The following is a 56,347-nucleotide window of genomic DNA, read 5'->3' as shown; positions in this document are numbered from 1 at the left end:
TCACGGCGGCGCTCTCCGCCGACTGTCTGGCCCTGCTCCGCGACCTGACCTCGCCCCGCCCCGGACGCCCGCTGGTCTCCTTCGACGTCAACCACCGGCCGGGCCTGTGGCGCGACGCCGCCGCGGGCCCCGGAGTGCTGCTGGACCTGGCCCGCGGCTGCGATCTGGTCTTCGTCGGCGAGGACGAGGCGGAGGAGGCATGGGGGCTGAACGGGGCCGAGGCGATCCGCGCGGCGCTCCCGGGGCCGGCGGTCCTGGTCGTGAAGCGCGGGGCCGAGGGGGCCACGGTCTTCTCGCGTACGGGAGGCGCCGTCGTCGGAGAGGCGGGCAACGCAGCGGCGGATGCCGGAGCGGCGGACTCCGGACGGACCGACACCGGGCGGACGGACACCGTCACCGGCGTCCCCGCCCTCCGCGTCGATGTCGTCGCACCCGTCGGCGCCGGTGACGCCTTCGCCGCCGGGTTCCTCTCCGCCACCCTGCGGGGCCTGGGCGTACGCGACCGGGTCCGGCACGGCCACCTCATGGCCGCCGCCGTGCTCACCGTCCCCGGGGACCTCACGGCCCCGCCGTCCCGCGCCCGCGCCGACGCCCTGGCCGCGCTGGACGACGACGCCTGGGGGAGACTTCGTCTCGGCCCCGGGTGGACGGGGGAGGAACAGGAGGTGCGTACGACGTGAGCGACCGCGACCAGCGAACGGGCGGGACGGGCCGGCCGGGCGCCCCGAGCGGGCATCCGGCCGAGCGCCCCTTTGGGCCTTCGGCCGAGCACCGGTCCAGGCATCCGGCCATGGGTGGCGAGGGCCACAGGAGCGGCGAGGACCGCAGGGACAGTGAGGCGCGCGCATGAGCCAGACCGTCGACCGCGCGCTGAGCATCCTGCCGTTGCTCGCCCAGGGGCCCGCCGACCTCGGACAGGTGGCCGAGCGGCTCGGCGTCCACAAGTCCACCGCGCTGCGCCTGCTCCGTACGCTCCACGAACACGGCCTCGTCTACCGCCAGCAGGACCAGCGCTACCGCCTCGGTGCCCGCCTCTTCGCCCTCGCGCAGGAGGCCGTGGAGAACCTCGACGTACGCGAGATCGCCCACCCCCATCTCGTCGAACTCAACGAGAGCTGCGGCCACACCGTGCACCTCGCGGTGTACGAGGAGAACGAGGTCCTCTACATCGACAAGGTCGAGAGCCGCTACCCGGTCCGCATGTACTCCCGGATCGGGAAGCCCGTCGCGATCACCGTCGCCGCCGTGGCGAAACTGCTCCTCGCCGACCTTCCCGAACCCGAGCGGCGTGCCGTCGCCGAGAGGCTCGACTACCCCATGTACACGCCCCGTTCGACCCCGAACGCCGGTGCCTTCCTCAAGGAACTCGCCGTCGTCCGCGAACAGGGCTGGGCCACCGACCTCGGCGGCCACGAGGAGTCCATCAACTGTGTCGCCGCCCCCGTCCGGGGCGCGGACGGACGCGTGGTCGCCGCGATGTCGGTCTCCGCGCCCAACGTGGTCGTCACGGCCGAGGAACTCCTCACCCTGCTCCCGCTGGTGCGCCGCACCGCCGACGCCATCAGCCGGGACTACTCCGGCACCAACCAACCCAGGAGAGCCTGAACAGCCATGACCGAGAAGATCGCCCTCACCCCGAGCACCCACACCACGCCGCCCGCGAAGTTCTCGCACGGGGTGAAGAAGGGGAACATCCTCCAGGTCGCCGGCCAGGTCGGTTTCCTCCCCGCCGTCGAGGGCCAGGCACCGACCCCGGCCGGTCCGACGCTGCGGGAGCAGACCCTCCAGACCTTCGCCAACGTCAAGGCGATCCTGGAGGAGGGCGGCGCGACCTGGGACGACGTGATGATGATGCGCGTCTACCTCACGGACGTGGACCACTTCGCCGAGATGAACGAGATCTACAACGCCTACTTCGCCGGGCAGGACCTGAAGGCCCCGCCCGCCGCCCGCACCACGGTCTACGTCGGGCTTCCCAAGGGCCTGCTCATCGAGATCGACGCGCTCGCGATCCTCGGCTGATCCGACCCCGTACGGGACCGCGGGGCCGCGGAGCACCGCGCCGCGCTCCTGCGGCCCTGGCCGGCCGACCGGCCGACCGTCCGGCCGACGCCGGCCCCCGGGAACCGCCCGTCGGGCGTCGGCGGCCGTACCGCTCGGGCCTCAGCGGCTGTACGTCGTGCACAGGACGTTCTTGCCGCCGTCCACGTCGTAGATCCAGTAGTAGTTCCGGTCGTCCCGGCTCCGGGAGCAGTAGCCCTGCGGATAGGTCTTCTGCGCCCGGTGGTACCCGGTGATCCGCAGGGTCGCGTTGAAGCCTGCGGGAACCTTCTCCGCGTCGCAGCTCCAGACGTTCATGAGGCGTGACTTGGTGACCTTCGTGCCGCTGATCCTGGCCACGAAGCACTGGCCCGTGCGGAACTGGCGCTCCACGCACAACGACACGCCGAAGTCCGGCACCGAGCCCGAGTGGTACCAGTAGGTACGGCCGTTGCCCACCGGGCAGTCGCCGAAGCGGATTCCCTTCCGCGCGGACGTCACCCGCGTGTAGGCGTCGGCGGCGCCGCAGGACACCGTGCGCGGCACGGACGTGGACCAGTCCTCGTAGCCGTCGTCGTACGCGGTGAGGCAGTCCCCGGTCGAAACGTCGCGGAAGGCGGTGTCGGCGGCGTCGGGCGTGGGGGCGGGGTCGTCGGCGGTGGTGGAGGAGGACGAACGGGAGCCGCTTCCGGTTCCGCCGCCACCACCGGAGGACGAGGTGTACCCGCCGCCGGACGAGCTGGTGGACGTGCTGGTGGCGCCGCCGGTGCTGCCGTCGGAGTCCGGTTTCCACGGCTGCCAGACCAGCAGCACGACGAGGATCACCGGCAGGAGCCACCAGCCGCCGGAGGAGCCGTTCCCCGTCGCCGGGGCGGCGGCACGCGAGCCGGAGCCGGTGGCCGAGCCGGAGCCCGCGCCGGAGGAGGCCGACGGGCGCGAGGACGACGAGGCCCTGGTGCGGGCCCGCTCCTGACGGAGCCGTTCCTCGCGCCGCCGCTTCTCGGCCCGTTCGGCGTCGAGCCGGGCGGCCCGCTCGCGCGCGGCCCGCTTCTCGGCCCGTTCCCGTTCCGCACGCTCGTGCTCACGGGCCGCCCGCTCCCGTTCCCGCGCACGCTTCCGTTCCTCCTCCCGCTGCCGCTCCCGTTCGCGCTCCCGTTCCCGGGCCTGCTCCTGTTCCCGCGCCTCCCGTTCGCGCTCCCCGGCCCTCTCCCGTTCCGCACGTGCCCTCTCCTCCGCCGCGACGTCCCCGGTGTACACACGGGTCCGGGGCGGCGGCGGCACCGCCGACGTGCGCTGGTCCACGGTCGGCCCGTCGGGGCCGGCCGTCGCGGAGCGGCGCAGTTCGTGGCCTCGTCGCTCGTACTCCTCGATCAGTGCCGTCCAGCGCGGCGGCAGCCAGCGACTCCCGCTCTGCGAGAGCGGCAGCCCGGCCATCGACCGCCGGAACTCGCGCAGCACGTCCGCCGGTGCGGGACGGTCCGCCGGCCGCACCTCCAGGCAGGGACGGATCAGCGGGACGAGGTCCTTCGGCAGCCCGTCGAGGTGCAGTTCACCGCGCTGCACCCGCGCGAGCAGCGCGAGCGTGTCGCCGTCGGCCCGGTACGGAGGCCGCCCCGTGGCCAGATGGAAGAGGGTCGCGCCCAGTGAGTACACGTCGGACGCCGCCGTCGAGCCCTCGCCGCGAGCCTGCTCGGGCGAGGTGAAGGCGATCGTGCCGAGGGTGAGTCCGGTCAGGGTGAGGTCGTTGGCGTGCGAGATGCCGAAGTCGATCAGGCGGGGGCCGGTCAACGGCAGCAGGATGTTCTGCGGCTTCACGTCCCGGTGGACGACGTTCCCGCGATGCAGCACGACGAGCGCCTCGGCCGTCCCGGCCGCCAGCCACCGCACCGCGGATGCGGGTAACACCCCTGCGGAACGCACCAGTTCGGACAGGGAGGGGGCGGGTATGTAGTCGATGGCCATCCAGGGGACCTCGGCGTCCGGATCGGCCTCCCGCACGCGCGCCGTGAACGCGCTGTCGATCCGTTGCGCCACCTTCACCTCGCGGGCGAACCTGCGCCGGTCGACGGGGCCGGCCTCCCCTTCCGCCAACAGCGTCTTGACCGCCACGAGTTGTCCGTTTGCGGCCTGCGCGAGGTAGATCCGCCCCATCCCGCCGGAGGCCAGCCGCCCGAGCAGCCGGTACGCCCCGAGCGTCGTCGGATCGCTCTCGCCCAGTGCCTCCAGCCGTGGCCCCGCCATGTCGCTCCCCCGTCGCCGCATGGTGTGCCGAACAGGGTCCCACGGGAACCCCGCGGCCGTCCCGTGCCGCGACGGCGCGACATCCATGACGGGCTCGTTCGGGACGGGAGGTGTGGAAGCGCGCGCCGGGCACGAGTCCGGCATTCCTCCGCGCACCGCGTGTCGCGCGCTGCCGGACCGCCCGCTCAGTCGTCCCCCCTCCAGTACATGGGACCGCTCTGCATCCCGTAGTACCCCTCCGCGACATAGGGCCCAGGGTGTGAAGCGGGGTCGTCGCTGATGCCGCCGGCGGCCGTGTATTCGCCCGCCGCCGGCGCGCTCACCTTCAGAGGACCGCAGAGGTGCTGCTCGGCGGCGATCGGGCGCGGGCACACCTTCGGTTGGGACTTGTCCATGTCCGACTTGCGGACCAGCCACAGCCACATCCGCTTTCCCTCGGTACCGGCTCCCGGGTCGGCCCGGTAGTGGGCCGCGAGGACCAGTCGGCCACCGGACTCCCCGATGCAGGTCCGATAGGTGACCCCGTGGTCCGGCTTCCAGGCGCCGCACTGGAGCGAGTCGTTCGGGACCGGAGAAGCGGCCGGGGGCGAGGTGGGGGGAGGGACCGGTGGCTCGACGGCCGGTGGCGCGGGTGGGGTGGTGGGCGCGGCCGACGAAGGTGCTGAGGAAGGCGTCGGCGAGGGCGGAGCGGAGGCCGGGCCGGGGAGCGAGGGCGCCGGCGCGGGCGGGGCCGCGGCCCCCGGCTCGCCGGTGTCCCTGTTCCGGAGCGGTGCGAGCCCCCACACGCACAGCACCACGAGCGCCACCACGGCACCCACGTACCCCAGGGCCAGGCCCGGGTTGTGGCGCACCGAGCCGCCCGCGTACCGCATCGAGACCCTGTGACGGGACCGGTGCCCGTTGTTGAGGACCACCGGACCGTGGTTGCCGGTGATGTTGATGTACGGGCCGGGCGGGACCGGGGCGGGGTCCGGGGAACCCGGCATCGTGCCCGCGGAGCCCGGTGCGGGCGTCGCGCCCCCGGCCGGAGCGGCGGCGTCCCCCCGCTTGACCGTCGACAGCCGCCGTCCTTCCCCTGCCCCCTCGGGCGGCCCGGCCGCTCGCGCGTCGCCCGTCGCCCCGGGACCCGTCGTGGAACCGGGCGAGGGGGCGGCGGGCCCGCCCGCGCCGTCCGGCGCTCCGGCCCGCCCGCCCCGGCCGGACCGTGCGTCGGCCGCGTGCTGCAGCAACAGCGAGCACATCCCGATGCATGTGCTCACGACTGATGCCACATTGCCCGACGCGTCCCAGTCGGCCAGGAACGCCACCGGCAGCGGGCACACCGCCAGCAAGAACATGCCCCAGCGCAGGAGTCGGCCGCGCAGCCGGTATCGGTCGGGTGTGTGCTCCACAGATCCGTCCCTCATTCGTGCTCCGCCGCCCCGTGACCGGCGGAGCCGGGTGCACAGCGTGCACCGGAACGGAATTGATTTCAGGCGAGTGGTGAGGACGTGAACAGGCTCCGGTCACAATGAAATCAACGAAATCAACGGAATCGACCGAGCAGTGAATCCGATGTCCCGACGTTTCGACGGCCGGGCAGGCGGGAGACACGGAGGGCGACGTGGGCCGGCAGGAGAAACCGCTGAGCGCGGAAACCGGGGGTGTCGGCGAACTAGCCGCATCCTTAAGGAAGTTACGTGCCGCGAGCGGCAACGTTCCGTACCGGACACTGGCCGCCAGAGTCCATGTGGCGCCGTCCACCCTCTCCGCCGCGGCCTCCGGACATCGCCTTCCGACCTGGCAGGTGCTCAGCGCCTACCTGCGGGCCTGCGGCGTCACGGACGACACCGCCTGGCGCGAGCTGTGGACGCGGCTGAACGGACGGTCCCCGGCCACCGTCGCAGGCCCTGTGCCGGAACCGTACGCAGGAGGTGGCGGGCCGGGGGCGGTGTACGTTCCGGAGACACCCACGTCCTTCGTCGGCAGGGCGCGGGAGGTGGGCCGGGCGCACGAACTCCTCGCCACCACAAGGCTGCTGACGCTCACGGGGCTCGGCGGGGTGGGGAAGACGAGGCTCGCCCAGCAGGTCGCCCGCACCGCGGCCCTGCACCACCGCGACGGGGCGCGCTGGGTGGAGCTCTCCGAGGTGGCCGGCCCCGGGGCGGTCGTGCTTCAGACCCTCGCGGCCCTGGGCGAGGTGACGGCGCCCGGCACCCGGCCGCTCACCGGGCTGGTCGAACTCCTGCGGGACCGCAACCTGTTGCTGGTGCTCGACAACTGCGAGCACGCCCTCGCGCCCACTGCCGAAGTCGTCGCCGGCGTCCTGCGGCACGCCCCAGGGGTCACCGTCCTCGCCACCAGCAGGCGCCCCCTCGGCGTCGGCGGCGAACACCTCTACGAGGTGCTTCCGCTGCCGCTCACCACCGGGCCCGGTGGCGCGCTCGACCTGCTCGGGGCACGGGCCCGCGCGATCCTCCCGGGACTCGACTGGAACAGCCGCGACCAGGAGTGCGCCCAGCGGATCTGCCGACGCCTGGACGGGGTTCCTCTCGCGCTGGAGATCACCGCACGGCGCCTGCGCTTCCTGTCCCCGGCCCAGTTGCTGAGCCGTCTCGACAGCGGACTGAGGGACGCGCGCGACCTGCGCAACGCGGACCCGGCGGCGCCCCGGCGGCACAGTTCGATGCGGGCGGTGCTCGACTGGAGCCACGAGCTGTGCAGCCCCGAGGAGCAGTGGGCCTGGGCGGCGTTCTCGGTCTTCGTCGGCCAGGTGGAACCGGACGCCGCGGAGGCCGTCTGCGCTCCGGTGCGTGCCGCCGGGACGGCCGGTGGGGCGGCCGGTGGGGCGGCGCTCACCACCGAGGCGGCCCGCGGCCCGTCGTCCGCCACCGGGACGGGCCCCTCCTCGGTGACCGCCGCCGGGGCCACCCTGGACGCGCTCGCCGGGCTCGTCGACCATTCCGTGCTCACCGCCGTCCGCATGCCGGACGGCTCGCACCGGCTGACCATGCTGGACTCGGTGCGCGAGTACGGGCGCTCCCGGCTGGCCGAACGCGGACGCACCGCACTGGTCCAGGGCCGGCACCTCGCGTGGTGGGTCCGCTTCGCGCGACGGGCGTGCGAACGCTGGCACGGCGCGGGCCAGGCCGAGCTGATCAAGGCCGTCCGGGCCGAACTCACCCACCTGCGCCGCGCGGTCGAGTACGGCCTGGTGGAATCCACCGATCCGGCGGCGGCGCGCGCGGCCCTGGAGCTCGTCGCCGATCTGTGGTGGCACTGCGTCGCCGCCGGATCGCTCGACGAGGGGCGCCGGTGGACCGCCCGGGCCCTGGAGCGCACCGCCGACCCGTCCCGCGGCCTCGCTCCGGATCGGTCGCGCACGCGCGTCCTGTGGATGGGGGCCTATCTCGACGCGATATGCGGGGACATGCGGGCGGCCATGCGAGGCGCGGGCACCGCAGCGAGCCGCGCGCGGCGTTCCGGGGACACCGGGGCGCTCGCCTGGAGCCTTCTGGTACAGGGCTTGGTCCGTCTGCTGCGTGGGGAGACGGACCGCGCCGTGGCGCTGACCGAGCGCTCCCTGGCACAGTTCCGGACGACGGGGGACCCCGAGGGGTTGCAGTACGCGCACAACCAGCTCGGCACGGCCTACGGGCAGGCAGGCGACACCGACCGGGCGCTGACCCATCTGACCGACGCCCTGGAGGTCGCCCGCCGCACCGGCGAGGAATGGCACCGCGGCTACATCCTGTGGTCGGTGTCCGTGGTGCGGCTCGACCGAGGTGAGACCGGCGCCGCGCGGGAGGTGCTGGCCGAGGCCCTGACCGGCCGGCACCGCTTTCCGGGCCGCCGCTGCCCGGCCATGCTGCTGGACGCGGTGGTCCGCTGCGCCCTCGCCGAGGGGCGCTCGTTGCGGGAGGCCGCCGTCCTGCACGCCGCCACGGCGGCCATCTGGCCCGGCGGCGCGGAGAGCCTGCTGTTCGCCTTCCGGGCCGTGGTCGACCGCAGGGAGGAGAGCCGGGCCGCCCTGCGGAACGCCCTGGGCGCCGAGGCGCTCGCCGCCGCCGAGGCCGAGGGTGCGGCGCTCACCCCCGTGGAGGCGATGGAACGCGCCGCGCGGCACTGCGCGGCGGAAACCCTCTGACACACGCAGCAGCGCCGCCGGGGGAGCGGCGGCGCTGCTGGTCGGGGATCCTGCGCGGCGGTCGACGCCGTGGCGGGGTTACGGCAGTCCGTGGACGTGCGGGGCCACCGCGTTCGACCAGGCGTTGCCCGACTTGGCGTCCCAGTTGGTCGACCAGGTCATCGCACCGCGGATGCCCGGGTACTTCTTCGAGGGCTTGAAGCTGCCGCAGTTGGTGCCCGAGGCCAGGCAGTCCAGGGCCGCGTTCACGACCGACGGGGAGACGTAGCCGCCGCCCGCGCCGCTGGTGGAGGCGGGGAGGCCGAGGCCGACCTGCGACGGGTCGAGACCGCCCTCCAGCTGGATGCAGGCGAGCGCGGTCAGGAAGTCCACCGAGCCCTGCGAGTACACCTTGCCGTCGCAGCCGAGCATCGAACCGCTGTTGTAGTACTGCGTGTTGACGACGGTCAGGATGTCCTTGACGTTGAGCGCCGTCTTGAAGTATTCGCCCGAGGTCGACTGCATGTCGATCGTCTGCGGCGCCATCGTGATGACGAGGCCGGAGCCCACCTTCTGCGACAGCTGGCGCAGCGCCTTCGTCATGTAGGTGGAGTTGAGGCCGTTCTCCAGGTCGATGTCGACGCCGTTGAAGCCGTACTCCTGGATGAGGGTGTGGATCGAGTTCGCGAAGTTGGTGGCGGAGGCGTCGTTGTTGACCGAGACGGTCCCCTTCTCGCCGCCGACCGAGATGATGACGTTCTTCCCGGCGGCCTGCTTGGCCTTGATGTCGGCCTTGAACTGGTCGACGGTGTAACCGTTCAGCCCGGCCGTGTCCAGGTTGAAGGTGACGGCGCCCGGCGTGGTCGTGGCGTCGGCGAAGGAGACCGCGATGATGTCGTAGTTCGCGGGCACGTCGCTGAGCTTCTGCACGGTCGCGCCGTTGTTGAAGTTCTGCCAGTAGCCGGTCACCGCGTGCTTGGGCACGGAGGGGTTCGGGTTGGGAGTGCCGCCGCCGTCCTTGGCCGTACGGGCGCTGACGGACGCGGACTTGACGGACTCGCCGGCCGCGTTGGTGGCGCTCACGGCGAACTGGTACGCCGTGTCGGCGGCCAGGCCCGTGATGGTGGCGGAGGTCCCGGTGGTCGTGGTGGCCTTGGCGCCGTCCTTGTAGACCGTGTAGCCGGTCGCGCCGGACACCGCGTTCCAGGAGAGCGACACGGAGGAGGTCGTGGCCGTGCCGACCGCGAGACCGGCGGGCGCGCCGGGAACCTGCGGCGTCTCGCCGCCACCGTCGCCGCCGTCGGGGCCGCTGACCGAGACGTCGTCGACCAGGTAGGCGGCCTGCCCGTACCAGCCGTGCGTGTACACCGTGACCGAGGTGGTGCTCGGGCCGGTCTTGAACGTGGTCGTGAGCTGGGTCCAGCCGGTGGAGCCGGGCGACCAGGTGGAGACGTCGGTGGTCCCGGTGCCGCCGGCGCCGAGGTACGCGTACCCGCCCTGCACCCAGGAGCTGAGCGTGTAGGTCGAGTCCGGCTTCACCTTGACGGTCTGGGAGCAGCGCGCGTTGTCCTGTCCGGCCGGGGTGGCCTTGAGGGCGCCGGTGCCGCCGTGCACGGGGGAGGAGACCACCTCGCCGGTGCCGCCGGAACACGTCCAGTCGGCCAGTCCCGCCTCGAAGCCCGGGTTCTTGGCGACGTTGACGTCGGCGGCCTGGGCGCTGCCGACGAGGGCGGTGGCGGTGAGCGCGCCGGCCGCGAGGATGGCCATCGCGGTGCCGAGCAGCGGCTGGGTGTGGCGCATCCGGGCTCTGGGCCCGTGGGCGGGGGAGAGTTCCACTGTGCTGCCTCCGTGGGGGAGTCGGGGGATTCGGACGGTGAGGGCCGACGGGTGGGGTCCGGCGGGTGGGGAAGGCGGACGCGGCTCACGGGCCGTTGTCCGGGGGCGGACCGGAGAGCGGGCGGGGCGGGCTGACGGGGAGTTGGTGCTGCGGCGGTGCGTCCCAGGGCGCGGAAATGGGGGTGAGGTTCGGGGACGGGGCCGGGGATGGGGGACGACTGGCGGGGAAGTGGGGGAGAACGGGGGCGTGTTCGACCGTGTCGGCCGGCGGTACCGCTGCTGTCCGGGGAGTGACGGGGGATGGAGGGGCGGGGGATCCGGACGGCGTCGGTCGCCGCTGGCCGCTAAAGCTGGTCCAGACCAATCGAGTTGTCAAGACCTCTGGCAGCGACCGCGGTCGGGTACCCGGCCGCCGGGCCGGCTTCCCGGTCGCCCCGCCGGTCGTTCGCGAACGTCCCGTGAACACCCCGCGAACCCTTCACGATCACCGCCGGGCCTCCATGAATTGACGTTTTGTTGACCCTGTCCCGCCCCGTGCGGGTGACGTGGTCCAGGTGCTCGGACAGTGACCGCCCGCCCGTCGCCGGTCGTCGGGCGCCCCGGTTCCGCATCCGGCCTGACATGCGGAGACGAATTCGGGGTCGCGGGCCACCGGAAGGGCGATCCGTAACTCTCCGCAGTGGTACAGAAGTTAACGATTTTCGATTTGATCCGATTTGACGCGCGAGCGTTGACCCGGCTTCTTCCTCACGTTGTCGTACTGGCCTCCGGAAAGTGTTCTCTGCCAGGTAAGACGTGGATAAAGTGCTGAGGCAGAGCGCGGATCAGAAGTAATTGCGGCCGGCGTCATGACCGATGTTTGGCCGGAGTTGAAACGGGGAACGGTGTGCCGACCGCAATAGCAGTGACAAGTGCTGATCTGGTACTGCCTCCGACCGACCAGCAGACGCCGACCGCCGCGCTGCTGCAGGCTCCGGATGCCCAGCCGCTGGAGATGGCCATCGGGGACATGCACGTGCTGCTGGAGCAGCACGGCTACGTCGTCGTTGTCTACCCGAGTAGCATCGCTCCCGCCCATGAACGTCGGCTATACTCCGTGCGTTCCGTTCTGGAGAGCGATCGCATCGCTCTGCTCAAGGTGGACCTTCCTCCACTGGGCATCGCCGTGCTCGTGCGGCAACTGCGCCAGTTGTCCATCTGCGACTTCAGCCCGGGAGTGGTCGCCTCCGCCGCCCGGCTGCTGTCCCACTACATCCATGCGGGCGCGCTGCTGCACTCCGTCACCAAGTTCGACAGGGTGCCGGTCGACCTCCGCACCCATGCCAAGTCCTGGGTCCCCGGCTCCCAGTTCGCGGTGGTCGCGAGTCCGGAGCCACAGCTCGTCACGATCGGCCCGAAGGCGGAACCGCCGACCGGCCCGGAATTCCCCACCGAACTGATGACCGCCAAGGGGCAGTCGCAGTCCGAGTGGGTCAAACAGACCCTCGCGCCCGCGTGGAAGGTCCAGACCATTCACGAGGCCGCACTTCCCTCCGGCTCCCCTGGCTGGTGGGGAACCGGAAAGCTGGTGGAATTCGCCGCCTATCTGCCAGACATCTCCGTCCTGTACCAACTGGTGTGCTCCGTACGTCGGGACATCTGCCACTGGTGCGGAATGGAACTCATAGGTGACCTCTGCGGGTTCTGCTCCTCGCCGCTGCCCGCGGCGGAGAACCGAATGCCACACGCCGGTGTCCTCAGCCACGGAGCGCCCGCACCACCACGGTCCTAGCGCTTCCGCTTTCCTCCGTGGACGCCCTCCTGTCCGCTGCCCCACGCATCCGAATCGAACGAGGTTGTCCGGCCCATGAACTCCCGCCAGCGCCGCGGCGTGATACTCCTGCTCCTGTCGGTTCTGTGCGCCTTCGGCGCCTTCGCCGGCGTGCTCTCGGTGATCAGCGACGTCAACTCCAAGGTGGGCCCCGAGGTTTCGGCCTACCAGCTCAAGTCCGACGTCGCCCCCTACACCGCCCTGTCGTCCGGGCAGTTCGAGAAGATCTCGATGCCCAAGCGCTGGCTCTCGACGAACGCCGTGACCGACCTCTCCGAGGTGAACGGCAAGATCGCCGTCACCCAGCTGCGCAAGGGCTCCCTGCTCCAGTCCGACATGATGCAGAAGCGCCCCGAACTCCAGCCCGGGGAGCAGGAGATCGCCATCATGATCGACGCCGCGACCGGCGTCGCCGGCAAGATCACGCCCGGTGCCACCGTCAACATCTACGCCACGTTCGCCGGTGAGCGCGACGGGGACCCCTCCCAGTCGAAGGTCATCGTCTCCAACGCCAAGGTGCTGGACGTCGGCAAGCTGACGGCCCTGGAGCCGAGCCGCGACGGCAAGTCCAACATGGGCACCGAGGCCGTCCCGATCACCTTCGCCCTGAACACGCTCGACACCCAGCGCATCGCCTACGCCGAGTCCTTCGCGCAGCACGTACGCCTCGCGCTCCTGGCCTCCGGAAGCGACAGCACCATCCGTCCGGGCGACCGCACCTACACGCTCGACAAGGACAAGTGAGGATCGGATGACCACGAGGATCCTCCCGGCCGTCGGTGACGTCGACGCGGCCAGATCCGTCACCACCCTGCTCAGCCAGCTCCCCGACGCCGAACCGGCCGCCCCGGTCGGCGACTCGACCCAGCTCATCGACACCCTCGCCCGGCTGGCCGGCGAGTCGCTCGACGAGCTGCCCGAGGTCGTGCTGGTCCACGAGCGGATCGGTCCGGTGCCGGCACTGGAACTGATCCGGGAGGTCTCGCTGCGCTTCCCCGCGATCGGGGTCGTGCTGATCACCGCCGACGTCACCCCCGGCCTGTTCTCGTCCGCGATGGAATCGGGTGCGCGAGGCGTCGTCACCCTGCCCCTGAGCTACGAGGAACTCGTCAACCGCGTCCAGTCCGCGGCCCAGTGGTCCGCAGGCGTCCGCCGCCACCTGAGCACCGGCGCCGAGGTCTTCACCGGCCCCGGCGGCGCCGTCGTCACGGTCAGCGGCGCCAAGGGCGGCGTCGGGACCACCGTCACCGCCGTACAACTCGCCCTGGCGGCCCAGGCGTCCGGGCGCAATGTCGCCCTGGTCGACATGGACCTCCAGGCCGGCGACGTCGGCTCGTACCTCGACGTGCAGTTCCGGCGGTCCGTCGTCGACCTCTCCACGATCACCGACATCACGCCGCGGGTCCTGTCCGACGTCGTCTTCACCCACAACACCGGACTGTCCCTGCTCCTGGCACCGGGCGAGGGCGAGAGCGCCGAGGAGGTCAGCGACCGCTCGGCCCGGCAGATCGTGAGCGCGCTGCGCACCCGCTACGAGGTCGTGGTGATCGACTGCGGCAGCCAGCTCCAGGGCGCGAACGCGGCGGCCATCGAGATGGCCGACACGGCCCTGCTGGTCACCACCCCGGACGTCATCGCGGTGCGCGGTGCCAAGCGCCTCGTACGGATGTGGGACCGGCTCCAGATCCGCAAGGCGGAGGAGACGGTCACCCTCGTCAACCGTTTCACCCGCAACACCGAGATCCAGCCGCCCCTCGTCGAGAAGATCACCGGAACGCGGATGGCCGAGACGGCCGTTCCCGCCAACTTCAAGGAACTCCAGGCCGTCGTCGACGCCGGCCGACTCCACGAACTCGACTCCAAGAGCACGGTCAAACAGGCCCTCTGGGCCCTTGCGGGCGAGCTCGGCATCGTCAAGGTTCCTGAGAAGGCGGAGAAGAACGGCGCGAGGAGCGGCGCGAAGTTCAAGAACGACCGGGGCTCGATCGGCCGCCCACGCGGCGGCCGACGCGACGGCGACTCCCGGAACCGGGCGACGACCAAGGGGGCAAGTTGACCAATGGCACTCACCGAGACGACAGACACGGGGATACCGGGAAGGCATCGCGCCGATCCTTCCCGGCCGGGCGCCCACGGGTCTTCCCGGGTGCGCGGCCGGTCGCGTGACGGGCTGAACGGACGCGAGCGGGCGCATGGGCGGCCGCGGCTGCGAGAGCGGATGTCCGGGCGCGAGCGCGACCGGGGCCAGACCGCGATCGAGGGCCTGGGCATGACCCCGCTGATCATCCTGCTCGGCATCGCGCTCTGGCAGTGCGCCCTGATCGGCTACACCTTCTCCCTCGCGGGCAACGCCGCCGACCAGGCGGCGCACCAGGGCGCCATCACGGAGGGGATCCGGACGCTGGAATGCCAGGAGGCGGCCAGGAAGGATCTCCCGGACGCCTGGGAGGAGACGATGAGGACGACGTGCAGGCGGAACTCGTCGGGCATGTACACGGCCCAGGTGAGGCTCAAGGTTCCGGTGCTGGCGCCTGGAGTACTCAACTGGCCGTTCACCGTCACAGGCCGCGGCGCGTACCCGATGGAGGGCTGAGCGATGAGCGTGCGCACACCCGGCGGCACGGCCCCGAACCCCACTGTGGCCACCCGCCGCGACCGCGGACAGGTCGCCATCGAGTACCTGGGCTTCCTGCCCCTGCTGCTCCTGGTCGGCCTCCTCACGATCCAGACCGGCATCGCCGCGTACGCCGCCAACCAGGCGGGCACCGGGGCCCGTGCGGGGGCCCGTTCGGCCAGCATGTCCATGGGCGGCTGCGACGAGGACGCCGCCAGGGACGCGATGAGCGGCTGGACCGCCGACCGGGCCGAATTCGTCCCGGAAGGCTCCTCCTTCGACGAGGTCACCTGCACGGTCAGGGTCGAAGTGCCCGACATCATCCCCGGCGTCAACATCTGGGGCAAGGCCGAACGCAGTTCCACGATGCCCCGCACCTGACCCCGGGCCGTACGGCACGGCCGTCCCGTAGGCGGTTCAACAAGCAAGTCGGAACGAGGAGTGAGCAATGAGTCTGCGGGCACGCATGAACGCCCCCGAGAAGAACGGCGGGGGGCGGGAGGACAGCCACATGGTGGCGGCCTACCGTGCCAAGCTGCTCGAAGAGATCGACCTGGCCGAGATGTCCTCGCTCGCCGCCGCAGACCGGCGGGCGAGGCTGGAGCGCGTCCTCAGCCACATCATCAGCCGCGAAGGTCCGGTCCTCTCGACCGTCGAACGCACTCAGCTGATCCGCCGGGTCGTCGACGAGGCACTCGGTCTCGGCATCCTGGAACCGCTCCTGGAGGACGCGTCCATCACCGAGATCATGGTGAACGGGCCGGACCAGATCTTCGTCGAACGCAGCGGCAGGGTCGAACAGCTCCCGATGCGCTTCAGCTCGCACGAGCAGCTGATGCAGACCATCGAGCGCATCGTGTCGACCGTCAACCGCCGCGTCGACGAGTCGAATCCGATGGTTGACGCGCGTCTACCCAGTGGTGAGCGTGTCAACGTGATCATCCCGCCGCTGTCGCTGACCGGCGCGACGCTCACCATCCGACGGTTCCCCAGGGCCTTCACGCTCCAGGAGATGATCAGCATCGGCTCGCTCGACGAGCAGATGCTGATCCTGCTGTCCGGCTTCGTCCAGGCCAAGCTCAACGTCATCGTCTCCGGCGCCACCGGTACCGGCAAGACGACCCTGCTCAACGCGCTCTCCGGACTCATCCCGAACAGCGAGCGCATCGTCACCATCGAGGACTCCGCCGAACTCCAGCTCCAGCAGAGCCATGTGATCCGATTGGAGTCCCGCCCGGCCAACGTCGAGGGCAAGGGCCAGATCACCATCCGCGACCTGGTCCGCAACTCCCTGCGTATGCGCCCCGACCGCATCGTCGTCGGTGAGGTCCGAGGCGGCGAGTCGCTCGACATGCTCCAGGCCATGTCCACCGGTCACGACGGTTCGCTCGCCACCGTCCACGCCAACAACGCCGAGGACGCGCTGATGCGTCTGCAGACCCTGGCGTCGATGTCCGAGATCGACGTCCCGTTCGAGGCGCTGCACGACCAGATCAACAGCGCCGTCGACGTCATCGTCCAGCTCACCCGGCACGCCGACGGTTCCCGAAAGATCACCGAGATCGCCGTCCTGGACTCGCACGGCCGCGACCCGTACCGCATCGTCTCCGTCGCCCGCTTCAACGCCCGGCCGATGGACTCCGAGGGGCGGATCAACGGCGAGTTCCAGTACCTCCCGATCCCGCGCAGGATCGCCCAGCGCCTCTACATGGCCAGCCAGCCCATCCCGCAGGCCTTCGGGGTCGCCGATTCCGCCGAACAGCTCGCCACCCGAGAGGCCAACTAGGTACCGAGCCATGACCAATCTCCCTCTTCTCACGATCGGCGTCACCCTGCTGGCCGGTGTCACGGGCGTCGCCGGTCTGCACGCCTACTCCGGCGGCAAGGCCGACAGCGACGCCCTGGTGGACCGGCTCTCGCGCACCGGCCCGGTCACGGAGGGCGGGCGCCACCGCCGCTTCCGGGCCATCGACAGGAGGCTGCGCAAGACCGCCCTCGGCGCGAAGCTCGAACTGAAGCTGGCCGCCACCGGCCTGGAGATCACCCCCGGCGAGTTCTTCGTCTACGCGATCCTCGCCATGGCCGCGCTGTGGATGATCGCCTCGTCCATGCTCGCCAGCTTCTTCGGTCCGGTCGCCGCCCTCATCGGCCTCTGGGGCACCAACGCCTTCCTGAACTGGCAGCGGACCAAGCGCACCGAACGCTTCATCAACCAACTGCCCGAACTCGCCCGCATCCTGGCCAACGCCACCCAGGCCGGCCTCGCCCTGCGCACGTCCATCGGCATGGCCGCCGACGAGATGGAGAACCCGGCGGGAGAGGAACTGGCCAGGGTCGCCCGCCGTCTCGCCGTCGGCGAACCCCTCGAGGACGCGCTGAGCGAGATGACCGACCGGCTGCCCTCCCGCGAACTCGTCGTCCTCGTCACCACCCTCGTCCTGTCCAACCGGGCCGGCGGTACGGTCGTCAGCTCCCTGCGCAACCTCACGGAGACGCTGGAGGAGCGCAAGGAGACCCGGCGCGAGGTCAAGACCCAGCTGTCGCAGGTGACCGTCACCGCCTACGCCGTCCCGATATTCGGCCTCGGCGCCATGCTCCTGATGAACGCGGTGATGCCCGGCGCGCTCGACCGCATGACCGGCGCCTTCATCGGCCAGGTCGCGGTGGTCATCTCCATCGCCCTCTACACGATCGGATTCATCGTGATCCGCCGTATGTCCCGGATCGACGTCTGATGGGCGGGGGAAACATGGACCTGCTGCTCGCCGGCCTGATGGGCCTCGCGGTGTACGGAATCACCGCCGGTATCCGTATGTACCGGCGCGATGCGAAGCTCCCGGGCGACCTCGCGATCGCCCTGGAGGTCGGCGCCACCCGTACCAGTGCCGTCGGCTCCGGCATCGACCGGCTCGGCATGCGCTGGGCGCCCGCGGTGCTGCGCATGATGGGCCCCAAGGCCGTCAACAAGAAGCGCCGCCAGATCGACCTCGCGGGCAATCCCGGCGGTCTGACCATCGACCGCTACGCCGCCCGCCGCGCCGTCTACGGCGGCCTCGGCGCGTTCGGCGCCCTCACGATGCTCATGCGCGGTCAGCTCTTCCTGGCCCTGGTGCTGATCGCGTTCGGCCTGTTCTGGGTCGAGGTCGGCATCTGGGCCGCGGTGCGCGTGCGCCGTGACCACATCGACCGCACCCTCCCCGACTTCCTCGACGTGCTGGCCGTCGTGGTGTCGGCCGGCCTCGGCTTCCGCCAGGCCCTGGCCCGCGTCGCCGACAAGTACGAGGGCCCCTGGGCCGACGAACTCCGCATCACGCTGCGTCAGATGGACATGGGTGTCAGCCGCCGCGAGGCATTCGACCAGCTCCGCAAGCGCAACGACTCGGAGCAGGTCGCCATGTTCGTGACGACGCTCCAGCAGGGTGAGGAGCTCGGTGCCCCGATCGTCGAGACGCTGATCCAGATCGCGAACGACATGCGGCGCACCGACGCCCAGAACGCGCGCCGCAAGGCCGCCAGGGCCGTCCCCAAGGCGACCTTCGCGGTCACGACCTTCCTGCTCCCCGGAACGCTGGTGCTGCTGACGGTGGGCTTCGTCTACGGGGCCAACGTCGACTTCGGCTTCCTCACGGGCGGATGACGTGAACGGCGAGTCCGGCGAGTCCGGCGGGCAGGGCGGGGCGGAGGAGGTGACAGGCTCATGTCTTTTCCACTCGGGGGAACCCAGACCGGACTGGACGCCGAGGTGCGCCGGGCGATAGCCGACCCCGGCTCGCGCCCGGCGTTCGCGATCCAGCTCAACGCGCTCCAGGCGATGTGCCGGCAGGTCTTCGGCTTCCGGCTCGCGATGATCGCCATGGCCACGCCGTTCGCGATCGCCCATACCGCCCCGGGCGCGCCCATGTGGCTGATCGGCTCGGCCATCCTCGTCACATTCATGGGCAGCTACGTCCTGTTCCGCGACTGGGAGCGCTTCGGCCCTGTGCTGCTGCGCCACCCCTGGCTGCTCGGCATCGACACCTTCTTCGGGGCCTTGTTGCTGGTCACGGCCACACCCGAATCCACACTCGCCTATGTCACCGTGTGCACCCCGCTGCTGGCCGGTCTCGTCTCCGGCTGGCGGGGTGCGGCGGTCTTCGCCGTTCTCCAGGCCGTCATCGTTCTGGGCGTGTACGCCACCGGTCCGAAGTTGTACTCCGTCGATGCCACGGCGGTCCTCCTGCCGGGCTTCTGCGTCATCGCGGGCGCCCTCGGTGTCGCCCTGCGCAATCTGCTCCTCCGTTTCGGAACGGCCAGCCAGGCCCTGACCGAGGCCCGCGCCCGCCTCGCGGTCAGCGAGGCCGTGGAGAGCGAACGCACCCGCCTCGCCCGCGAGATGCACGACTCGGTCGCCAAGACTCTGCACGGCCTGGCTCTGGCCGCCGACGGTCTGGCCGGATCGTCCGACCGTATGGACCCGTCCACGATCAAGCACCAGGCCGAGCTGGTCGCCCGCGCCGCTCGGCGCGCCGCTGCCGAATCCCGGGAGCTCCTCTCCGACCTGCGCCGCGAGTCCGGACTCGACGGAGGCGTGGACGTCGTACGCGAACTCCAGGCCCGGACCGAGGACTTCAGTCGTCGTCACGGCCTCACGGCCACCTTCCGCCTGTGCAACGACATCCCCGTGCCGAAGGTCCCCCAGGCGGTCGCGCGCCAGCTGCTCACGGTCGCCTCCGAGGCGATGGAGAACGCCCACCGCCACGCCTGCCCCACCTACCTCGTCGTGCTCGCGGGCGTGAAGGGCGACGTCCTGCGCGTCAGCGTGTACGACGACGGCTGCGGCCTGCCCGCGGGCATCACCCTCGACGACCTGCGGCACGCCGGACACTTCGGCCTCGTCGGCATGGTCGAACGGGCCGCGACCATCGGCGCCCGTATACGCATCGGAAAGGGTCAGGCGGCCAAGGGCACCGAGGTCCGCCTGGAACTTCCGATCGCCGCTCTCAGCACCACGCCAGAAGCCAAGCAACCCGGATGACCGGCCACTGAACCCGAACAGCGGCCAGACCCAACCGATCGAAACCCACCCTCACGCCCCCATAGAACCCTGAGAGGAGGTCGCAGATGCCGGACGACGTCTCCCGCGCGTCGGACCAGGACTGGACGGCGCGTAACCACGCCTCCCAGCACATGTCCTCGCACGTCACCCCGCTCACCTCAAAGACCGGTGCCCAAGCGTTCCCGGTCCCGGTCCCCGTACCCGTCACCCAGCAGTCCGCGGCATCCGAGTCCCTGCCCCCCTTCCCCGCGCCGCCGGCCCCACCGGCCGTCGGCGCCCTTCGGGTCGTCGTCGCGGACGACAACCCCGTGGTCCGGGCCGGCCTGGGCGTCCTGCTGTCCGGCCGGGACGACATCGACGTCGTCGCCGAGGCCGTGGACGGACGGCAGGCCTACGACATGGCCGTCCGGCACCGCCCGGACGTCGTCCTGCTCGACGTCCGGATGCCCGGCGTCGACGGCATATCCGCGCTGCCGCACCTCGTACAGGTCGCACCGGTCATGATGCTGACCTACAGCCGCGAGAACGAGATAGTCCACGAGGCGCTGCGTCTGGGCGCGAGCGGCTATCTGGTCCACGGCGAATTCACGGCCGACCAACTGGTACAGGCGGTACGCGACACGAAGAACGGTCGCGCCCACTTCACCGCCACCGCGGCCAACGCCCTCCTCGCCCACATGCGTCAGGGCCCGGTCCCGCAGGGACGGTCTCTTCCGGAGGGGCTCGGCACGGCCCTGACCACGGCCGTTCCGTACCAGGGCACGGGCGCCGACGGCCACGGTCCGGGCCTCGCCAAGCATCACGATGCGCCTGCATACACCCCCGAGCCCGAAGCCGCCCCACCTGCGACGCGACAAGCTCGACCGCCGCAGGGTCTTTCGCATCTGCAACCGGTTGTGGCACAGTCTTCCATGGCCGGGGGAGCAAGCGCACCCCTCAACAGACAGCAGTACGGGCTGAGTTCACGGGAGGTGGAGGTCATGGAGCTGATCGCGTCCGGCATGAGCAATCAGCAGATCGCCGCCACCTGCTTCATCAGCGAGAAGACGGTCAAGAACCACATCAACCGCATCTTCACCAAGTTGCACAGCGCAAGCCGCAGCGAGGCCATCGCCCGCTGGCTCGGCACGGCTCCCGCGACGGTGCCCGGGGCGCGTGGGTCCGGTGGTCGCCGTGGCTGATCGTGCGAGCGTGAACGGCAACCGGATCGCCGGCGTATGTGCGGGGCGTGGGGCCCAGCACGCGTCGGCCGAGACCCAACTGACGCTTTGGGCCCGGGAATGGGCCCTGGGACCCTCCGGCGGGCAGGGTGCCTCGCCGTATGTTTCTCACGTCGCCGGCGGCTCCGGCCAGGAGGAAGCCGGATCCGCGGGCGACACCCAGGAAACGTGCGAGTCGGCCGTCCACCGGTCGGCCGAACCCGGAGGGGAACCCCATGTCGAACATCACCCTGAAGACCGCCGTTCGCGTCAACGGTTGGGCCAACACGGCGGTCAGCGCCATCCAGAAGCGCTACGAGGCCAAGGACCGCGGCCAGACGGCGTTCGAGTACCTGGGCATCATCCTGGTGGTCGTGGCGATCATCGGTGCGATCGTCGCCACGGGCATCGGCAGCGCGATCTCGGAGCGCATCAAGGGCCTGGTGGATTCCATCACCGCCAGCTGATGATTGGTCGCCAAGGCCGCGATGCAGGGCAGGTCTTCCCCATCTACATGATGATGGTGGCGGGCCTGCTCTTCCTCGCGTTCGTCTTCTTCGCCGTCGGTAAGGCTGCGGCCTTGCGTAATGAGGCCCAAGGTGCGGCGGATGCCGCCGCGCTGGCTGCTGCCCAGAAGACTCGTGAGGACTTCGAAGCACCCTTCCTCGCCTCGCTGCCCGAAGACCTGCTGGATCCTTTCCTGCAGAACCACATGGTCACCGGTTGCCCTGCGGCTCACAGCATGGCTTCTGCGAACAACGCTCGGGTTGTCGCTGGCGGTTGCACCTGGTCGCACAGCGGATATCGCGACAGGATCACGGTGGAGGTCGAGGGGCGCAAGGCTGTGGACTCGTCCGTGCTGGAAGGTTCGGAGGAAACCAAGGCGAAAGCCGAGTCCACCGCCATCGTGGAGTTTCGCTGCTCATGGACGTCCGTGGATCTCAATGAAGACAGCATCCGGGACATCTTCTTCTTCACGTGCAAGGGTGGCGAGTTCCTCGAAATCCGGCCGAGCAGTCCGCCCCCGTGGGACCGGGTGAGCAAGATCCTCTTTGACGTGCGTCTGGTCGACGACTGACAGCGAACGACGAGTAAAGGAATCAGAATCCATGAGCATTCGGTGCTCCACCAGGTCCCGAAGAGTCGTGGCGGCCGTCTCGCTGACGGCGGCCCTGGCTCTCGCTGTGGCCGGTTGCGGTACAGATGACGGCGGAAAGTCGGAGAGCAACGGTTCACCGTCCTCCGCCATGCCGTCCACGTCCTCCGACTCCTCCGACTCCTCCGACGAGGAGAATGGCGCCAAGCAGGAGGACACCGCTGCCGGGGAAAACGTGGACCCGAATGTGAAGCTCGCTGAGGTCAGGGGCCAGAACGGGGTCACGCTCATCGTTCACCAGGTCAAGCGCGACTCCGGCGGCTTCGTCACGGTGCAGGGCGAGATCAAGAACGAGAGCGGCGAAGCCCGGCCCGTAGCGGGGTGGGCCGGTTCCGAGAGTCTGATCGTGCAGAAGAATCCGAACTCCGTCGCAGGCGCCGCGCTGATCGACAAGGTCGGGAAGAAGCGCTACTACGTTCTTCGCGACACCGAGAACCGCTGCTTGTGCACGACAAACCTCGTACCGCTCCAAGCCGGTAAGTCGGCCTCGGTGTTCATGCAGTTCCCGGCGCCCCCTGCCACCACCACCGAGGTCGACTTCATGCTGCCGACCTTCGCCACCACCTCGCTGAAGATCTCTGGGTGATGGCCGACATGACCCACACCTCGACCCGCCGCAGGCCGACGCGGCTCGCGGGCCATGTCGTCGCGGTCGCTCTGCTCGCGGCGAGTTCCATGGTCCTGGGGGCGTCGAACGCGGTCGCCGACGACCCGAGCGTGCCGCCCGGCATGGAGGCCAATTCCGTGCCTCCCGTCCACATCGACCCCAATGATCCCGACCTGAAGATGCCCGAGGGCGGCACGCTCGCACCCGCGAAGGTCCTCGACATCGTCCAGGTGATCGAGGACGAGGGCGGTGAGGAGCGCCGCGAGGACAGCAACGCGAACGTCAAGTTCGCGCTCCAGGCCGAGGTCCTCTTCGGCAAGGACAGCGCGAAGCTGAGCCCCGCGGCGCACTCCCGCATCGCGGCCATCGCGGCCGAGATCAAGAAGCAGAACGCCACGAAGGTGCGGGTGTTCGGCTTCACCGACAACCTCGGTTCGGCGGCCCACGGTGACGTGCTGTCCAAGCAGCGCGCCAACGCGGTGCAGTCGGTGCTGGTCAAGGACCTGGGCTCGACCGTTGCCTTCGACATCCGGGGGTACGGCGAGCAGTACCCGGTCGCGAGCAACAGCACGGAGGAAGGCCGCAAGAAGAACCGTCGCGTGGAGGTCTCCTTCCCGCGCGGTACGTCTTCCTGACGCACCCGAGCTCACAGAGGGGTCCGGCACCGCGAGCGCGTCTCGCGGTGCCGGACCCCTGCTGTTACAGCAGGTGGTCGGCTTTGCCGGCCTTGATGTCGCGGATCATCTGCTGAAGCGCCTCGCGGCTGTCGGTGAGGAAGTGTTCCTCCTCGCCCCGTATGGCGATGAAGCCATTTCCCTCTGCGTCTGTCCCCAGGCGGAAGCAGTTGTTTCCTTCGCCGCAGAAGGCTTCTTCCCAGCTGATCTCTGGCATCTTGAAATCCCCTAGATTTGACGAGCGATAGTGTGAATGAAATCCCGGGACTCGGCGGAGGGGAGTGAGGCATCCTCCATCCAGTCCAGGTGCGCACGATATTTGGCCAGCTGTGCATGCGCGTGCATGAACTCGGGGCCGTGAGCCGAGTCGAGCTGGACGGTGTCGAGCTGGGGTACAGCGCCGTGCGCGTAGAGGAGGGCGTGCCCGGCTCCGGGGAACGCGCCTCGGTCCACCGGAATCACACGTACGTCGACATGCTCGCGTTCCGACATGTGGCAGAGATGGAGCAGCTGCTCACGCGTGACGCCCCGGCCGCCGAACTGCATGTGCAGGGCGGCTTCGTGGACGTATCCCACGTAGGGGACGGGCGATTCACGGTCGAGTACCTGCTGCCTCTCCATCCGGTGCGTCACCCGCAACTCAATCTCCAGGCGCGACAGTTCGGGTAGCACTGCGCCGAATACAGCGCGGGCGTATCCGTCGGTGTGGAGCAGGCCAGGGAGGTGCACGGTCTGCGCTGTGCGGATGCGAGCCGCGTGCCATTCGAGCTCGGCGATATCCAGCAGGCCTGACGGAAGCGTGCCCCTGTACTGCTCCCACCATCCACGCTCGCGCTGCTCGGCCATCTCTACAAGCGCTTCGACGTATACAGCGTCCGGGCAAGCGTAGTTGCAGGCCAACGTGCGGACGCGCGCGGGGGTGATCGGGCGGACGCCGACCTCCATGTTGGAGATTTTCGTTCGGTCGATGCCCAGCAATCCGGCCGCGTAAGCAGTGGTCGCCTCGGCTGCGATGCGCATCTTGCGGAGTTCGGCGCCAAGTCGCTTCTGGCGCTCCGTAGGAGTGGAACTGCTCGGCATGTGCCCTCTCTTCCACGGACTGTGGGCACAGTCTGCCGTCGCGCAAGGCGCCTCGTCCAACAACAGGGAGGCAATTGCCTCTGATTCGAGGGCACGAGTGCCGCTGCTGCGCTACGTTGGGTGACGCACCGCTCACGCAGCGATGAGTCGGAAGTGCATCGCGCGGTTCTGCCCGCAGCCTCCTGCCCTGGGAGGGGCAGGTCCGTGTCAGGGAGACAGGCCACTGCTCGTCCGTAATGCGAGAGCCAATCGTGCGCGCCCACGCCCAGAGAGTATCCGTCAACTCGCCGTGTAGATCGAGGAGTTCGCCATGCGTACATATCCGCTCACCCGCCTGTGCCCGGTTGCCGCCGAGTCAGGAATGCCATGCCCGAGTCCGTATCCGCATCCGTATCCGCATCCCGGTGGTCGTTCGGACGCGCGGCAGTCCCCGGGGCCGTATCTGCACTCCAAGGGGCGCTCCCCCGGGGTGCTCGCGATGGGCTTCACGCTTCCCGGTGACGTCCGCAGCGCCTCCATCAGCCGTACGGCGGTCGGCGCCGGCTTGGCGGGGCACGGGCTCGGCCCGTACGTCTGGCCGACCGTGCACGTGGTGTCCGAGCTGGTCGCGGTGGCGGTCAGGGTGAGTCCGGGCAAGGAGGTCTACGTATCCGTCCGCCATCGTGACGACGCGCTGCGCATCGTCGTGTGGGACCAGCATCCGCAGCACGCCGACCCGGACATGACCGCGCTCTGCGGGGCGCGTCGCAGGCAGGCGCTCTGGCTGATGGAGGCCGTCGTGGACGACTGGGGTGGTGAGTGGGGCGCCTGTGACGCCCCCTCGCCGCATCGTGGCACCAAGTCGTGGGTGGCGTTGCCGCGTTGACCGGAAGGGGTGCGTGGGCACTTGCTCCGCGAGGGGACACGGCAGAGAGCCCCGTGGCCCCTCAAGCGGCTTCGATCAGTCGGAAGTGGACTTCGCAGCGCCGACCGTACCGGAGGGGCGGGGTCCGGTGGAGGCCGGTGGGGTGGGGCACGGCGCGGATGCGACCTCTTAGGGTGGTCGGTGGAGGCCACGGCACCGGCCGGGGAGCGAGAGGAGGGCGCGGAGCGTGAGCGGCGACGGGCGGGAGTTGGGCGAGGCCCGGCGCGAGCACTGGCGGCGGACCTACGGCTCGCATCCGGGCATGTACGGGCAGGAGCCCACCCCGCCCGCGGGTCTCACCGTCGACGGCACCGGACTGCTCTGCGTCACGCTCCTGCTCCGCCTGCGGAAGGCGATCGACGGCGCGGAGGCGGGCACCGTCGTGCATGTGATCGCCACCGACCCGGCCGCCCCGCTCGACCTGCCCGCCTGGTGCCACATGACCGGTCACGAGTACCTCGGCCCCGTCCCCGGCGAGCAGCCGGTGTACGCCTTGCGGCTGTCCGCGGACGCTCGCCCCACCCGGCCCGACCGGCCGTGGCACCGGGCCAGGGACTGACCCGTAGCGCTGTGGGCACGGGTTCTTCGTGCACGGGCTCTCCGGGCACGGGTTCTCCGGCCCGGCAGGCGCCCGCCTCTCCGGCCACCGTCCCTGACCCGTTTGCTTCGGCCGGGCGGCGGCGGGCGCGCGGCCTCGCATAGCGTGAACCATCGGGCACCCGGAGCAGTCGGCGACGTGCGGGTGGCCTGCGGGCCGGCCTCCGTCCCCGGCCGGCCTCCCCGACCCGCGGAGGCCGTACATGAAGCTCGGCTTGCACTACTGGAACTACTCGACCCCGGCCGACCCCGCCCTCATCGCGCCGACCCTCGCGGAGTCCGTACGCGTCGCTGAACAGGCGGACATCGCCTCGTTCACCGTGATGGACCACTACTTTCAGATGGAGACCGGGCAGACCGTCGCCGACGATCCGATGCTGGAGGGGTACACCACCCTCGGCTACGCGGCGGCGCTGAGCGAACGGATGACGCTCGGCCTGATGGTCACGGGCGTGATGTACCGGCACCCCGGCCTGTTGGCGAAGATCGTCACCACGCTCGACGTGCTGTCCGGCGGCCGGGCCAGGCTCGGCATCGGGGCCTCCTGGTACGAGCGGGAGCAGTACGGGCTCGGCGTGCCGGTCGTCCCGGTCGCCGAACGGTTCGAACGGCTGGAGGAGACGATCCTCATCTGCCTGCAGATGTGGAGCGACGACAATGGTCCGTTCCGGGGCCGTCATTACCAGCTCGCCGAGACCCTGTGCGTACCCGAACCGATCGGCGAACGCCCGCCGATCATGATCGGCGGCGGAGGCGAGCGGAAGACGCTGCGTCTGGTCGCCCGGTACGCGGACGCCTGCAACCTGTTCGCCACCGGCCCGGAGGAGGTCGCCCACAAGCTAGGGGTGCTGCGCGCGCACTGCGCGGCGGAGGGCCGCGACTACGACGCCGTCGAGAAGACCGTGATGTACAACGGGCCGGTACTGGAGAGACCGGACAGGTTCCTCGCCGACGCGGAGGCGTACGCGCGTCTGGGCATCGGGGAGATCCAGGTCCTCCCGGACCGCCATCCGGTCAGCTTCACCCACCAGATCGCCGAGCACATCGCGCCCCGGGCGGCGACGATCTGACCGGTCCCACGCCGGTGCGGGGTTCAAACGGGGCCACGCCACAGGGCGGACGGGCCCCGGGTGGGCAGGGCTCAGGGTGGACAGGGCCCCGGGTGGACAGGGCACCGGGTGGACCGGCGCCGAGGGCCCGGGGGACCGGGGCACAGAGGTGGACAGGGGCCGAGGGGGCGGGCGAACAGGCCAGGGCCCACGCGTCCGGGCCCGGGCCCGTGCGTCCGGGGCGGGCCCCGAGGGGCCGGACGGACGGGCAGGGGCTTGTGTGTCCGGCCGGGGCCCGTGCGTCCCGAGCAGGGCCCCGGCCCGTTGCTCAGACCCCGGTGGTGCCGTCGACGATCTCCCGGATCAGGTCGAGATGGCCGTTGTGCCGGGCGGTCTCCTCGATCAGATGCAGAACGATCCAGCGCAGGTCGGGATGTCTGCCGTCGGCGCGCGGACGCTTGGCGGGCGTGTCCAGGTCGTGGGACGCGACCAGTTCGCGGTAGCGGGCGGTCCGTGCCTGGTACGCCGACAGCACGTCCGCGAGTGGCATGTCCACCGCGATGCGCATCTCGCGGTCGGGGTCCTCCTCCGTCCAGGGCCCCTCGTCCTCACCGCCGAGGAACGCCACCTCGAACCAGTAGTACTCGACCCAGCTGAGGTGGTTGATCAGCCCGGCGATCGTCATCAGGGGAGAGCCGGGGAGCGGGGCCCGGCGGGCGTCCTCCGGCGAGAGCCCCTCGCATTTGGCGCGCGCCGTGTCGCGTGCGTAGTCGAGGAAGGTGGCCAGCTGGGTGCGCTCGTCCCAAGCGGGAGGCGAATCGGTGCGTGTCATCGGCGTACACGATCTGGCATCCGGGGACCCCTGTCCACCGCATTGTCCCAATGGGGCCCGTGGCTGGGTCCGTGGGCCCACGCCCGCGCGGGCGTGGCTCATTACGCTCGTACCGACCAACCGTGAGCCCCTGGACGGCGCCGCCACGAGCGCCCGTCCGGCGCGCCCACGCGCACCTTGATCTGCACGCTCCACCTGATTCCGTTTCATGGGGTGATGTGTCGATGAGTGATGGTTTCTTCTACTCGTACCACCTCGGCTGGAGCCGCCCCGACGCCGAGTCGCTTCTCGGCGACCTCGACGCGGCGGGACTCCGGCTCAACCACCCCGTCACCAGGCGGGTCACGCTGATCGGGCCGGGGCCCGACCCGTGGGGCACCCTGTCGTGGGTGACCCGGGAACAACTCGTGCTGCTGGCCGGTCTGCAACGGATCGACAGCGTCGACTTCCTGCTCTGGACGGACGGCGGGACCGACGTTCCGGCACGGGTCAGGAAGACGGGCGACGGCGTCGTCGCGCTCGAATTCGGCCTCGGACAACTGACGCGGGACGAGCAGGAACTCGCCGCGCGGGCCATCCGGGAGGCGATAGGGCGGGCATCGGTACTCTGCATCGGCTTCGTCGTCGACCGGGAGGGCGCCTCCGTCGCGACCGACTGGAACGGGGTCGTCGTCAACGGGACGACGTTCTTCGACAGTTGGCCCGACACTCTCGCCGTGCGGCACGAGATCGCCGCGATGCAGCCGCAGTTGTCCGGGGTCGCGTCCTTCCACCAGTCGCCGTGGATGCTGTTCGGGAGCGAGGTCCCCAGCCGATAGGTGGCGGGGCGGTCCACGCGGACGAAGTGTCCGGCCGACGTCGGCCCGTTCGACTTGCCTGCCGCCTGCCGCCTGCCGCCTGCCGCCTGCCGCCTGCCGCCTGCCGCCTGCCGTCGGTTCCGGTCGTCGGTTCGCCGGTTCGGCGTCCGCGCCTGCCGACGAACCCATAGCCGTGGACGGGCCCGTCCAATCCGTGGCCGCAGACGCCACCGCCACCGCCCCCGCGACCGTTGCCGCGGACCGCCACCGACCCGCGTCCCCGCGGACCGTCACGTCCTCAGAGCCAGCCCCGCATCGCCGCGAAGCCCGCCAGCAGCCCTATCGCGAACGCCCCCAGCATGAGCGCGAACAGCGCGGGCATCACCACCGGACCCCATGCCCCCGGCCCGGCCACCGTGGCGTGCTTCGCCGGGTCGGCCGGGTCGTAGCTGACCCGGACGGGCGCCCCGACCTCAAAGCCGAACGGTCCCGGGGCGTGGTCGGTGAATTCGATCTCGCGGCCGTCGCGGGTCCGGAACGCGAAGACGTACTCGACGGCGTAGCCGCGGTCCGAGCCCGGGCCCCGGTCGACCGTACGGTGGTCCGCGCACCGCCCCTCGACGTGCTCACCGTGCCGGATCAGCCGCAGCACCCGGCGCAGCCGCAGCGCGGACCGGACGGCGAACGCGCCGAGGAGCAGGCCGAACAGAAGCAGGAAGGTGGCCGTGCCCCCGGGCAGGATCTGCATGAACGAGTGCCCCTGATCCGCCGACTCGACCGGGGTGCTCCTGATCCGTCGACTCGACTCCGTGAGTGTGCTGCTGCCGAGTGCGCCGATACGCGGCCGGACTGCTCCACGGACGCGCCGCCGCGTGTCCGCCCGACGCTACTTGACCGTGATCGACTCGACGAACGCGTCGAGGTCCTGCCGGCTCAGCGAGCCCTTGACCGCGTTGATCCGCACGGCGAACGGGATGTGCTTCGAATCGACGCCCGCGACCACGACGCCCGTCATCGGCGTGCCCTGCGCCGGGGTCCGGTCCTTGCCGCTCGATGTGAACTCGTAGTCGATCCTTCGGGCGTCCCGGGCGCTCTCCGGCCCCGTGAGCCGCACGTCCGAGGTCTCCTTGCGGGTCGTTCCGAGGCCGATGCCCGCACCCGCGGCGGCCGCGGCCTCCGCGGCGTCGTCCACGCCCGTGGCGAAGTCGAGCTGCACGGAGACCATGCCGGTGCGCAGCCCGTCCTCCTCCTTGAGCGCCACGGCGGCGTTCGACTTCGCGCGCTCGGCGGCGGGCTGCTCCTTGTACCCCTTCTTCTCGGGGTACCCGACGGACAGGCTCTTCGTGTCCAGCGTGCCCCAGCCCTCCGGGACGGAAGCGGCCTCGTCGCCGCAGCCCGTGAGCAGGGTCAGACCGATGGCGGCGGCGGTGACCGCGCCGATTGCCCGGGACATCTTCATCGTCGTCGTCATCGTCCATCGCCTCTTCGTCGTGCGTGATTTCCGTGCGCCGTCCGTCGAACGGGCGGCCGTACCCGTGGCCGGTGCCCTTTCCGGCGCCGGTGCCTCTCACGGCACCCGCGCCCTTCCCGGCACTACAGCTACAGGTACGGCCGCCCCTTTGGCTACCCGCGCCGGCGACCCGCGCCGGCACGGCCGTGCTCCCTCGGCCGGCGGCTCCGCGCTACTTCGCGCAGTAGCTGTACGGGAGGTAGGAGCGCTTGTCGCCGTTCGGGGCCCCGAGGAACTCCGCGTCCGTCAGGGTCTCCTTCTTGTGCTCGTCCGAGATCGAGAAGCCGAGGCTCATGCCGAGCGAGACCTCGAAGCCGAACTCCTGGGCATCCGTCTGACCGTGGTACTTCATGGTGCTCGACAGGCCGTCCTGGAACATCAGCTGCTCGAACGGGTCGGTTCCGGACGGCTTCTGCTGCATGGAGTGGTCGCCGAACATGTACTCGAACGGAGCGGTGTTGTTGCCGGAGCCGTTCAGCCACTGCTCCGCGACGGCCCGCTTGTCCTCGGTGGCCTGGTCGGTGTCCTTGCCGAAGATGATCGAGTTCGTCGTCACCTCGATGCCGGTGTCGCCGGAGGAGTCGGTGCCACTGACCTTGCCGCCGCGCTTGTCGCCGTCCTTCTTGCCGTTGTCGCCGCTGATGTCGCCCTTGTTGGCGGTCGAACCGCCCTCATGGGTCTGGGTCATGTCGATGCGGACGATCTTGCCGGTCTTCTGGTCGCGGGTGACGGTGATCGCCCCGGTCCGGCTGTCCTTCGCGGAGGCGGCGCCGCCGTACGGGCCGGCCGTGCTGCTGACCTTGCCCTCCAGTTCGAGCTTGGCGGTGTACGTGTACGACTCGTTGCCGTTGATGTCGTCCTTGGTGATGGTCACCTCGGGGGAGAACTTGGCCTTGCCGCCCAGCTTGGCACCCAGCCTGGACTCGTCGCCCGAGCTGATGGAGAGACCGCCGTCGGCGTACGCGTTGAGACCGATCGTCGAGTACGAGATCTTCTTGTCGCCGATCTTCTTCTCGACGTCCTTCTTCTTGTCGGCCCACTTCATGCCGGAGTACCAGCCACCGCCGTAGCCACCGCTGTACTTGGTGGAGGTCTCCCACATCTTCATCTCTTCGATGTCGTCGCGCATCTTCTGGGCCTCTTCCTCGCTCTTGAAGACCCAGGTGTCACCATTGGTGATCTTGATGCCGCCGCCGACGTCCACGTCCGCCTTGCCTAGCTTGCCGAGCTTGACGCCGGGGGTGCTGGCGGTGGCTCCGGCGGACGCGGCGTCCGTGAACGTCATGTAGACCAGCTTGTCGTTGTCGTCGACCTTGCCGTCGCCGTTCACGTCCGTGTTGGCCTGGCTGACCTTCTGCTGGAAGCCGTACTCGTTGCCCCACTCGAACCAGCCGATCTTGACCTTGCCGCCGACGGTGTCGGAGATGCTGGAGACCTGGCACATCTTGGGCTCGTAGTCGGCGTCCGTCTTCGGCTTCGCGGTGGTGTCGCCGCCGCCGCCCGAGGAGCAGCTGCCACCGCCGCCGCCCATCGAGCTGATCACACAGAGGATGCGCTCGCCGATCTGGCCGCCGATGCCCGCCACGGCCATCGCGCCGATCATGGTGACGACGAGGACGATCACCCCGAGGTACTCCATCGCGGTGGCCCCGCTGTCCCGCCAGGAGTACGGGTAGGACGTGGGCGACTCCTGGTCCTCGCGGTCCTCCAGCAGCCGGTGCACGGCCAGTCCCGCGGCGGAGCCGGTCGCCAGTGTGACGATCGGCATCAACGTGCCCTCGAAGCCCACGAGATGCCAGGAGACGGCGAGTCCGTAGACGACCGCGGCCACCGGGACACCCAGCGCGGCGAGCAGCGTCAGCACCCGGGACTCGCGCCGCTCGTACGGGAGCACACGGACCGAGGCGAGGACCGTGAGCACCGTGGTGATGACGTTCGGCACGTGCAGCAGGCCGAGGCGCCAGCCGAACGAGGCGAGTCGCTCCTCGGTGGCGAGCAGCTCGACGAGCCCGCGCGACACCAGGTATCCGGCGGCGATGTAGACCAGGGCACCGGCGGCCCAACTGCGGGTCAGGGCGAAGAAGACGCCGCTGCCCGCACCGGAGGCACCACCTCCGCCCCCCGGTGGTATGTGGCCCGCGTTTCCGCTTCCCCAGCCCCCGCCACCCGTCACGGTTCTTCCTCTCCGACGCCCACGTGCCCTGCCCGTACCCGCTGTTGTGCATGCGGGTGTGGACGTGAGCGTACGGACGTACGAGCCGGGTGACCTGGGCCCTTGGCCCCAAAGTCGGGCCCAACGGCCGATGCCCCGCACCGCCCGCGAGGGATGCGGGGGAGAGCGGGGCAGCGGCGCGGGGAGGGCCAGGGGCGGGAGGTACGGGACGGGTGGCGGAGGTCAGTCCAGGTCGTCCGCGAACGTTCCCGCCCGCTCCGCCACTTCCGGCTTCCGAACCCGCAGCACCGCGAAGCCGACGACTCCGAGGACCAGCGCGCCGACGAACACGTACGGCAGCACGTTCAGCGGCCACTCAGGCACGGGCCACAGGTTGCGGTAGAAGACGTAGATCATCGCGGCGGCGCCGATCAGCCCCAGGCCCCAGGTGAGAAGCAGACCGCGGGCTCCGATCCGGCGCACGAACAGGGGCGCGGCCAGACACACCAGGGTGTAGCTCAGCATGTAGCCGAAGACGCCGATGGTGTCGATGTACGTCGTCGCGTCCAGCGGCGCGGTCCCGGCGCCGACCACGAGCACCGCCGGGAGGGCGATGAACGGGGTGACGGCCCAGATCGCCGCGGACGGGGTCCGGTGGCGCGGGTGGGCGACACCGAGCCGGGCCGGCATCACGCCCTCGTTCGCCATGCCGAACAGCAGCCGGGCGGCGACGGTGACACAGGCCATGACCACGGCCACGAACGACGCGGCGAAGCCCGCGTGCAGGAAGAACTTCAGGAAGCCGAGACCGGACATCTCCGCCAGCTCGTCCATCGGGTCGGAGCTCTTCCCCAGCGCGTCCGCGCCGCCGAACCCGGCGACCTGCGCGTACGTCGCGAACATGTAGAGCACGCCGGCCAGCACCGCGCTGCCCATCACGGAGCGGGGAATCGCCTTGTACGGGTCGGTGGCCTCGGCGCCGAGCGAGGCGGCGCCCTCGAAGCCGACGAAGCCGAGCACGCCCAGCACCACGGCGAAGACGATCCCGTCGAGGGTGGAGCCGCTCAGGCTCAGCTGGTCGGTGTCGATGACGTTCCCGCTCTTGAAGAAGGCGGGGAGCAGGACGACGACGATGAGGACGATCGACACGACCTCCAGCACGGAGGCGACCCGCGCTGCCGTCCGCACACTGGCGATCGTCAGCCGCACGGCGACGGCGGCCAGCAGCACGTCGAGCAGGATCTGGCCGGTGACCCCGGTGAACAGGCCGATGCCGATCTGGTCGAGGGCGCGCGCCGTGTAGTACCCGGCGCCCGCGAGGGAGCCCGAGCCGATGCACACCGCCCCGATGAGCAGCGCCCATCCGGTCACGAAGGATCCGGGCGCCCCGAGCGAGAGCCGGGAGAACGCGTACAGCGAACCCACCCCGGCGCGCCTGCGGGCGAAGACGCAGATGCAGTACGCGATGGCCAGGACGGCGGCCATGGCCAGGAAGAACGAGAACCAGGCGCCGTTGCCCGCGGACGCCGCCATGCTGGCGGGCGCGAACGCGATGACGGCGCTGGGCGCGACGTTCGCGACGCTCTGCGCGCCGACCTCGAACGTGGAGACGGAGCGGTGGGCCAGCCCGTCGGCCTGCTGGTGCGCGGACTGCGATCCGGTCCGGGGACCGGGCTGCTGCCCGGTCTGCTGTTCGGCGGTGCTCATCTGCGGTTCTCCTCCTTCTCCGTCTCCATCATCAGCAGCTGGCGCAGGGCGTGGCCCGAGGCGAGGTCGGCCAGGGCGTCGCCCGCCTCGTCCAGCGGACGGCGGGCCGAGATCATCGACTCCACGTCGAGGTCGCCGGACACCACGAGGTCCACCAGGGCCGGGATGTCACGGGCGGCGTCGACCGAGCCGTAGTTGGAACCGAGGATGCGCTGGTCGGCCTCGGCGAGCGCGAGCGGGTCGAAGCGCGCGGTGCGGCCGGCCGGCGGCAGGCCGACGATCACGGCGGCGCCGCCCTGCCCGAGGGCCGCGATGGACTGCTCGGTGGTCTCGATCTTGCCGATGGCGTCGAACACGTAGTCCAGGCCCTCCGGGACCAGGGCCCGCAGTGCCTCGACGACATCGCCGTCCCGCGCGTCGACCGCGTCCGTTGCACCGAGCCTACGTGCCAGCTCCAGCTTTTCCGGTACGACGTCGACGGCGACGATCCGGCCGGCCTTCGCCAGCCGGGCGCCCTGCACGCAGGACAGCCCGACACCGCCGCACCCGATGACGGCGACCGTGGCCCCCGGCTCGACGCCCGCGGTGTTGCGCACCGCGCCGACACCGGTGGCGATGGCGCAGCCGACCAGCGCGATCACGTCGAGCGGCGCGTCCTCGCGCACCTTGATCGCACCGGAGGCGGGGACGACGACCCGCTCGGCGAACGAGGAGACGCCGAGGTAGTGGTGGGCCGGCTCGCCGTCGATCGAGAGCCGGCTGGTGCCGTCGTACAGCACCCCGCCGGGCGCGACGACCTCGGCGACCAGGCTGCACGCGGCCGGGCGTCCGGAGACACAGAATCGGCAGGTGCCGCAGGACGGGACCCAGGAGAGCACGACGTGGTCGCCCGGTTCGAGGCTGGTGACGCCCTCGCCGACCGAGGTGACCACGCCCGAGCCCTCGTGCCCCAGCACGACGGGGACGGGGTGGTCCCACTCGCCGCGGATGACGTGCAGATCGGAGTGGCAGACGCCGGCCGCGGCGACGGCGACCTCGACCTCTCCGGGGCCGGGCGGGGCCAGGGTGACGTCGGTGACGGTCACCTCCTGCCCGGGTGAGCGGAAGACGACGCCGCGTACGGTGCGTGCGGTGTTCTTCTGGGAGGACGGGGAGCTCATGGGCTACTCCTCGGGTGGTGCGGGACAAGCAGGGGGGAGGGGGAGGGCGGGCGTCACGGGAGACGGGACGGCCACCGGGGCGCCTTGTTTAGCGCCATTAAACTTTCGTCAGAGTTTTACAGCACTAAACTCGACGGGTAAAGACCCTTCCGACATGTGCTCCGATATGTGTTCGTCCCCGGCCACTCCCCGTGACCCCACCGCCAGGTAGCGTGTCCGCCATGTCCGCAGCCCCTGACAGCCACATGTCCACGATCGGTCCGCGGCTGCGCGAGCTCCGCCTGGCGCAGCGGCTGACGCTCGCTCAGATCGCCGAGGCGGCGGGCGTCACCAAGGGCTTCGTCAGCCTCGCCGAGCGCGGCAAGACCTCGGTCTCCGTGCCCACCCTGATCCGCATCTGCGAGGCGCTGGGCACGGGCATCGCCACGCTCTTCGACTATCCGGACCAGGATGTCGTCAAGAGCGGCCGGGGCGCCAGGCTGGAGATGGGCGGGCACGGCATCGAGGAGTTCCTCCTCACGCCCGCCGAGGAGCGGCACGTCCAGGTCATGCGGACGATCCTGAGCCCCGGCGGCGGCTCGGGCGGCGCGTACAGCCTGGAGGCCGAGACGGTCTTCGCCTATCTGGTACGGGGCACGCTGCGGCTGACGGTGGACGGCGAGCCCAGGTTCCTGGAGGCGGGGGACTCGACGACGTTCTCGGCGCGTGCCGCCCACGCCTGGGACAACCCGGGCGGGGACGAGGCCGAGGTCCTGTGGTCGATCGCCCCGGCGCTGCCGCGCTCCCGTACCAAGCTGCGGTCATAGGGCGGCCGGGCGCGTACCCGCCCCATCCGTGCGCGGCTGCTGCGCCCCGGTGCGTGCCCGTCGCCCTCCGTCCGGCACCTGCCCATCACCGTCCGCGCACGGCCGGGCACCGTCTTCGAACCGCGCCCGCCGTGCGGCGCCGACGGCACCTCGAAGACGTCGACGGCGGGAAGACGCGGTCTAACGCACCCGGTCCGTCTCCTCCTGGACGATGCTCACCCGCGTCCCCGGCCGCAGCCCCCACGCCTCCATCGCCCCCGCCTCCGACTCGATCACGTGCCGGGCCCGCAGCCGGGGCAGCCCGAGCCGTCCCGGCTTCATCGTGCGGACAGCGATCACGTTGAACTTCCGGTCCACGTACGCGACATCGATGGTGAACCGCATCCCGAAGGTGTGCACGCTCCCGCACGGGGTGATCAGCAGGGCGCCGTCGATCCCGTCCTGTCCGAGCAGCCCCCGGCTCCTGGTCCGGTACGTGGCCGCGATCCGCAGCGGTATCGCCGGTGCCTCCGGTGCCTCCGGTGTCTCCAGTGCTCTTGGCCCCTGCCCCTCCCGTGCGTCGGTGACCGTCAACGTGCCGTTGCCATTGCGCCATTGAGCCATGGCCACGACGGTAGCGTCCGGTGACGGCCGCTGGGTCCGGAACGGTACGAGGTGGGCCCCAGGACCCATGACCCGTGTCCGGCGCCCGCCTAGGGTCGGCAACGTGTACGCCATGCTGACAGCGCTCGCCGCACTCTGGGGAGCGGCGTCGGGGCTGCTGGTCCCGCGCGCCGCCTACCGGTTCTCCGTCGAACCGGAGGAGACCTGGCGCGACACCTGCCCCGAGGGCCACGCCCTGACCGGGGCTCTCGGCGGCTGGCTCGGCTCCGCGCGGTGTGCCGCCTGCGCGGAGGCGGTGCCGGTGACGACCGCCACGGCCGCCGGGTCCGGAGCCGAGGGCGGCGGCACGGGCGAGCCGGTCGGTGCTGCGGGGGATACGGCCGCCGGGCCGAAGGACGCGGATCCGGATCCGGCCCCGGACCCGGGCGACGCGCCGGGTGACGCGGACGCCGTGCGGGCCGTCCGTTACGCGCCCGGTGTGCTCGTGCCCCTGGTCACCGCCCTCGCCTGCGCCGTCCTCGCGGCGGCCGTCGGCCCCCGCCCCGAACTCGCCGTGTGGCTGCTGCTGGCTCCCGTCGGCGTGCTCCTCGCGGCCATCGACCGCCGGGTCCACCGGCTCCCCGACCAGCTGACCCTGCCCGCCGCCGGAGCGGTCACCGCGCTGCTCGGCGTCGCCGCGCTGCTTCCGGCGCACGCCGGGAACTGGGTGTCCGGCCTCCTCGGCGGGGCGGCTCTCGGCGGCTTCTACTTCCTGCTCTTCCTGATCAACCCCAACGGAATGGGCTTCGGGGACGTCAAGCTCGCCCTGTCCCTGGGCGTGGCCCTCGGCTGGTACGGCTGGACGGTCCTGTTCGTCGGCGGGTTCGCGGGCTTCCTGCTCGGCGCGGTGTACGGGTTCGGGCTGATGGTCCTGAAGCGGGCCGGGCGCAAGACGGGCATCCCGTTCGGCCCCTTCATGATCACGGGCGCGCTGGTCGGCATCCTTCTCGGCGGCCTGGCCGCCTGACCCAGCCCGCCGAATCGCGGTGGCGCCCGTCGTGCCCCGGCTGGCACGATCCCCGTATGTCCGGGACACCCGCAGAAGCGCCACGACCAGAGCCAGGACCGGGAGCAGAAGCGACGGGAGCGGCGGCAACGGCGACAGGGGTGACAGGGGCGCGAACGGCGGCGGAACGCGCGCGTTTCGACGCCCTCGTCGCCGAGGCGGCCGCCGTCCCCGTCGACGGCTGGGACTTCTCCTGGCTCGACGGCCGGGCCACCGAACAGCGCCCCTCCTGGGGCTACGCCCGCGCCATGGCCGACCGGATGGGCCGCGCCGGGGCGGCGCTCGACATCCAGACCGGCGGGGGCGAGGTCCTCGCCTCCGTACCGAGGCTGCCGCCCCTCGTCGTGGCCACCGAGGCGTGGCCGCCGAACGTCGCCCGCGCCACCGCCCTGCTGCACCCGCTCGGCGTGGCCGTGGTCGCCGACCCGGACGAGCCGCCGCTGCCGTTCGGGGACGGCGCCTTCGACCTGGTGGTCAGCCGGCATCCGGTGACCACCTGGTGGCCGGAGATCGCACGGGTGCTCGTGCCCGGGGGCACGTACTTCTCGCAGCAGGTCGGCCCGGCCAGCGTCTTCGAACTGGTCGAGTACTTCCTCGGCCCGCAGCCGCCCGAGGTGCGCGGCGCCCGCGACCCGGAACGGGCCCGGGCCGAGGCCGAGGCGGCCGGGCTCGACGTCGTCGATCTGCGGATGGAGGAGCTGCGTACCGAGTTCTTCGACATCGGCGCCGTCGTCTACTTCCTGCGGAAGGTGATCTGGATGGTGCCGGGCTTCACCGTCGAGGAGTACCGCCCGCGACTCGCCGAACTGCACCACCGGATCGAGACCGAGGGTCCGTTCGTCGCCCACACCACGCGGTTCCTGATCGAGGCCCGCAAACCCGGGTAGGCCGCGGCCTCTGCTCACGGACAGGGGTGCGACCCTGTACGGAGAGTACGTGGGAGGGAACTGGCCATGAGGACGGGCGACGAACGGGGAGCGCCGCGGGTGCCGCGGCAGGGCAGGGCGGACTGGCTCAGGGGTGCGCGCATCGTCGGGGTGTACGGCGTCCGCTACCGGCCGGAGGGTCTGATGGGGGAGCCCGAGGCCGTCGAGTTCCTGCTGGCCGACGGGCAATCGGTGCTGCTGACCTGCGCCTCCGACTGGACCCTGCGGGTCGGCCCCGGTTCGTGGCCGCGGCTGCCCACCTGGTGCGTGCCGTCCGGGCAGTGGGAGTTCGCCGCCGTGCCGAACCTGCCGCGGCCCCCCGAGGGCGGCTGGACCGTCACCCGTACCGAGGAACGCAGGGACGAGCGGGGCGAGGTGCGCGAGGCCGTCATCCGGTGCGAGGACGGGCGTTTCGTCGTCATCGGCGGCGAGACCCTGGCGGTCCGTTTCACCCGCGACCACCGCGGCGCACCGGCCACCGCCTGAGAGCCTGTCGGGTGACCTTCGATCGGAAAGCGGACGCGGCATGGTGCGTGCCATTCCAAGACGCCGGGATGTCTTTTTAGTGGAGCTACGAGGGCATTCCGGCAACGCCGGAAGCGTGCGTGCCAGGGCGTGGCCGCCCGGTCAGAGGTCGCCCGACGGGCTCTGAGCCCTTCCGGCCCCGTGGCGCGCCGCTCCGGGGCCGGGAGCGCACCGGAGTCCCGCAAGTTCGCAGAGTAATTGTGGAGTGGCGTGGCACGCAGCACCACTTACGAAGGGTTATGGTGGAAACCCCCCCTCGGGCCGGTCCGTAACCCCCCCCACGGACCGGCCCGTTTTTTGTGCGCCGGATCCGGGCCCGGTGTCCAGGCGCCGTATCCGCGCCGAGCCCTGTGCCACGGCCCTCCGCGCCGCCCCGTCCTGGGGAAGACCGTCCGCCAGCCGGAGGAAGACCGCTCGCCGGTCCGGAGGAGGGCGCCCGTCCGGCCGGGGCCGTCAACGCGGATCGTCAAGGCCGCACCCCGAAGGCCATCCGCCTCCCGAACTCCGTCCCGTCCCCGGCTCCGGCCCCGGCCCCGCGCGGGACCGGGGCCGGGACCGGGCATCTCCCTCTCCCCGTCCCCGGCCTCGTCCGTCAGCCGCGCCCGGCCCAGATGTTGGTGCCCTCGGTGTCCACGGCGAAGGTGTCGATCTCCCGCAGCTCCTCGGCGGACAGCGGCGGACCGGCGAGCGCCGCGACGTTCTCCTCCAGCTGTCGCACATTCGACGCGCCGATCAGCGCCGAGGTCATGCGGCCGTCCCGCAGCACCCAGTTCAGCGCCAGCTGGGCCAGCGACTGGCCGCGCCGGGCCGCGATGTCGTTCAGCCCGTTCAACCGGCGGACCACCTCCTGGGAGAGCAGCCCGGGGTCCAGCGACTTGCCCTGGGTGGCGCGCGAGCCCTCCGGGATGCCCGCCAGGTACTTGTCCGTGAGCAGGCCCTGGGCCAGCGGCACGAAGGAGATGCAGCCCATGCCGGCCGCCTCCAGGGTGTCGAGCAGCCCGTCGTCCTCGATCCAGCGGTTGATCAACGAGTAGGACGGCTGATGGATCAGGGCCGGTACGCCCATCTCCCTCAGCAGCCGGGCGGCCTCGGCGGTCTGCTCCGCGTCGTACGAGGACACACCCACGTACAGGGCCTTGCCCTGCCGGACCGCGGAGGCCAGCGCCCCCATCGTCTCCTCCAGCGGGGTGTCCGGGTCGAAGCGGTGCGAGTAGAAGATGTCGACGTAGTCGAGCCCCGTCCGTCGCAGCGAGGCATCCAGCGACGACAGCAGGTACTTGCGGGATCCCCACTCCCCGTACGGGCCGGGGTGCATCTCGTAACCGGCCTTGGTGGAGACGATCAGCTCGTCCCGGTACGGGGCGAAGTCCTGCCGGAATATCTTGCCGAAGTTGAGCTCGGCGGAGCCCGGCGGAGGCCCGTAGTTGTTCGCCAGGTCGAAGTGGGTCACACCGAGATCGAAGGCGCGGCGCAGGATCGCACGCTGGGAGTCGAGCGTGCGGTCGTCGCCGAAGTTGTGCCAGAGGCCGAGGGAGACGGCGGGGAGCTTGAGCCCGCTGCGTCCGGTGCGGCGGTATTCCATGGATTCGTAGCGCGAACCGGCAGCCCGGTAGAAGAGAGGAGAATCAGTCACGTTTCCCTCCTTATCACGGACTTGTGACAGGCCGGGTTGGGCCGGTCTGCCGCCCGCGCAGTAATGTTGCGGTCCCGGGGACAGCGAGGGCACGCGCGGAGCGATGGACTTTGCGGGGCGGTGCGGCGATCCCCAGAGAGGCCACCTCGGACCCCGGTCGACGGGGCGGGCGGGCCCGCATGGAACCGAGAGGTGAACTCAGTGAACTTGCGCGACCTGGTGTACAGGCTCTATGCGCGCCGGGTGGAGGCCCGCCTCGACCACACCCAGGTGCCCAAGCACATCGGCGTCATCCTCGACGGCAACCGGCGCTGGGCGAAGGCGTCCGGCGGCACGGCCGCGCAGGGGCACCAGGCCGGGGCCGACAAGATCCAGGAACTGCTCGGCTGGTGCAGCGAGACCGATGTGGAGGTCGTCACTCTCTGGCTCCTGTCCACGGACAACTTCGACCGGCCCGAGTCCGAGCTGACCCCGCTCCTTCGCATCATCGAGAACACCGTGCGCGACCTCGCCGCGGACGGCCGCTGGCGCGTCCACCACGTCGGCACGCTCGACCTGCTGCCCGCGCACACCCAGACCGTGCTCAAGGAGGCCGAACAGGCCACCCTCGGAGTCGACGGAATACTGGTCAACGTCGCCGTCGGCTACGGCGGGCGCCAGGAGATCGCGGACGCGGTCCGCTCGCTGCTGCTGGAGCACTCGGACAAGGGCACCTCCTTCGAGGAGCTCGCGGAGATCGTCTCCACCGACCTGATCTCCGAGCACCTCTACACCCGGGGCCAGCCCGACCCCGACCTGGTCATCCGCACCAGCGGCGAGCAGCGGCTGTCCGGCTTCATGCTCTGGCAGAGCGCCCACTCCGAGTACTACTTCTGCGAGGTCTTCTGGCCGGCCTTCCGCCGCGTCGACTTCCTGCGCGCCCTGCGCGACTACGCGGCCCGCCACCGCCGCTTCGGCGGCTGACACCGCACGGCGCGGGGCACCGCCGCCCCCGGAACACCGCCCGCGGGGAACGGCACCCTGCAAGGACGCCACCCGAGCGGGGGACAGCATCCGCGGGACAGCATTCGCGGAGACACCACCTGCCGGAACGTCATATGCCCCGGACAGCGGCACCGCACAACCGGGCCGTCACATGCCCGGGACACCTCACCCGGCCCGCCCGCGCCCACGACGCGGCATGGCTTCGCGTGTTCGAGGGAATACCTCTGGCAGGTCGACGTCCGGTCGCAGGCAAGGCGGACGTCGTGTCCAAGTGAGCGGCATGGAGTCCGCTCGCCCGGGAGGCCCTTTGCACACGAAGGACCGTACACAGTGCGTCCGACACGGAGGGCCGGTGCTCGGCCCGTGCATCGGGGCCGCAGCCCGGTCCGTCCTCTCCCCTAGGGATGTTCCGCGACGCCGTCCACCCCAACCTCGTCCGAGGGGGTACGTCCTTCCGTGGTGACCAGCACAAAGCGCCGCATGTCCGACAGGCGCACCTACGTTCTCGACACCAGCGTCCTGCTGGCCGATCCCAACGCCATGGCCCGGTTCGACGAGCACGAGGTCGTGCTCCCGATCGTGGTGGTCACGGAACTGGAGGCCAAGAGGCACCACCCGGAGCTGGGGTACTTCGCCCGGCAGGCCCTGCGCCGGCTGGACGACATGCGGACCCGGTACGGCCGCCTGGACGACCCCCTCCCGCTGGGGGACCTGGGCGGGACGCTGCGCGTCGAGCTCAACCACTCCGACCCCGGCGTGCTGCCCGCCGGCTACCGGTTGGGTGACAACGACTCACGGATCCTCGCGGTCGCGCGCAACCTCCAGGCCGAGGGGTACGACGTCACGGTCGTGTCGAAGGACCTGCCGCTGCGCATCAAGGCGTCCTCGGTCGGGCTCCTCGCCGAGGAGTACCGTGCCGAGCTGGCCATCACCGACTCGGGCTGGACGGGCATGTCGGAACTGCCCTTGGCCGCCGAGCAGGTGGACCTGCTCTATGGGGAGGAGACGCTGTACGTCCCCGAGGCGGCGGACCTGCCGGTGCACACCGGGCTGGTCCTCCAGTCCGAGCGCGGCAAGGCCCTCGGCCGGGTCACCGCCGACGGGAACATCCGCCTGGTGCGCGGCGACCGCGAGGTCTTCGGCATCCACGGCCGCAGCGCCGAGCAGCGCATCGCGCTCGACCTCCTCCTCGACCAGGACGTCGGCATCGTGTCGCTGGGCGGCCGGGCCGGCACCGGCAAGTCGGCGCTGGCGCTCTGCGCCGGTCTCGAAGCCGTGCTGGAACGCAGGCAGCACCGGAAGGTGATGGTCTTCCGCCCGCTGTACGCGGTCGGCGGGCAGGAACTGGGCTATCTCCCCGGCACCGAGGCCGAGAAGATGAGTCCCTGGGCGCAGGCCGTCTTCGACACCCTGTCCGCGGTCGCAGGGCGCGAGGTGATCGAGGAGGTGCTGGGGCGGGGGATGCTGGAGATCCTGCCGCTCACCCACATCCGGGGCCGCTCGCTGCATGACTCCTTCGTGATCGTCGACGAGGCGCAGTCCCTCGAACGGAACGTCCTTTTGACTGTGTTGTCGCGGATCGGGTCGAATTCCCGCGTGGTCCTCACGCACGACGTGGCCCAGCGGGACAACCTGAGGGTCGGCCGGTACGACGGAGTCGTCGCCGTGGTCGAGAAGCTGAAGGGACATCCGCTCTTCGCGCACGTCACGCTCACCCGTTCCGAGCGCTCCCCGATCGCCGCACTGGTGACCGAAATGCTGGAGGAAGGCCAGATCTGATACGGGATACGACCGTTGGTGCCGCCCGGCGAGCGCAGCAGCTTAGCCGGGCGGCATCGCGCTGCGGTGGCTTTTCCGTAAATCACTTGCTCCAAACGAGGTGTGAGCTTTCCCACGCAACGGAGAATTGCTTCCTGGCGTGACGTTCCGGCAGAGTCTTGCTTCCGTCAGGCCCCGCATACGGCACACCCGCACCTCCAGAGGTGCCATGCACCACACAACTCAACAACCGTCCGCCGTATGCCGCCCGCGAGTACCACGCGGCGCTCCCCCTCCGGGGGCGCCCACCGGGCCCGTGCCTCCCGTGACCCAAGCAGTAGGGAGGCCAGTGTCAGGGGCACGATTGCGCCCGCGAGGTCACCTAAGCGGGCGGTGCTGGAAGGAAACCGTGTGAGCCGGATCTCGGTCCGGGGGTTCGCAGTGGCATCGGCCACCGCGGTCACCACCGTCGGCGCCGTCGTAGGCGTTGCCTCGGGCAGCACTCCCGCTGCCGACGACAACAACTTCGAGGCGACCGCAGCCGACACCACGCTGCTCGCAGACATCCCCGCCGGTCAGCAGGCCCAGGTGCAGACCGCCTCGCTCACGCAGCAGGCCGACGCCCAGGCGTCCGCGGCCGACGCGGCGGCGAAGAAGTCCGCAGAGGAAGCGGCCCGTATCCAGGCCGCCAAGGACGCCAAGACGAAGAAGCAGGCGGCCGAGGCGAAGCTGGAGCAGGAACGCCAGGCGAAGAAGGCGAAGGAAGCCGAGCGCGCCAGCCGTTCCGAGGTGCGCAGCACGGCCACGTTCGCCCAGCAGAGCTCGTACACCGTGGCCCAGGTCCAGGCGATCGCGCGGCAGATCGTGCCCGCCGACCAGTTCCAGTGCTTCAGCAACATCGTGAACCACGAGTCCACCTGGAACTACCGGGCGAGCAACCCGTCCTCCGGCGCCTACGGTCTCGTGCAGGCGCTGCCCGGCTCGAAGATGTCCTCCGCCGGTGCCGACTGGCAGACCAACCCGGCCACCCAGATCAAGTGGGGTCTCAGCTACATGGACGGCCGCTACGGCAGTCCCTGCGGCGCCTGGTCGTTCTGGCAGGCCAACCACTGGTACTGAGTTCCGGTACCGGGATCTCAACCTTCCGAAGCCCCTCACTGTCCTACGGTGAGGGGCTTCGCGCGTGTACGGTCGGGTCCGGACGGCCGGGCGGGCGCGGGAGCGCGGCGCGTGGCGCGTGGCGGGGAGAGGGAGCGGGGGAAGAGAAACGATCATGTCGAGACTTCCGGGGTGGCTCGGCCGCCTTGGCACGGAACTGACCGTACTGGGCGAGCGGCTGGAACGGCGCACGGCCGGGGCCGAGGGGGGCGGGGCTGCCATGGCTGACGAGGGCGCGCCGGTCGGGCCGCCGATGACGAGCACGTTCGTACCGGACGACGCGGTCCGGCGCGAACCCGCCGACCATGTGCCGCCCCCTCCCACGTACGCCCCGTCGGTCGCCGCCCGGCCCGATCCGGTCGCGGCGATCCCCTGGAGCATGCGGGTCGCCGCCGAGGCGGGCTGGCGGCTGCTCGTCCTGGCGGGCACGCTCTGGGTGCTGGCGAAGGTCATCAGCACCGTGCAGCTGGTGGTGCTGGCGTTCGTCGCCGCGCTGCTCGTCACCGCGATGCTCCAGCCCACCGTCGCCTGGCTGAAGCGGCGCGGGCTGCCGCGTGGTCTCGCCACCGCGGTCACCGCGGTCCTGGGCTTCGTCATCATCGGCCTGGTCGGCTGGTTCGTGGTCTGGCAGGTGATGGACAACCTCGACACCCTCTCCGACAAGGTGCGGGCGGGGATCGAGGAACTGAAGCACTGGCTGCTCGACAGCCCCTTCCACGTCACCGAGCAGCAGATCAACGATGTCGCGAAGAACCTCAGCGACACCATCGGCACCAACACCGAGGAGATCACCTCCGCCGGGCTGCAGGGCGTCACCGTGATGGTGGAGTTCCTGACCGGGACGCTGCTGGCGATGTTCTCGACGCTCTTCCTGCTGTACGACGGGAAGCGCATCTGGCAGTGGGTGCTCAAGCTGGTGCCCGCCCAGGCCCGTCCGGGCTTCGCCGGGGCCGGGCCGCGGGCCTGGCGGACGCTGACCGCCTATGTGCGGGGCACGGTGATAGTGGCGATGATCGACGCGATCTTCATCGGACTGGGGATCTGGTTCCTCAATGTGCCGATGGCGGTGCCGATCGCCGTGTTCATCTTCCTCTTCGCCTTCATTCCGCTGGTCGGCGCGGTGATCTCCGGGGCGCTCGCGGTGGTCGTGGCGCTGGTCACCGAGGGCGTGTTCACGGCGCTGATGGTGCTGGCCGTGGTGCTCGCGGTGCAACAGATCGAGGGCCACGTACTGCAGCCGTTCATCCTGGGGCGCGCGGTGCGCGTGCATCCGCTCGCCGTCGTCCTGTCCGTCGCGGCCGGCGGCATGGTCGCGGGCATCGGGGGAGCGGTCGTCGCGGTGCCGCTGGTCGCGGTCACCAACACGGTGGTCGGCTATCTGCGCGCCTACGGGCAGGAGGAGGCGCTGCGGCACTCCCCGCCGCCGCGCGGGGCGACCGCGCTGGACATCGCTCCCACACCCGCGCCGGGCTCACCGCCCGAGGGCCGGGACGGCGACGCCGGGAACGGCGGTGGCGGGAAGCACGGCGCCGACGGGCCGTGACCGGCGGCGACCGGTGCCGGGGAGCCTCTTGCGGGAAACGCGAAGCGGGAAGCGGGGCAGCAGGAGAAGCGGCGCGGGACGCACGGGAAGAGCCCCGGGGACGGTCGGTCGTCCTCGGGGCTCTTCCCGTGCCAGGGGCGGTGCCGGTCCTACTCGGCGAGCACAGCCTCGGCATCGAGGGTCACGCCGACCGCCTGGATCACCGCAGCGATCTTGAAGGCTTCCTGGATCGTCTCACGGTCCACGCCGGCCTTGCGCAGCACCTGCTCGTGGGAGTCCAGGCACTGGCCGCAGCCGTTGATCGCGGAGACGGCGAGCGACCACAGTTCGAAGTCGGTCTTCTCCACACCGGGGTTGCCGATGACGTTCATCCGCAGACCCGCGCGCAGCGTCCCGTACTCGGGGTCCGACAGCAGGTGCCGGGTCCGGTAGAAGACGTTGTTCATCGCCATGATGGCGGCGGCCGACTTCGCGGCGGAGTACGCCTCCGCGGAGAGGTTGGCCTTCGCCTCCGGCTCCAGCTCGCGCAGCACCCTCGGCGAGCGCGAGGCGATCGCGCAGGCGAGGACGGTGCCCCACAGCTGCTGCTGCGGGAGACCGCTGTTCCCGATGACCGAACCGAGGTTCAGCTTCAGGTCCTTGGCGAAGTCCGGGACGGCGGCCTTCAGTTCGTCGAGTGCCATGGTGCTGTCAGCTCACTCGCCCGCGAGGAGCGCGACCGGGTCGAGGGTGTCGTCGCCCTTGGACCAGTTGCACGGGCACAGCTCGTCGGTCTGCAGCGCGTCGAGGACCCGCAGGACCTCCTTGGGGTTACGGCCCACGGAACCGGCGGTCACCATCGTGAACTGGATCTCGTTGTTCTGGTCGACGATGAAGACGGCGCGCTGGGCGAAGCCGTCCTCGCCCTCGATGCCGAGCGCGCGCATGAGCTCGTGCTTCGAGTCGGCCAGCATCGGGAAGGGCAGGTCGGTCAGGTCCGGGTGGTCCTTGCGCCAGGCGTGGTGCACGAACTCGGAGTCACCGGAGAAGCCGAGGACCTGGGCGTCACGGTCGGCGAACTCGTCGTTCAGCTTGCCAAAGGCGGCGATCTCGGTGGGGCACACGAAGGTGAAGTCCTTCGGCCACGCGAAGACGATCTTCCACTTGCCCTCGTAGGTCTTGTGGTTGATCTGCTCGAACTCCTTGCCCTTCTCCAGCGAGACACAGGCGGTCAGGTCGAACTCGGGGAACTTGTCACCGACAGTGAGCACGCGCTCTCCTTGCAGCGTGGAACTCCCGGGTCGGGGGAGTTCCTGAGGGTTGGACGATCACCACCTTGGCACAGAGTGCATTGATAGCGGAAATAGCTACAATCGGTCGTGATGATCGGAGGTGCCTATCAGTGGCGCGAGGTAATCACGGCGGCCAGGGGCACCGGACGAAGCAGCCCAGCCTGTCACAGCTGCGGGCCTTCACGGCCGTCGCGGAGCATCTGCACTTCAGGGACGCCGCGGCGGCCATCGGGATGAGCCAGCCGGCGCTCTCCGGGGCCGTGTCGGCGCTGGAGGACGCGCTGGGCGTGCAGCTCATCGAGCGTACGACGCGCAAGGTACTGCTCTCGTCGGCGGGGGAGCGGCTCGCGGTCCGGGCGCGGGCGGTGCTGGACGCGGTCGGCGAGCTGATGGAGGAGGCCGAGGCGGTCCGGGCCCCCTTCACCGGAGTGCTCAGGCTCGGCGTGATCCCCACCGTCGCCCCGTATCTGCTGCCGACCGTGCTGCGCCTGGTCCACGACCGCTATCCGGAACTCGACCTCCAGGTGCACGAGGAGCAGACCTCCTCGCTGTTGGAGGGGCTGGCCGCCGGCCGGCTGGATCTGCTGCTGCTCGCCGTGCCGCTCGGGGTGCCGGGGGTGAGCGAACTCCCGCTCTTCGACGAGGACTTCGTGCTGGTCACGGAGCGGGACCACTGGTTGGGCGGACGCGCCGACATTCCGCGCGAGGCGCTGCGCGAGCTGCCGCTGCTGCTGCTCGACGAGGGGCACTGCCTGCGTGACCAGGCGCTCGACATATGCCGGGAGGCGGGGCGCGCGGCGGGCGCGGCGGGCACCACGTCCGCGGCCGGGCTCTCCACGCTGGTGCAGCTGGTGGCTGGCGGCCTCGGGGTGACGCTGCTGCCGCGTACCGCGGTGACGGTCGAGACCGGCCGCAACGACGCGCTGGCCACCGGGTACTTCGCGGAGCCCGCGCCCTCGCGCCGGGTGGCGCTGGGGATGCGTACGGGCGCCGCGCGGCACGAGGAGTTCGAGGAGTTCGCGGTCGCGCTGCGCGAGGCGATGCGGACGCTTCCGGTGCGGGTGACGGCGGGGACGTAGCCGCACGGAGAGCGGTCGTCACGAGAGAGCTGCCGTACGGGGCGGTCGTGCGGGAGAGCAGTCGTACGGCAGAGCTGTCGTGCGGCAGAGCTGTCGTGCGGGGACGGCCGTGCGGAGAAGGGGCGCGGCTCCCCGGAGGACCGGGAACCGCGCCCCGGCGGCCGGGCGGCCGCACCCCTCACGGCGCGGGGCGGACGCCGTCACTCCGTACGCAGGCCGTCCGGCCGCATCATGCGCCACAGCGGCGGCAGCGACAGCAGGGTGACGAGCAGGACGAGTCCCGCGCCCGCCCCCGCCAGCGGCAGGAACAGCCACCAGTCGGTCACCCGCATGCCGATCATGCGGACCAGCACGGCGCCCAGACCGACGCCGCCCGCGACCGCGACCGTGACACCGATGAGCACGGGGACGGCCGTCTGCCAGAGGACCGACCAGGCGAGCGTCGTGCGGCGGGTGCCGAAGGCGACCAGCACCGACAGCAGGCGCTTGCGCTCCCGCAGCTGCTCCAGCTGCGAGACCAGCATCGCGGCGGCGATCAGCAGCAGGGTCAGGGTCGCGCCGACCTGGAGACCGCGCTGCACACTGGCGTACTTCTTGTCGCGGGCCACCGACGTCAGGGTCGTGACCCTCATCGCGGGGTCGATCCTGGCCGCCGTGTTCCGTACGTGCTCCGCGACGTCCTCGACGCTCTCGTCCACCCGGATCTGCGTGTTGGTCGTCGCGCCCGGCAGCTTGCCGGGGTCGAGTGCGCCGATGGTGGCCATGATGCCCATGGATTCCTCCCCCAGCGGGCTGCGGCGGGTGACGACCGTCCGGGAGTCGGCGGGCAGGGTCCACCGCGTCGCCTTCCGGCCGAGCTCCGTGCCGATCTCGACCTCCTTGCCCTTGCGGGCCGTCCGGTCGACCCAGTCGGACATCTTCTTGTTGTTCCGGGGGTGGACCACGAAGGTGTCGCCGTCCTCGCAGGAGTCGATCCGGGCCAGTTCGCGCAGGGTCCCGCAGTCGCCGACGACGAGACTGGTGGTCGGCTGGACCTCGTGGTCGGCGTACCGGCCGGGCCGGGTGACATACACCTCGACCTTGCCGATGACGGCCTTCACTCCCTTGGTGGCCCTGAACTCCTCGATGGTCCGGGTGGCCGCCCGAGGGCTGACCTTCTCGGAGAATGTGTGGAACTGGGCCCGCGACGGGTCCTGTCCGGTCATCTCGGTGAACTCGTCGCCCACCGCGGCGAACAGCATCTGCAGCGCTACCGCGCCCGCGACCGCGACCGTGATGCCGCTGACCGCGCGGGCGGCGGCCCCGCTGCTCAACTGGAGCCTGCGGGTGGCGAGCTGCCAGGGCACCGGGCCGCCGTGCAGCCGGTTCACGCACGCCCCGACCAGCCAGGGCAGCAGCAGCGCGAGCCCGACCAGGACCAGCACGGCACCGCCAGCGATCGGGTACGGATCGACCGGGGTGTACGGGTCGACCTTGCCGGTCAGCCCGAGCACCGCCAGGCCCGCGACCGGCACCAACAGCCGCCACCAGAGCCGGCGCCCGCGGTCGCGGCCGTTGCGCACGACACCGAGCGGTTCGATCACCACCGAGCGCAGGGCGGCCAGCGTGACCAGTACCGCCGCCACCGGAACGGCGACGACGACCAGCGTCGTCAGCAACGGGTCGGGCACCAGGTCGGACGGGAAGGCGCTGACGTCCCACACTTCCACGTACCCGACGAGCCGACGCCCCGTAAGGAAGATCGCCGCCCCGGTCAGCAGACCGAGCAGCGCCCCGAACAGGGCCTCGCCGGCCGCGATCCGGCGGGTCATCCGGATGTCCGTGCCGACCAGGCGCAGCGCGGCGAGCCGACGGTCGCGGCGGTCGCCGCCGAACCGCACCGCCGTCGCGATGAAGATCGCGACCGGCACCAGCAGCACCACGTAGATCATGACGACCAGCACGATGAGGACGGGCGGCATATTCTCGCCCAGCCCCGGGTCGCCGTAACCGGCCATCCGGTGACCGCCGTCGGCGGCGGTCAGGGTGTCGCTGCCCGCGTAGTAGAAGAACTCCCCCGGCGAGACCAGGCCGGGGTCGGCGATCGTGCCGGTGATCCGGTACGGCAGCCGTTGCTTGAGGAGGGCGCCCTCCGAGGAGTCCAGCAGTTTCTTCAGCGCGGGGGAGGCCACCATCTCGTCCGCGCCGGGGAAGCGCGCGACGCCCGGCGGGAGCACCGGGTGCGCGCCGTCCGCGCGCATCAGGTAGCCCTCGACGACGCGGCCGCGGAACTCGGTCTCCGTGCCGACCCGCAGGACCGAGGTGTCCGACTTCTCGGCCGGGACGCCGGGGCCGCCGGCGGCGACGCTCTCGGCGCGGGCGGCGCTGCGCGCGTGGCGTTCCTGGAGCAGGTGCGGTGCGGAGGCGGCGGTCAGGAGCAGGGCCACCCCGAGACCGACGCCGAGCGCGGTCAGTACGGTGCGGGCCCAGCCCTCGCGCCCGCCGCCTACGGCGAACCGGATGCCGAGGCCGAGGTCGCGCAGCAGTGCGGCGATGCCGGTGGGCGCGGTGGTGGCGGGCCGGGGCGGGGCCGCGGCCGGTGCCTTCCCGCGGTCGGGCAGGGTCATGTGGCGTGCTCCAGATCGCGGGTCCGCCCGTCGCGCACGGTGACGTCGCGGTCGGAGTACGCGGCGACGCGGGCCTCGTGGGTCACCAGGACCACGGCGACATTGGTGGACCGGGCCGCCTCGGTGAGCAGTTCCATGACCCGTTCGCCGTTGAGGGAGTCCAGGGCGCCGGTCGGCTCGTCGGCGAAGATCACCTCGGGGGAGGCGGCCAGTGCGCGGGCCACGGCGACGCGTTGGCCCTGACCGCCGGAGACCTCGCCGGGGCGCTTGGCGCCGACGGTGTCCACCTCCAGGCGCTCCAGCCAGTGGAGGGCGGTGCGCTCGGCCTCCTTGCGCCCGGCGCCGGCCAGCCGGAGCGGCAGGGCGACGTTCTCCACACAGGTCAGCTCCGGGACGAGCTGCCCGAACTGGAAGACGAAGCCGAACTCGGTGCGGCGCAGGGCGCTGCGTTCGGCGTCGGACATCGCGGTGAGCTCGCGGCCCGCGTAGGTGATCGTGCCCCGGTCGGGGGTGACGATGCCGGCGAGGCAGTGCAGCAGGGTGGACTTGCCGGAGCCGGAGGGGCCCATCACGGCGACGACCTCGCCGGGGTGGATGGAGAACGAGGCGCCGTCGAGCGCCGGGGTGGAGCCGTAGGACTTGTACAGGCCGTCGGCGGCGAGCAGGGAACCGTCGGGGGTCACGGCCGGACCTCCTCGGCCAGCCGGTCCAGCCGGACGGCGGTCAGTTCGAGCCAGCGCAGATCGGCTTCCAGGTGGAAGAGCGCGTGGTCGCAGATCAGCTGGTCGGCGAGGTCGCCGCGGCGCTTGCGGTCGGTGAGGGCGCGCATGAGCCGCAGGTGCTCGGTCCGCTGGGTGTCCAGCAGGGCCTCGGCGCTGCGGCCGGTGAGCAGGGCCAGGACGACCTTGGTGTAGAGCGTCGACTGGAGGTACGGCTCGGGCTGCTCCGGCCGGGCGAGCCAGGCGTCGACGTCGGTGATCCCGGCCTCGGTGATGGCGTAGCGCTTGCGCTCGGGTCCGCTGCCGCTCTCGATGCCGTCGACCTCCACGAGGCCGTTCTTCAGCAGCCGGGACATGGTCGAGTAGACCTGGCCGTAGTGCAGGGGCCGGTCGTGGCCGAACTTCTCGTCGAACGTGCGCTTGAGGTCGTAGCCGTGGCGGGGGCCGGACTCCAGAAGTCCGAGCAGGGTGTGGCCGATAGACATGCCCAGCACTGTACATGGTGTGTATACATCGGGTTTATACGCGGGTGGAGGCGGGGGGCGGAGAGGGAAGGCGGGGGAACGGCGGACGACGGGGCCCGGAGCGGGTTCCGTCCGCTCCGGGCCCCGTCGTCGACAGGGTGCGATGCCCTACTCCCTAGTCCCGCTCCGGGGGCTTGGGCGGGCGTCCCCGGCGTGGGATCGGGCGGGCCGTGCCCGGCAGGCGGCCCGCCTCCGCCAGCGCCTTGCGCAGCAGGAACTCGATCTGGGCGTTCGCGCTGCGCAGTTCGTCGGAGGCCCAGCGGGCCAGCGCGTCGTGCACCGCGGGGTCCAGCCGCAGCAGCGTCTGCTTGCGCCGCGGCGGTGTCCGGCGTGCCGGGGAGCCGGAGGTCCCGGACGGGGTCGAAGACCGCTCCGGAGGCCCGGGAGAGCCGGCCGGTCCCGGAGGGCCGGGCGGCTCCGAGGGCTCCGGAGGTCCGGGGGTCTCGTCCGTCACTGGTAGAGGGTGCCCGTGTTGAGGACCGGCTGTGCGGCCCGGTCGCCGCACAGCACCACCATCAGATTGCTGACCATGGCCGCCTTCCGCTCCGAGTCCAGCTCGACGATGTCCTGTTCGGCGATGCGGGTCAGCGCCATCTCGACCATGCCGACGGCGCCCTCCACGATCTGCTGCCGGGCCGCGACGACCGCGCCCGCCTGCTGGCGCTGGAGCATCGCGGAGGCGATCTCGGGCGCGTACGCGAGATGGCTGAAGCGCGACTCGATGATCCGCACGCCGGCGGCCCGCACCCGGGCGGTGAGCTCCGCGGCCAGCTTCTCGGTGATCTCCTCGGCGTTGCCCCGCAGCGAGAGGCCGTCCTCCTCGTGCGCGTCGTACGGGTACTCGATCGCGATGTGCCGCACGGCCGCCTCGGTCTGGGTGGCGACGAACTCCAGGAAGTCGTCGACCTCGAACAGCGCCTGCGCGGTGTCCTCGACCTTCCAGACGACGATCGCGGCGAGCTCGATCGGATTGCCGTAGGCGTCGTTGACCTTCAGGACCGCGGTCTCGTGGTTGCGCACCCGGGTGGAGATCTTCTGGCTGCTGGTGAGCGGGTTGATCCAGCGCAGTCCGTCGGTGCGGATCGTGCCGACGTACCGGCCGAACAGCTGGATGACCCTCGCCTCGCCCGGTGCGACCATCTTCACGCCCGTCATGCAGAAGAACGAGGCGATGGCGAGCAGGAGCCCGAGGACGATGACCAGGGCCCCCGCGGCGTCGCTCCCGTTCGAGCCGACGACGACGCCGACGATCACCAGGGCGATACCGGCGAACACCCCCAGCACGGTCAGCAACAGGCCGAGTCCACCGGGAATGCTGTGCGCCGTCACCTCCCTCACCTGCGGATCGGGCAGTTGCGGAGCGTCCGGCGCGAGGTCGGTGGCCGGCGCGGACACCGTGTGTCCGGCGCTTCGGTCGGTCATGGGGTCCCCCCGTGTGCTAGGCATTCAACGTGTAATCAATGTGATAACACATTTTCTGCTTTCGCAACCCTGGGCGCCTCTCGTGAGTCGGTTCCCTAGAGAGCGCGTGCTGATTGTCACGTCCGGAAAAGTCCGCATCGCTTGCTTTCCGTCCGTGTGGACGGTGTTAGCTGAGTCGAGCCGACCGTCCGGTCGAGCGGAGAAACAGGAGCGGAACAGCGATGGGTCGAGCGGATGCGCGACGAGCCCAGCGGCGCGGAGCGCGGCGGGCGCCGAAGAGGGGCGGCATACGCGGACTCTTCACCTGGCGGAAGATGCTGGGCGCCTTCTTCGGGCTCTGCCTGCTGGTCATGGGTGCCTGCGTGGGGCTCTACCTGTACGTGGACATACCCAAGGCCAACGCTCTGGCGGAGCGGCAGAGCAACGTCTACCGCTACAGCGACGGCAGCCTGCTGACCCGTACCGGCGACGGGGTCAACCGCCAGAACGTGGATCTCTCCGAGGTCCCCAAGGACGTGCAGTACACCTTCGTCGCCGCCGAGAACAAGACGTTCTACGACGACCAGGGCATCGACCTGAAGGGCACCACGCGCGGCATCCTGAACACGCTCATGGGCAAGGGCAAGCAGGGCGGCTCGACCATCACCCAGCAGTACGTGAAGAACTACTACCTGTCGCAGGAGCCGACGGTCAGCCGCAAGCTCCAGGAACTGGTGATCGCTCTCAAGATCGACCAGAAGATGGGCAAAAAGGACATCCTCGCCGGGTACATCAACACCGCCTTCTACGGGCGCGGCGCCAGCGGGGTCCAAGCCGCGGCCCAGGCGTACTACGGGGTCGACGCCAAGGATCTGAACGTCGCCCAGGGCGCCTACCTGGCCTCGCTGCTCCAGGCCCCCAGCCAGTACGACTGGGCGACCGCCACGCCGACCGGCCGCAAGCTCGTCCGGGAGCGCTGGGACTACACGCTCGACAACATGGTCGAGATGCACTGGCTCGACAAGGCGAAGCGCGACACCCTGAAGTTCCCCGTCCCGATGAAGCCCAAGCCCGCCCCCGGCATGGAGGGCCAGACCGGTTACCTCGTCGAGGCCGCCAACCAGGAGCTCGACAAGCAGGGCATCACGGAGGAGGTGCGGCAGGCCGGCGGCTGGACGTTCACCCTCAACATCGACAAGAAGCGCCAGAAGGAGCTGGAGAAGGCCGTCGACCAGCGGCTGGAGTCCAAGCTCGACCGCAAGGGCAACAAGGTCGACGCGACCGTCCAGGCGGGCGCGACCTCCGTCGACCCGAAGTCCGGAGCGGTCGTCGCCCTCTACGGTGGGGTTGACTACGTCAAGCACTACCGGTCCAACGCCACCCGCCAGGACTACCAGCCCGCCTCCACGTTCAAGCCGCTGGTGTTCGCCTCCGCGCTGGAGAACGGGGCGAAGACCCAGAACGGCGACCTGATCGGCGTCAACACCCGGTACGACGGCACCAGCAAGCGGCCCGTCGTGGGCAGCAGCACCCCGTTCGCCCCGCAGAACGAGGACGACGTCAGCTACGGCGACGTCACCGTGCAGAAGGCCATGAACAAGTCGATCAACTCGGTCTTCGCGCAGATGGTCGTGGACGTCGGCCCGGCGGAGGTGAAGAAGACCGCGCTGGCGCTCGGTGTGCCCGACAAGAACTTCCCCGAGCGCCCCGCCATCACGCTCGGCACGATGAACGCCTCCACCTGGGACATGGCGGGCGTCTACGCCACACTCGACAACCACGGCAAGAAGGTCAACCCCTTCATCGTGAAGTCCGCCAAGCACAGCAGCCGGACGTACGAGCCGGTCGAGGGCATCGGCGAGCAGGCGATCAGCCGCAAGTCCGCCGACACCGTGACCTCGGTCCTGCGGGGCGTCGTGGACGAGGGCTCCGGTCATGAGGCCAACACCACGGCCTACGACGCGGCGGGCAAGACGGGTACGGCGGAGGAGAACAAGGCCGCGCTGTTCGCGGGCTACACCCCCGAGCTCACCACGGTCGTCGCGCTGTTCGGCGAGAACCCGCAGGGCGGTGCCCAGGTCAGCCTCACCGGCACCGCCAACGCAGGCCGGGCCAACGGCGGCGGCTTCCCGGCGCAGATCTGGGCGGACTACACGCTGGCCGCGCTGAACGGCGGCTCCGACGCGAAGTTCGATCTGGAGGACGTCGAACAGGGCGAGTCGACCGTGCGGCAGACCCCGTCGAACACGCCGTCGGCGCCGGAGAGTCCGGCGCAGTCGCCGACCCGGGACCCCAACCCGCCGGAGCAGAGCCCGAGCCGGACGCAGGAGCCGCCGCCCGCCGAGACGCCCGACGTACCGTCGTCGAGCCAGTCGCCGGAGAGCCCGGCGAGCGAGACCCCGGGCCTGCCGGGCGGCGACGGCCCGGACCCGGGCCGACCGGGTGACAACGGCGCCAACAACGTCGTCGGCAACAACCCGCCCGCCCGGTGAGCGGGTGAACCGGCCATGACGGCACGGGGCGGGGGGGGGGCCCCCCGGGGGGCCCCCCCCCCCCCCGCGGGGGGGCCCCCCGGGGCCAAGGGCCGCGGGGGGGGGGGGCAACCCCCCCCGCCCCAGATTGGGGGCCCGGGGCCCCGGGGCGGGTGGCACAGGGGCCCCC

The 56,347-nt window shown here is 70.9% G+C and carries 52 protein-coding genes (1 of these 52 only partly in view); 32 read left to right on the top strand and 20 right to left on the bottom strand.

Annotated features, from left to right (window positions below):
• The 3 genes from ACFYY6_RS00710 to ACFYY6_RS00700 form a co-directional block, all read left to right on the top strand.
• Positions 1 to 680, top strand: the 3' portion of a protein-coding gene (locus ACFYY6_RS00710) for a sugar kinase (protein ID WP_389191452.1). Its footprint begins 379 nt before the window's first position; only the last 680 of its 1,059 coding nucleotides appear in the window; the start codon falls outside the window, past its left edge; its stop codon occupies positions 678 to 680.
• Between the two features lie 166 nt (positions 681 to 846).
• Positions 847 to 1,605 (top strand): IclR family transcriptional regulator, encoded by a 759-nt coding sequence (locus tag ACFYY6_RS00705; RefSeq protein ID WP_073781695.1) that lies wholly within the window; start codon positions 847 to 849, stop codon positions 1,603 to 1,605.
• Between the two features lie 6 nt (positions 1,606 to 1,611).
• Positions 1,612 to 2,022, top strand: coding sequence for a RidA family protein (locus tag ACFYY6_RS00700; protein WP_351517449.1), 411 nt, complete (start codon positions 1,612 to 1,614; stop codon positions 2,020 to 2,022).
• 141 nt (positions 2,023 to 2,163) lie between these two features.
• Here ACFYY6_RS00700 and ACFYY6_RS00695 read toward each other — a convergent pair whose 3' ends face one another.
• Both ACFYY6_RS00695 and ACFYY6_RS00690 read right to left on the bottom strand, forming a co-directional pair.
• Positions 2,164 to 4,281 (bottom strand): serine/threonine-protein kinase, encoded by a 2,118-nt coding sequence (locus ACFYY6_RS00695; protein WP_389191086.1) that lies wholly within the window; start codon positions 4,279 to 4,281, stop codon positions 2,164 to 2,166.
• Positions 4,282 to 4,466: 185 nt separating this feature from the next.
• Positions 4,467 to 5,672 (bottom strand): hypothetical protein, encoded by a 1,206-nt coding sequence (locus ACFYY6_RS00690; RefSeq protein ID WP_351628213.1) that lies wholly within the window; start codon positions 5,670 to 5,672, stop codon positions 4,467 to 4,469.
• Between the two features lie 395 nt (positions 5,673 to 6,067).
• On the opposite strand from ACFYY6_RS00690, the gene ACFYY6_RS00685 reads away from it, so the two are divergent.
• Positions 6,068 to 8,407 carry an ATP-binding protein gene (locus tag ACFYY6_RS00685; protein WP_389191083.1) on the top strand — a complete coding sequence of 780 codons (2,340 nt, stop codon included), beginning with the start codon at positions 6,068 to 6,070 and terminating at the stop codon, positions 8,405 to 8,407.
• Between the two features lie 78 nt (positions 8,408 to 8,485).
• Here ACFYY6_RS00685 and ACFYY6_RS00680 read toward each other — a convergent pair whose 3' ends face one another.
• Complete coding sequence (locus tag ACFYY6_RS00680) at positions 8,486 to 10,186, bottom strand: chitinase (RefSeq protein WP_389191449.1); 1,701 nt, start codon at positions 10,184 to 10,186, stop codon at positions 8,486 to 8,488.
• Positions 10,187 to 11,126: 940 nt separating this feature from the next.
• On the opposite strand from ACFYY6_RS00680, the gene ACFYY6_RS00675 reads away from it, so the two are divergent.
• The 14 genes from ACFYY6_RS00675 to ACFYY6_RS00610 all read left to right on the top strand — a co-directional run bounded on the left by ACFYY6_RS00675 (position 11,127) and on the right by ACFYY6_RS00610 (position 23,278).
• Entirely contained in the window at positions 11,127 to 11,993 is an 867-nt protein-coding gene (locus ACFYY6_RS00675; protein ID WP_351517455.1) for a hypothetical protein, read from the top strand.
• Positions 11,994 to 12,068: 75 nt separating this feature from the next.
• Positions 12,069 to 12,776, top strand: coding sequence for a Flp pilus assembly protein CpaB (cpaB, locus tag ACFYY6_RS00670; protein WP_073781699.1), 708 nt, complete (start codon positions 12,069 to 12,071; stop codon positions 12,774 to 12,776).
• Between the two features lie 7 nt (positions 12,777 to 12,783).
• A complete protein-coding gene (locus ACFYY6_RS00665; protein ID WP_351517456.1) occupies positions 12,784 to 14,088 on the top strand; it encodes an AAA family ATPase in 1,305 nt (434 codons plus the stop codon).
• Positions 14,089 to 14,250: 162 nt separating this feature from the next.
• A complete protein-coding gene (locus tag ACFYY6_RS00660; protein WP_351517458.1) occupies positions 14,251 to 14,625 on the top strand; it encodes a pilus assembly protein in 375 nt (124 codons plus the stop codon).
• 3 nt (positions 14,626 to 14,628) lie between these two features.
• Complete coding sequence (locus ACFYY6_RS00655; protein WP_389191080.1) at positions 14,629 to 15,027, top strand: TadE/TadG family type IV pilus assembly protein; 399 nt, start codon at positions 14,629 to 14,631, stop codon at positions 15,025 to 15,027.
• 67 nt (positions 15,028 to 15,094) lie between these two features.
• Positions 15,095 to 16,432: a CpaF family protein gene (locus tag ACFYY6_RS00650; protein WP_351517460.1), complete on the top strand. Its 1,338-nt coding sequence runs from the start codon at positions 15,095 to 15,097 to the stop codon at positions 16,430 to 16,432.
• A 10-nt stretch (positions 16,433 to 16,442) separates the two neighbouring features.
• Positions 16,443 to 17,381 (top strand): type II secretion system F family protein, encoded by a 939-nt coding sequence (locus ACFYY6_RS00645; protein ID WP_351517461.1) that lies wholly within the window; start codon positions 16,443 to 16,445, stop codon positions 17,379 to 17,381.
• Between the two features lie 14 nt (positions 17,382 to 17,395).
• Positions 17,396 to 18,283, top strand: a complete 888-nt coding sequence (locus tag ACFYY6_RS00640; RefSeq protein ID WP_351628314.1) for a DUF5936 domain-containing protein — start codon at positions 17,396 to 17,398, stop codon at positions 18,281 to 18,283.
• 60 nt (positions 18,284 to 18,343) lie between these two features.
• Complete coding sequence (locus ACFYY6_RS00635) at positions 18,344 to 19,660, top strand: sensor histidine kinase (protein WP_386607128.1); 1,317 nt, start codon at positions 18,344 to 18,346, stop codon at positions 19,658 to 19,660.
• Positions 19,661 to 19,746: 86 nt separating this feature from the next.
• Positions 19,747 to 20,862, top strand: a complete 1,116-nt coding sequence (locus ACFYY6_RS00630; protein WP_386607127.1) for a response regulator — start codon at positions 19,747 to 19,749, stop codon at positions 20,860 to 20,862.
• Positions 20,863 to 21,116: 254 nt separating this feature from the next.
• The gene (locus ACFYY6_RS00625) at positions 21,117 to 21,347 is read left to right on the top strand and encodes a hypothetical protein (protein WP_073781706.1); all 231 of its coding nucleotides are present in this window, start codon (positions 21,117 to 21,119) and stop codon (positions 21,345 to 21,347) included.
• Positions 21,347 to 21,958: a pilus assembly protein TadG-related protein gene (locus ACFYY6_RS00620; RefSeq protein ID WP_351628237.1), complete on the top strand. Its 612-nt coding sequence runs from the start codon at positions 21,347 to 21,349 to the stop codon at positions 21,956 to 21,958. Before ACFYY6_RS00625 ends, ACFYY6_RS00620 begins: the two co-directional genes overlap by 1 nt.
• Before the next feature lie 31 nt (positions 21,959 to 21,989).
• The gene (locus tag ACFYY6_RS00615; RefSeq protein WP_351628240.1) at positions 21,990 to 22,622 is read left to right on the top strand and encodes a hypothetical protein; all 633 of its coding nucleotides are present in this window, start codon (positions 21,990 to 21,992) and stop codon (positions 22,620 to 22,622) included.
• An 8-nt stretch (positions 22,623 to 22,630) separates the two neighbouring features.
• Entirely contained in the window at positions 22,631 to 23,278 is a 648-nt protein-coding gene (locus tag ACFYY6_RS00610; RefSeq protein ID WP_351517468.1) for an OmpA family protein, read from the top strand.
• Between the two features lie 64 nt (positions 23,279 to 23,342).
• Here ACFYY6_RS00610 and ACFYY6_RS00605 read toward each other — a convergent pair whose 3' ends face one another.
• Positions 23,343 to 23,534 carry a hypothetical protein gene (locus ACFYY6_RS00605; protein WP_351517469.1) on the bottom strand — a complete coding sequence of 64 codons (192 nt, stop codon included), beginning with the start codon at positions 23,532 to 23,534 and terminating at the stop codon, positions 23,343 to 23,345.
• An 11-nt stretch (positions 23,535 to 23,545) separates the two neighbouring features.
• Complete coding sequence (locus ACFYY6_RS00600) at positions 23,546 to 24,397, bottom strand: DUF5753 domain-containing protein (protein ID WP_351517470.1); 852 nt, start codon at positions 24,395 to 24,397, stop codon at positions 23,546 to 23,548.
• Between the two features lie 310 nt (positions 24,398 to 24,707).
• Here ACFYY6_RS00600 and ACFYY6_RS00595 point away from each other — a divergent pair, with 310 nt between their 5' ends.
• From ACFYY6_RS00595 to ACFYY6_RS00585, 3 genes are all read left to right on the top strand, one after another.
• Positions 24,708 to 25,262: an ATP-binding protein gene (locus ACFYY6_RS00595; RefSeq protein WP_351628246.1), complete on the top strand. Its 555-nt coding sequence runs from the start codon at positions 24,708 to 24,710 to the stop codon at positions 25,260 to 25,262.
• A gap of 226 nt (positions 25,263 to 25,488) precedes the next feature.
• Positions 25,489 to 25,860: a sulfurtransferase TusA family protein gene (locus tag ACFYY6_RS00590; protein WP_386607123.1), complete on the top strand. Its 372-nt coding sequence runs from the start codon at positions 25,489 to 25,491 to the stop codon at positions 25,858 to 25,860.
• A gap of 241 nt (positions 25,861 to 26,101) precedes the next feature.
• Positions 26,102 to 26,968 carry an LLM class F420-dependent oxidoreductase gene (locus ACFYY6_RS00585; RefSeq protein ID WP_351517472.1) on the top strand — a complete coding sequence of 289 codons (867 nt, stop codon included), beginning with the start codon at positions 26,102 to 26,104 and terminating at the stop codon, positions 26,966 to 26,968.
• Positions 26,969 to 27,275: 307 nt separating this feature from the next.
• Here ACFYY6_RS00585 and ACFYY6_RS00580 read toward each other — a convergent pair whose 3' ends face one another.
• Positions 27,276 to 27,779 carry a DinB family protein gene (locus ACFYY6_RS00580; RefSeq protein ID WP_351628249.1) on the bottom strand — a complete coding sequence of 168 codons (504 nt, stop codon included), beginning with the start codon at positions 27,777 to 27,779 and terminating at the stop codon, positions 27,276 to 27,278.
• A 224-nt stretch (positions 27,780 to 28,003) separates the two neighbouring features.
• Here ACFYY6_RS00580 and ACFYY6_RS00575 point away from each other — a divergent pair, with 224 nt between their 5' ends.
• Positions 28,004 to 28,597, top strand: a complete 594-nt coding sequence (locus ACFYY6_RS00575) for a hypothetical protein (RefSeq protein WP_351517475.1) — start codon at positions 28,004 to 28,006, stop codon at positions 28,595 to 28,597.
• Positions 28,598 to 28,874: 277 nt separating this feature from the next.
• On the opposite strand, the gene ACFYY6_RS00570 is transcribed toward ACFYY6_RS00575, so the two are convergent.
• The 5 genes from ACFYY6_RS00570 to ACFYY6_RS00550 all read right to left on the bottom strand — a co-directional run bounded on the left by ACFYY6_RS00570 (position 28,875) and on the right by ACFYY6_RS00550 (position 35,105).
• Positions 28,875 to 29,324, bottom strand: a complete 450-nt coding sequence (locus ACFYY6_RS00570) for a DUF3592 domain-containing protein (protein WP_389191074.1) — start codon at positions 29,322 to 29,324, stop codon at positions 28,875 to 28,877.
• A 138-nt stretch (positions 29,325 to 29,462) separates the two neighbouring features.
• Complete coding sequence (locus tag ACFYY6_RS00565) at positions 29,463 to 30,047, bottom strand: hypothetical protein (RefSeq protein ID WP_351517479.1); 585 nt, start codon at positions 30,045 to 30,047, stop codon at positions 29,463 to 29,465.
• Positions 30,048 to 30,258: 211 nt separating this feature from the next.
• Positions 30,259 to 32,259, bottom strand: coding sequence for a hypothetical protein (locus ACFYY6_RS00560; protein WP_389191071.1), 2,001 nt, complete (start codon positions 32,257 to 32,259; stop codon positions 30,259 to 30,261).
• Between the two features lie 222 nt (positions 32,260 to 32,481).
• The gene (locus ACFYY6_RS00555) at positions 32,482 to 33,945 is read right to left on the bottom strand and encodes an APC family permease (protein ID WP_351628258.1); all 1,464 of its coding nucleotides are present in this window, start codon (positions 33,943 to 33,945) and stop codon (positions 32,482 to 32,484) included.
• Positions 33,942 to 35,105 carry a Zn-dependent alcohol dehydrogenase gene (locus ACFYY6_RS00550; RefSeq protein ID WP_389191068.1) on the bottom strand — a complete coding sequence of 388 codons (1,164 nt, stop codon included), beginning with the start codon at positions 35,103 to 35,105 and terminating at the stop codon, positions 33,942 to 33,944. The genes ACFYY6_RS00555 and ACFYY6_RS00550 overlap by 4 nt, the downstream gene beginning before the upstream one ends.
• A gap of 221 nt (positions 35,106 to 35,326) precedes the next feature.
• Here ACFYY6_RS00550 and ACFYY6_RS00545 point away from each other — a divergent pair, with 221 nt between their 5' ends.
• Complete coding sequence (locus ACFYY6_RS00545; RefSeq protein ID WP_351517484.1) at positions 35,327 to 35,911, top strand: XRE family transcriptional regulator; 585 nt, start codon at positions 35,327 to 35,329, stop codon at positions 35,909 to 35,911.
• 180 nt (positions 35,912 to 36,091) lie between these two features.
• Here ACFYY6_RS00545 and ACFYY6_RS00540 read toward each other — a convergent pair whose 3' ends face one another.
• Positions 36,092 to 36,514, bottom strand: coding sequence for a DUF192 domain-containing protein (locus tag ACFYY6_RS00540; protein WP_389191065.1), 423 nt, complete (start codon positions 36,512 to 36,514; stop codon positions 36,092 to 36,094).
• Between the two features lie 103 nt (positions 36,515 to 36,617).
• Here ACFYY6_RS00540 and ACFYY6_RS00535 point away from each other — a divergent pair, with 103 nt between their 5' ends.
• The 3 genes from ACFYY6_RS00535 (at position 36,618) to ACFYY6_RS00525 (ending at position 38,971) form a co-directional block, all read left to right on the top strand.
• Positions 36,618 to 37,520, top strand: coding sequence for a prepilin peptidase (locus tag ACFYY6_RS00535; protein ID WP_389191062.1), 903 nt, complete (start codon positions 36,618 to 36,620; stop codon positions 37,518 to 37,520).
• Positions 37,521 to 37,576: 56 nt separating this feature from the next.
• Entirely contained in the window at positions 37,577 to 38,446 is an 870-nt protein-coding gene (locus tag ACFYY6_RS00530) for a class I SAM-dependent methyltransferase (protein ID WP_389191059.1), read from the top strand.
• 66 nt (positions 38,447 to 38,512) lie between these two features.
• Positions 38,513 to 38,971 carry a hypothetical protein gene (locus ACFYY6_RS00525; protein WP_351628269.1) on the top strand — a complete coding sequence of 153 codons (459 nt, stop codon included), beginning with the start codon at positions 38,513 to 38,515 and terminating at the stop codon, positions 38,969 to 38,971.
• A gap of 631 nt (positions 38,972 to 39,602) precedes the next feature.
• On the opposite strand, the gene mgrA is transcribed toward ACFYY6_RS00525, so the two are convergent.
• Positions 39,603 to 40,643: an L-glyceraldehyde 3-phosphate reductase gene (gene mgrA / locus ACFYY6_RS00520; RefSeq protein WP_389191056.1), complete on the bottom strand. Its 1,041-nt coding sequence runs from the start codon at positions 40,641 to 40,643 to the stop codon at positions 39,603 to 39,605.
• Positions 40,644 to 40,844: 201 nt separating this feature from the next.
• Here mgrA and ACFYY6_RS00515 point away from each other — a divergent pair, with 201 nt between their 5' ends.
• The 4 genes from ACFYY6_RS00515 to ACFYY6_RS00500 all read left to right on the top strand — a co-directional run bounded on the left by ACFYY6_RS00515 (position 40,845) and on the right by ACFYY6_RS00500 (position 46,086).
• Positions 40,845 to 41,606, top strand: a complete 762-nt coding sequence (locus tag ACFYY6_RS00515) for an isoprenyl transferase (protein ID WP_351517511.1) — start codon at positions 40,845 to 40,847, stop codon at positions 41,604 to 41,606.
• A 477-nt stretch (positions 41,607 to 42,083) separates the two neighbouring features.
• Positions 42,084 to 43,406, top strand: coding sequence for a PhoH family protein (locus ACFYY6_RS00510; protein WP_351628273.1), 1,323 nt, complete (start codon positions 42,084 to 42,086; stop codon positions 43,404 to 43,406).
• A gap of 390 nt (positions 43,407 to 43,796) precedes the next feature.
• Positions 43,797 to 44,504: a lytic transglycosylase domain-containing protein gene (locus ACFYY6_RS00505; protein ID WP_351517494.1), complete on the top strand. Its 708-nt coding sequence runs from the start codon at positions 43,797 to 43,799 to the stop codon at positions 44,502 to 44,504.
• A 154-nt stretch (positions 44,505 to 44,658) separates the two neighbouring features.
• On the top strand, positions 44,659 to 46,086 hold the full coding sequence (locus tag ACFYY6_RS00500; RefSeq protein WP_351517496.1) for an AI-2E family transporter: 1,428 nt from the start codon (positions 44,659 to 44,661) through the stop codon (positions 46,084 to 46,086).
• A gap of 149 nt (positions 46,087 to 46,235) precedes the next feature.
• Here the strand turns inward: ACFYY6_RS00500 and ACFYY6_RS00495 are convergent, their stop codons facing one another.
• Positions 46,236 to 46,769, bottom strand: coding sequence for an alkyl hydroperoxide reductase (locus tag ACFYY6_RS00495; RefSeq protein WP_351517498.1), 534 nt, complete (start codon positions 46,767 to 46,769; stop codon positions 46,236 to 46,238).
• Between the two features lie 12 nt (positions 46,770 to 46,781).
• A complete protein-coding gene (locus ACFYY6_RS00490; RefSeq protein ID WP_073781724.1) occupies positions 46,782 to 47,336 on the bottom strand; it encodes a peroxiredoxin in 555 nt (184 codons plus the stop codon).
• A gap of 131 nt (positions 47,337 to 47,467) precedes the next feature.
• On the opposite strand from ACFYY6_RS00490, the gene ACFYY6_RS00485 reads away from it, so the two are divergent.
• Positions 47,468 to 48,436, top strand: coding sequence for a hydrogen peroxide-inducible genes activator (locus ACFYY6_RS00485; RefSeq protein WP_389191054.1), 969 nt, complete (start codon positions 47,468 to 47,470; stop codon positions 48,434 to 48,436).
• Between the two features lie 200 nt (positions 48,437 to 48,636).
• On the opposite strand, the gene ACFYY6_RS00480 is transcribed toward ACFYY6_RS00485, so the two are convergent.
• The 5 genes from ACFYY6_RS00480 to ACFYY6_RS00460 form a co-directional block, all read right to left on the bottom strand.
• Positions 48,637 to 51,042 (bottom strand): ABC transporter permease, encoded by a 2,406-nt coding sequence (locus tag ACFYY6_RS00480; RefSeq protein ID WP_389191051.1) that lies wholly within the window; start codon positions 51,040 to 51,042, stop codon positions 48,637 to 48,639.
• The gene (locus tag ACFYY6_RS00475) at positions 51,039 to 51,725 is read right to left on the bottom strand and encodes an ABC transporter ATP-binding protein (protein WP_351628283.1); all 687 of its coding nucleotides are present in this window, start codon (positions 51,723 to 51,725) and stop codon (positions 51,039 to 51,041) included. Before ACFYY6_RS00475 ends, ACFYY6_RS00480 begins: the two co-directional genes overlap by 4 nt.
• Positions 51,722 to 52,246 (bottom strand): PadR family transcriptional regulator, encoded by a 525-nt coding sequence (locus tag ACFYY6_RS00470; RefSeq protein WP_351517502.1) that lies wholly within the window; start codon positions 52,244 to 52,246, stop codon positions 51,722 to 51,724. The genes ACFYY6_RS00475 and ACFYY6_RS00470 overlap by 4 nt, the downstream gene beginning before the upstream one ends.
• Before the next feature lie 154 nt (positions 52,247 to 52,400).
• Entirely contained in the window at positions 52,401 to 52,739 is a 339-nt protein-coding gene (locus ACFYY6_RS00465) for a hypothetical protein (protein WP_351526011.1), read from the bottom strand.
• Positions 52,736 to 53,707 (bottom strand): SPFH domain-containing protein, encoded by a 972-nt coding sequence (locus ACFYY6_RS00460; RefSeq protein WP_351628286.1) that lies wholly within the window; start codon positions 53,705 to 53,707, stop codon positions 52,736 to 52,738. The genes ACFYY6_RS00465 and ACFYY6_RS00460 overlap by 4 nt, the downstream gene beginning before the upstream one ends.
• A 221-nt stretch (positions 53,708 to 53,928) precedes the next feature.
• Here ACFYY6_RS00460 and ACFYY6_RS00455 point away from each other — a divergent pair, with 221 nt between their 5' ends.
• The gene (locus tag ACFYY6_RS00455; RefSeq protein WP_351628289.1) at positions 53,929 to 56,178 is read left to right on the top strand and encodes a transglycosylase domain-containing protein; all 2,250 of its coding nucleotides are present in this window, start codon (positions 53,929 to 53,931) and stop codon (positions 56,176 to 56,178) included.
• The last annotated feature ends 169 nt before the right edge of the window (positions 56,179 to 56,347 follow it).

The sequence above is a fragment of the Streptomyces sp. NPDC001750 genome, from assembly GCF_042892615.1.
Classification (GTDB): Bacteria; Actinomycetota; Actinomycetes; order Streptomycetales; family Streptomycetaceae; genus Streptomyces.
This window is presented reverse-complemented; position numbering and strand designations above follow the sequence as displayed.

Coding starts and splice junctions, on each gene's coding strand:
- ACFYY6_RS00595 (WP_351628246.1), top strand. CDS start 24,708: ATGCGTACATATCCGCTCACCCGCCTGTGCCCGGTTGCCGCCGAGTCA.
- ACFYY6_RS00640 (WP_351628314.1), top strand. CDS start 17,396: ATGGACCTGCTGCTCGCCGGCCTGATGGGCCTCGCGGTGTACGGAATC.
- ACFYY6_RS00540 (WP_389191065.1), bottom strand. CDS start 36,514: ATGGCTCAATGGCGCAATGGCAACGGCACGTTGACGGTCACCGACGCA.
- cpaB (WP_073781699.1), top strand. CDS start 12,069: ATGAACTCCCGCCAGCGCCGCGGCGTGATACTCCTGCTCCTGTCGGTT.
- ACFYY6_RS00635 (WP_386607128.1), top strand. CDS start 18,344: ATGTCTTTTCCACTCGGGGGAACCCAGACCGGACTGGACGCCGAGGTG.
- ACFYY6_RS00665 (WP_351517456.1), top strand. CDS start 12,784: ATGACCACGAGGATCCTCCCGGCCGTCGGTGACGTCGACGCGGCCAGA.
- ACFYY6_RS00645 (WP_351517461.1), top strand. CDS start 16,443: ATGACCAATCTCCCTCTTCTCACGATCGGCGTCACCCTGCTGGCCGGT.
- ACFYY6_RS00695 (WP_389191086.1), bottom strand. CDS start 4,281: ATGGCGGGGCCACGGCTGGAGGCACTGGGCGAGAGCGATCCGACGACG.
- ACFYY6_RS00565 (WP_351517479.1), bottom strand. CDS start 30,047: ATGACGACGACGATGAAGATGTCCCGGGCAATCGGCGCGGTCACCGCC.
- ACFYY6_RS00470 (WP_351517502.1), bottom strand. CDS start 52,246: ATGTCTATCGGCCACACCCTGCTCGGACTTCTGGAGTCCGGCCCCCGC.
- ACFYY6_RS00610 (WP_351517468.1), top strand. CDS start 22,631: ATGACCCACACCTCGACCCGCCGCAGGCCGACGCGGCTCGCGGGCCAT.
- ACFYY6_RS00605 (WP_351517469.1), bottom strand. CDS start 23,534: ATGCCAGAGATCAGCTGGGAAGAAGCCTTCTGCGGCGAAGGAAACAAC.
- ACFYY6_RS00615 (WP_351628240.1), top strand. CDS start 21,990: ATGAGCATTCGGTGCTCCACCAGGTCCCGAAGAGTCGTGGCGGCCGTC.
- ACFYY6_RS00630 (WP_386607127.1), top strand. CDS start 19,747: ATGCCGGACGACGTCTCCCGCGCGTCGGACCAGGACTGGACGGCGCGT.
- ACFYY6_RS00550 (WP_389191068.1), bottom strand. CDS start 35,105: ATGAGCTCCCCGTCCTCCCAGAAGAACACCGCACGCACCGTACGCGGC.
- ACFYY6_RS00500 (WP_351517496.1), top strand. CDS start 44,659: ATGTCGAGACTTCCGGGGTGGCTCGGCCGCCTTGGCACGGAACTGACC.
- ACFYY6_RS00585 (WP_351517472.1), top strand. CDS start 26,102: ATGAAGCTCGGCTTGCACTACTGGAACTACTCGACCCCGGCCGACCCC.
- ACFYY6_RS00620 (WP_351628237.1), top strand. CDS start 21,347: ATGATTGGTCGCCAAGGCCGCGATGCAGGGCAGGTCTTCCCCATCTAC.
- ACFYY6_RS00575 (WP_351517475.1), top strand. CDS start 28,004: ATGAGTGATGGTTTCTTCTACTCGTACCACCTCGGCTGGAGCCGCCCC.
- ACFYY6_RS00525 (WP_351628269.1), top strand. CDS start 38,513: ATGAGGACGGGCGACGAACGGGGAGCGCCGCGGGTGCCGCGGCAGGGC.
- ACFYY6_RS00660 (WP_351517458.1), top strand. CDS start 14,251: ATGTCCGGGCGCGAGCGCGACCGGGGCCAGACCGCGATCGAGGGCCTG.
- ACFYY6_RS00530 (WP_389191059.1), top strand. CDS start 37,577: ATGTCCGGGACACCCGCAGAAGCGCCACGACCAGAGCCAGGACCGGGA.
- ACFYY6_RS00580 (WP_351628249.1), bottom strand. CDS start 27,779: ATGACACGCACCGATTCGCCTCCCGCTTGGGACGAGCGCACCCAGCTG.
- ACFYY6_RS00600 (WP_351517470.1), bottom strand. CDS start 24,397: ATGCCGAGCAGTTCCACTCCTACGGAGCGCCAGAAGCGACTTGGCGCC.
- ACFYY6_RS00625 (WP_073781706.1), top strand. CDS start 21,117: ATGTCGAACATCACCCTGAAGACCGCCGTTCGCGTCAACGGTTGGGCC.
- ACFYY6_RS00705 (WP_073781695.1), top strand. CDS start 847: ATGAGCCAGACCGTCGACCGCGCGCTGAGCATCCTGCCGTTGCTCGCC.
- ACFYY6_RS00700 (WP_351517449.1), top strand. CDS start 1,612: ATGACCGAGAAGATCGCCCTCACCCCGAGCACCCACACCACGCCGCCC.
- ACFYY6_RS00680 (WP_389191449.1), bottom strand. CDS start 10,186: ATGCGCCACACCCAGCCGCTGCTCGGCACCGCGATGGCCATCCTCGCG.
- ACFYY6_RS00460 (WP_351628286.1), bottom strand. CDS start 53,707: ATGACCGACCGAAGCGCCGGACACACGGTGTCCGCGCCGGCCACCGAC.
- ACFYY6_RS00495 (WP_351517498.1), bottom strand. CDS start 46,769: ATGGCACTCGACGAACTGAAGGCCGCCGTCCCGGACTTCGCCAAGGAC.
- ACFYY6_RS00545 (WP_351517484.1), top strand. CDS start 35,327: ATGTCCGCAGCCCCTGACAGCCACATGTCCACGATCGGTCCGCGGCTG.
- ACFYY6_RS00655 (WP_389191080.1), top strand. CDS start 14,629: ATGAGCGTGCGCACACCCGGCGGCACGGCCCCGAACCCCACTGTGGCC.
- ACFYY6_RS00650 (WP_351517460.1), top strand. CDS start 15,095: ATGAGTCTGCGGGCACGCATGAACGCCCCCGAGAAGAACGGCGGGGGG.
- ACFYY6_RS00455 (WP_351628289.1), top strand. CDS start 53,929: ATGGGTCGAGCGGATGCGCGACGAGCCCAGCGGCGCGGAGCGCGGCGG.
- ACFYY6_RS00480 (WP_389191051.1), bottom strand. CDS start 51,042: ATGACCCTGCCCGACCGCGGGAAGGCACCGGCCGCGGCCCCGCCCCGG.
- ACFYY6_RS00555 (WP_351628258.1), bottom strand. CDS start 33,945: ATGAGCACCGCCGAACAGCAGACCGGGCAGCAGCCCGGTCCCCGGACC.
- ACFYY6_RS00570 (WP_389191074.1), bottom strand. CDS start 29,324: ATGCAGATCCTGCCCGGGGGCACGGCCACCTTCCTGCTTCTGTTCGGC.